This window comes from Rhodococcus globerulus NBRC 14531 (genome assembly GCF_001894805.1).
Taxonomy (GTDB): domain Bacteria; phylum Actinomycetota; class Actinomycetes; order Mycobacteriales; family Mycobacteriaceae; genus Rhodococcus_F; species Rhodococcus_F globerula.
Map to the genome: position 1 here is coordinate 1602672 of NZ_BCWX01000001.1, position 57671 is coordinate 1660342.

52 protein-coding genes (2 of these 52 cut by a window edge) are annotated in these 57671 nt (G+C 62.0%); 31 read left to right on the forward strand and 21 right to left on the reverse strand.

Annotation, left to right across the window (positions count from 1 at the left end; translation table 11 throughout):
- From RG2_RS07225 to RG2_RS07265, 9 genes are all read left to right on the forward strand, one after another.
- A protein-coding gene (locus RG2_RS07225) for a YggS family pyridoxal phosphate-dependent enzyme (RefSeq protein ID WP_033230997.1) crosses the window boundary here: on the forward strand, positions 1-682 show its 3' portion. It extends 77 nt beyond the left edge of the window; 682 of the gene's 759 nt are visible here — the last part of the coding sequence; its start codon lies beyond the left edge, outside the window; it ends in the stop codon at positions 680-682.
- Between the two features lie 82 nt (positions 683-764).
- A complete protein-coding gene (locus tag RG2_RS07230; protein ID WP_033230996.1) occupies positions 765-1415 on the forward strand; it encodes a cell division protein SepF in 651 nt (216 codons plus the stop codon).
- Between the two features lie 189 nt (positions 1416-1604).
- On the forward strand, positions 1605-1892 hold the full coding sequence (locus tag RG2_RS07235; RefSeq protein WP_033231443.1) for a YggT family protein: 288 nt from the start codon (positions 1605-1607) through the stop codon (positions 1890-1892).
- A gap of 117 nt (positions 1893-2009) precedes the next feature.
- Positions 2010-2840: a DivIVA-like cell division protein Wag31 gene (wag31, locus tag RG2_RS07240; RefSeq protein ID WP_033230995.1), complete on the forward strand. Its 831-nt coding sequence runs from the start codon at positions 2010-2012 to the stop codon at positions 2838-2840.
- A 49-nt stretch (positions 2841-2889) separates the two neighbouring features.
- Positions 2890-3153, forward strand: coding sequence for a hypothetical protein (locus tag RG2_RS07245; RefSeq protein ID WP_033230994.1), 264 nt, complete (start codon positions 2890-2892; stop codon positions 3151-3153).
- Between the two features lie 228 nt (positions 3154-3381).
- Entirely contained in the window at positions 3382-6546 is a 3165-nt protein-coding gene (ileS, locus tag RG2_RS07250; RefSeq protein ID WP_051730194.1) for an isoleucine--tRNA ligase, read from the forward strand.
- A gap of 59 nt (positions 6547-6605) precedes the next feature.
- On the forward strand, positions 6606-6953 hold the full coding sequence (locus tag RG2_RS07255; RefSeq protein ID WP_033230993.1) for a TfoX/Sxy family protein: 348 nt from the start codon (positions 6606-6608) through the stop codon (positions 6951-6953).
- A 36-nt stretch (positions 6954-6989) separates the two neighbouring features.
- The gene (locus RG2_RS07260) at positions 6990-8342 is read left to right on the forward strand and encodes a DNA polymerase IV (protein ID WP_051730193.1); all 1353 of its coding nucleotides are present in this window, start codon (positions 6990-6992) and stop codon (positions 8340-8342) included.
- Between the two features lie 117 nt (positions 8343-8459).
- A complete protein-coding gene (locus RG2_RS07265) occupies positions 8460-8954 on the forward strand; it encodes a WKL family lipoprotein (protein ID WP_033231440.1) in 495 nt (164 codons plus the stop codon).
- A gap of 72 nt (positions 8955-9026) precedes the next feature.
- Here RG2_RS07265 and gad read toward each other — a convergent pair whose 3' ends face one another.
- The 6 genes from gad to RG2_RS07295 form a co-directional block, all read right to left on the reverse strand.
- Positions 9027-10418 carry a glutamate decarboxylase gene (gad, locus tag RG2_RS07270; RefSeq protein ID WP_033230992.1) on the reverse strand — a complete coding sequence of 464 codons (1392 nt, stop codon included), beginning with the start codon at positions 10416-10418 and terminating at the stop codon, positions 9027-9029.
- 119 nt (positions 10419-10537) lie between these two features.
- Entirely contained in the window at positions 10538-10873 is a 336-nt protein-coding gene (locus RG2_RS07275; RefSeq protein ID WP_133637953.1) for a hypothetical protein, read from the reverse strand.
- Between the two features lie 139 nt (positions 10874-11012).
- Positions 11013-12779: a flavin-containing monooxygenase gene (locus RG2_RS07280; RefSeq protein WP_033230990.1), complete on the reverse strand. Its 1767-nt coding sequence runs from the start codon at positions 12777-12779 to the stop codon at positions 11013-11015.
- A gap of 19 nt (positions 12780-12798) precedes the next feature.
- Complete coding sequence (locus RG2_RS07285; RefSeq protein WP_033230989.1) at positions 12799-13641, reverse strand: mycofactocin-coupled SDR family oxidoreductase; 843 nt, start codon at positions 13639-13641, stop codon at positions 12799-12801.
- 126 nt (positions 13642-13767) lie between these two features.
- Positions 13768-14526, reverse strand: a complete 759-nt coding sequence (locus RG2_RS07290; protein ID WP_033231439.1) for a sensor domain-containing protein — start codon at positions 14524-14526, stop codon at positions 13768-13770.
- Entirely contained in the window at positions 14526-15467 is a 942-nt protein-coding gene (locus tag RG2_RS07295) for a hypothetical protein (RefSeq protein ID WP_051730192.1), read from the reverse strand. The genes RG2_RS07290 and RG2_RS07295 overlap by 1 nt, the downstream gene beginning before the upstream one ends.
- Before the next feature lie 81 nt (positions 15468-15548).
- Here RG2_RS07295 and lspA point away from each other — a divergent pair, with 81 nt between their 5' ends.
- The 5 genes from lspA to dnaE all read left to right on the forward strand — a co-directional run bounded on the left by lspA (position 15549) and on the right by dnaE (position 22358).
- On the forward strand, positions 15549-16208 hold the full coding sequence (lspA, locus tag RG2_RS07300; RefSeq protein ID WP_080711587.1) for a signal peptidase II: 660 nt from the start codon (positions 15549-15551) through the stop codon (positions 16206-16208).
- Positions 16205-17131 carry an RluA family pseudouridine synthase gene (locus RG2_RS07305; protein WP_033230988.1) on the forward strand — a complete coding sequence of 309 codons (927 nt, stop codon included), beginning with the start codon at positions 16205-16207 and terminating at the stop codon, positions 17129-17131. Before lspA ends, RG2_RS07305 begins: the two co-directional genes overlap by 4 nt.
- Positions 17128-17772: a hypothetical protein gene (locus RG2_RS07310; protein ID WP_033230987.1), complete on the forward strand. Its 645-nt coding sequence runs from the start codon at positions 17128-17130 to the stop codon at positions 17770-17772. Before RG2_RS07305 ends, RG2_RS07310 begins: the two co-directional genes overlap by 4 nt.
- Positions 17769-18722, forward strand: coding sequence for an EamA family transporter RarD (rarD, locus tag RG2_RS07315; protein WP_045070278.1), 954 nt, complete (start codon positions 17769-17771; stop codon positions 18720-18722). The genes RG2_RS07310 and rarD overlap by 4 nt, the downstream gene beginning before the upstream one ends.
- Before the next feature lie 99 nt (positions 18723-18821).
- Entirely contained in the window at positions 18822-22358 is a 3537-nt protein-coding gene (gene dnaE / locus RG2_RS07320; protein WP_033230986.1) for a DNA polymerase III subunit alpha, read from the forward strand.
- Between the two features lie 86 nt (positions 22359-22444).
- Here dnaE and RG2_RS07325 read toward each other — a convergent pair whose 3' ends face one another.
- Positions 22445-22675, reverse strand: a complete 231-nt coding sequence (locus tag RG2_RS07325) for a hypothetical protein (RefSeq protein ID WP_033230985.1) — start codon at positions 22673-22675, stop codon at positions 22445-22447.
- A gap of 172 nt (positions 22676-22847) precedes the next feature.
- On the opposite strand from RG2_RS07325, the gene RG2_RS07330 reads away from it, so the two are divergent.
- Complete coding sequence (locus tag RG2_RS07330) at positions 22848-23282, forward strand: nitroreductase family deazaflavin-dependent oxidoreductase (protein ID WP_033230984.1); 435 nt, start codon at positions 22848-22850, stop codon at positions 23280-23282.
- Positions 23283-23297: 15 nt separating this feature from the next.
- Complete coding sequence (locus tag RG2_RS07335) at positions 23298-25073, forward strand: pyruvate dehydrogenase (RefSeq protein WP_033230983.1); 1776 nt, start codon at positions 23298-23300, stop codon at positions 25071-25073.
- Position 25074: 1 nt separating this feature from the next.
- Here the strand turns inward: RG2_RS07335 and RG2_RS07340 are convergent, their stop codons facing one another.
- The gene (locus RG2_RS07340; RefSeq protein WP_033230982.1) at positions 25075-25785 is read right to left on the reverse strand and encodes an IclR family transcriptional regulator; all 711 of its coding nucleotides are present in this window, start codon (positions 25783-25785) and stop codon (positions 25075-25077) included.
- Positions 25786-25868: 83 nt separating this feature from the next.
- On the opposite strand from RG2_RS07340, the gene RG2_RS07345 reads away from it, so the two are divergent.
- On the forward strand, positions 25869-27116 hold the full coding sequence (locus tag RG2_RS07345; RefSeq protein WP_033230981.1) for a phytanoyl-CoA dioxygenase family protein: 1248 nt from the start codon (positions 25869-25871) through the stop codon (positions 27114-27116).
- A 54-nt stretch (positions 27117-27170) separates the two neighbouring features.
- Positions 27171-28526, forward strand: a complete 1356-nt coding sequence (ilvA, locus tag RG2_RS07350; protein ID WP_033230980.1) for a threonine ammonia-lyase IlvA — start codon at positions 27171-27173, stop codon at positions 28524-28526.
- Between the two features lie 19 nt (positions 28527-28545).
- Here the strand turns inward: ilvA and RG2_RS07355 are convergent, their stop codons facing one another.
- Positions 28546-29067 (reverse strand): TetR/AcrR family transcriptional regulator, encoded by a 522-nt coding sequence (locus RG2_RS07355; RefSeq protein WP_033230979.1) that lies wholly within the window; start codon positions 29065-29067, stop codon positions 28546-28548.
- Positions 29068-29208: 141 nt separating this feature from the next.
- Here RG2_RS07355 and RG2_RS07360 point away from each other — a divergent pair, with 141 nt between their 5' ends.
- Positions 29209-30753 carry an MFS transporter gene (locus RG2_RS07360; RefSeq protein ID WP_033230978.1) on the forward strand — a complete coding sequence of 515 codons (1545 nt, stop codon included), beginning with the start codon at positions 29209-29211 and terminating at the stop codon, positions 30751-30753.
- Positions 30754-30779: 26 nt separating this feature from the next.
- Here RG2_RS07360 and treZ read toward each other — a convergent pair whose 3' ends face one another.
- The gene (gene treZ, locus RG2_RS07365; protein WP_033231435.1) at positions 30780-32501 is read right to left on the reverse strand and encodes a malto-oligosyltrehalose trehalohydrolase; all 1722 of its coding nucleotides are present in this window, start codon (positions 32499-32501) and stop codon (positions 30780-30782) included.
- Between the two features lie 86 nt (positions 32502-32587).
- A complete protein-coding gene (locus RG2_RS07370; protein WP_033231434.1) occupies positions 32588-34579 on the reverse strand; it encodes an MFS transporter in 1992 nt (663 codons plus the stop codon).
- A 174-nt stretch (positions 34580-34753) separates the two neighbouring features.
- On the opposite strand from RG2_RS07370, the gene RG2_RS07375 reads away from it, so the two are divergent.
- From RG2_RS07375 to RG2_RS07385, 3 genes are all read left to right on the forward strand, one after another.
- Positions 34754-34942 (forward strand): DUF1918 domain-containing protein, encoded by a 189-nt coding sequence (locus RG2_RS07375; protein WP_033230977.1) that lies wholly within the window; start codon positions 34754-34756, stop codon positions 34940-34942.
- 78 nt (positions 34943-35020) lie between these two features.
- Positions 35021-35650 carry a TetR/AcrR family transcriptional regulator gene (locus RG2_RS07380; protein WP_033230976.1) on the forward strand — a complete coding sequence of 210 codons (630 nt, stop codon included), beginning with the start codon at positions 35021-35023 and terminating at the stop codon, positions 35648-35650.
- Between the two features lie 56 nt (positions 35651-35706).
- Positions 35707-36060, forward strand: coding sequence for a PLD nuclease N-terminal domain-containing protein (locus RG2_RS07385; protein WP_033230975.1), 354 nt, complete (start codon positions 35707-35709; stop codon positions 36058-36060).
- Positions 36061-36094: 34 nt separating this feature from the next.
- On the opposite strand, the gene RG2_RS07390 is transcribed toward RG2_RS07385, so the two are convergent.
- A complete protein-coding gene (locus RG2_RS07390) occupies positions 36095-36688 on the reverse strand; it encodes a TetR/AcrR family transcriptional regulator (protein ID WP_033231433.1) in 594 nt (197 codons plus the stop codon).
- A gap of 55 nt (positions 36689-36743) precedes the next feature.
- Between RG2_RS07390 and RG2_RS07395 the strand changes: the two genes are divergently transcribed.
- Positions 36744-37172 (forward strand): PaaI family thioesterase, encoded by a 429-nt coding sequence (locus tag RG2_RS07395; RefSeq protein WP_230589952.1) that lies wholly within the window; start codon positions 36744-36746, stop codon positions 37170-37172.
- An 8-nt stretch (positions 37173-37180) separates the two neighbouring features.
- Here RG2_RS07395 and RG2_RS07400 read toward each other — a convergent pair whose 3' ends face one another.
- The 5 genes from RG2_RS07400 to RG2_RS07420 form a co-directional block, all read right to left on the reverse strand.
- Positions 37181-38104, reverse strand: a complete 924-nt coding sequence (locus RG2_RS07400; RefSeq protein ID WP_033230974.1) for an NADP-dependent oxidoreductase — start codon at positions 38102-38104, stop codon at positions 37181-37183.
- 79 nt (positions 38105-38183) lie between these two features.
- Positions 38184-38996, reverse strand: a complete 813-nt coding sequence (locus tag RG2_RS07405; protein ID WP_033230973.1) for a mycofactocin-coupled SDR family oxidoreductase — start codon at positions 38994-38996, stop codon at positions 38184-38186.
- 111 nt (positions 38997-39107) lie between these two features.
- A complete protein-coding gene (gene treY / locus RG2_RS07410; protein ID WP_033230972.1) occupies positions 39108-41462 on the reverse strand; it encodes a malto-oligosyltrehalose synthase in 2355 nt (784 codons plus the stop codon).
- A gap of 10 nt (positions 41463-41472) precedes the next feature.
- Positions 41473-43827, reverse strand: a complete 2355-nt coding sequence (gene glgX, locus RG2_RS07415; RefSeq protein ID WP_033230971.1) for a glycogen debranching protein GlgX — start codon at positions 43825-43827, stop codon at positions 41473-41475.
- Between the two features lie 61 nt (positions 43828-43888).
- Positions 43889-45175, reverse strand: coding sequence for an adenosylmethionine--8-amino-7-oxononanoate transaminase (locus RG2_RS07420; protein ID WP_033230970.1), 1287 nt, complete (start codon positions 45173-45175; stop codon positions 43889-43891).
- Between the two features lie 38 nt (positions 45176-45213).
- Between RG2_RS07420 and RG2_RS07425 the strand changes: the two genes are divergently transcribed.
- The gene (locus tag RG2_RS07425; RefSeq protein WP_033230969.1) at positions 45214-46359 is read left to right on the forward strand and encodes an 8-amino-7-oxononanoate synthase; all 1146 of its coding nucleotides are present in this window, start codon (positions 45214-45216) and stop codon (positions 46357-46359) included.
- Positions 46356-47072, forward strand: coding sequence for a dethiobiotin synthase (bioD, locus tag RG2_RS07430; RefSeq protein ID WP_033230968.1), 717 nt, complete (start codon positions 46356-46358; stop codon positions 47070-47072). The genes RG2_RS07425 and bioD overlap by 4 nt, the downstream gene beginning before the upstream one ends.
- Here bioD and RG2_RS07435 read toward each other — a convergent pair.
- A complete protein-coding gene (locus tag RG2_RS07435; protein ID WP_033230967.1) occupies positions 47028-47834 on the reverse strand; it encodes a FadR/GntR family transcriptional regulator in 807 nt (268 codons plus the stop codon). The two genes, bioD and RG2_RS07435, sit on opposite strands and share 45 nt — an antisense overlap.
- A gap of 95 nt (positions 47835-47929) precedes the next feature.
- Between RG2_RS07435 and RG2_RS07440 the strand changes: the two genes are divergently transcribed.
- Genes RG2_RS07440 through RG2_RS07460 form a run of 5 tightly spaced genes read left to right on the forward strand, consistent with a single transcriptional unit; the run spans position 47930 to position 53160 of the window.
- Complete coding sequence (locus tag RG2_RS07440) at positions 47930-49105, forward strand: acyl-CoA dehydrogenase family protein (RefSeq protein WP_033230966.1); 1176 nt, start codon at positions 47930-47932, stop codon at positions 49103-49105.
- A complete protein-coding gene (locus RG2_RS07445) occupies positions 49102-50109 on the forward strand; it encodes an acyl-CoA dehydrogenase family protein (RefSeq protein WP_051730191.1) in 1008 nt (335 codons plus the stop codon). The genes RG2_RS07440 and RG2_RS07445 overlap by 4 nt, the downstream gene beginning before the upstream one ends.
- The gene (locus RG2_RS07450) at positions 50106-50888 is read left to right on the forward strand and encodes an enoyl-CoA hydratase/isomerase family protein (protein WP_033230965.1); all 783 of its coding nucleotides are present in this window, start codon (positions 50106-50108) and stop codon (positions 50886-50888) included. The genes RG2_RS07445 and RG2_RS07450 overlap by 4 nt, the downstream gene beginning before the upstream one ends.
- Entirely contained in the window at positions 50885-52063 is a 1179-nt protein-coding gene (locus RG2_RS07455; protein ID WP_033230964.1) for an acyl-CoA dehydrogenase family protein, read from the forward strand. The genes RG2_RS07450 and RG2_RS07455 overlap by 4 nt, the downstream gene beginning before the upstream one ends.
- A complete protein-coding gene (locus RG2_RS07460) occupies positions 52063-53160 on the forward strand; it encodes an acyl-CoA dehydrogenase family protein (RefSeq protein ID WP_033230963.1) in 1098 nt (365 codons plus the stop codon). The genes RG2_RS07455 and RG2_RS07460 overlap by 1 nt, the downstream gene beginning before the upstream one ends.
- Positions 53161-53217: 57 nt before the next feature.
- Here the strand turns inward: RG2_RS07460 and RG2_RS07465 are convergent, their stop codons facing one another.
- From RG2_RS07465 to acuI, 3 genes are read right to left on the reverse strand one after another with little or no spacing between them, the layout of a single operon-like run.
- Positions 53218-54918, reverse strand: a complete 1701-nt coding sequence (locus RG2_RS07465) for a class I adenylate-forming enzyme family protein (protein WP_230589951.1) — start codon at positions 54916-54918, stop codon at positions 53218-53220.
- A 28-nt stretch (positions 54919-54946) separates the two neighbouring features.
- The gene (locus tag RG2_RS07470) at positions 54947-56146 is read right to left on the reverse strand and encodes an FAS1-like dehydratase domain-containing protein (protein ID WP_033230962.1); all 1200 of its coding nucleotides are present in this window, start codon (positions 56144-56146) and stop codon (positions 54947-54949) included.
- A 16-nt stretch (positions 56147-56162) separates the two neighbouring features.
- Positions 56163-57146, reverse strand: a complete 984-nt coding sequence (gene acuI / locus RG2_RS07475; RefSeq protein ID WP_033230961.1) for an acrylyl-CoA reductase (NADPH) — start codon at positions 57144-57146, stop codon at positions 56163-56165.
- 337 nt (positions 57147-57483) lie between these two features.
- On the opposite strand from acuI, the gene RG2_RS07480 reads away from it, so the two are divergent.
- Positions 57484-57671, forward strand: partial view of a sensor domain-containing diguanylate cyclase gene (locus tag RG2_RS07480; protein WP_033230960.1) — the beginning only. It continues 1213 nt past the right edge of the window; 188 of the gene's 1401 nt are visible here — the first part of the coding sequence; it begins with the start codon at positions 57484-57486; its stop codon lies off the right edge, out of view.

Here is a 57671-nt window from a genome sequence, read left to right on the forward strand (position 1 = left end):
GTGCGCCGCGGCAGGGCGTCCGGCTTCTGCCGTGACGCTTCTCCCGGTTACCAAGTTCTTCCCCGCGTCGGATGCGCGAATTCTGTATGAATTGGGTTGCCGCGAGTTCGGTGAGTCGCGCGAGCAGGAAGCGATAGCCAAGGTTGCGGAATTCGCCGCAGCGGCCGCCGGTGGTGCAATCGACGGGGCGGATCCTGTTCGGTGGCACATGATCGGTCAGTTGCAGCGAAACAAGGCACGTTCGGTCGCGAAGTGGGCCTACGCGATTCACTCGGTCGACAGTGCGCGGCTCGCGGACGCTCTCGATCGGGCCGCGCTCGACGCCCTCTCCGCCGGTGATCGCGCTGCACCGTTGCGAGTTCTGATTCAGGTGAGCCTCGACGCCGATCCGACGCGTGGCGGCATCGCGCTCGACGAGTTACCGGCACTCGCCGCGCGGATCGCGACGGCCGACGGTCTGGAACTGGCCGGGCTGATGGCCGTTCCGCCGCTGGGTTCGGACGCAGACGAGCAGTTTGCTCGCCTGCACGAGGTCCATCGGACCGTCCTCGAGTCGCATCCGCATGCGGTCGAGTTGTCGGCCGGAATGACCGGAGATCTCGAGGCTGCGGTTCGCCACGGATCGACTTGCGTGCGTGTCGGAACCGCACTGCTCGGCTCACGACCAGTAATCTCGAAATGATCGCTCTGGTGATCGCCCAACCCGTCCACACCGCGACCGGCCGCAGTCGGAGACAATCCGCCGCGCCAAGGAAGGTCGATCAATGAGCAACCTGCACAAGTTCAAGGCATATTTCGGCATGGTTCCCCTCGACGACTACGAGGACGAGTACGTAGAAGAACCCGATCAGGCTCGTCGCGCACCTCGTCGTAGCCATGACGGCTATGCCGAACGCGATGACCGCGAGTTTGCCGAGCCGGCTTTCTCGAAGGCTGGCTACGCGCCCAGCCGTCGGGATGAGGAAGAAGCCGAGTTCGATCGCTACGAATCACGTCCGAGAATGGACACGGTTGCCTCGCGTGGACCCCGTCCGTCGATGGCGCCTCGTCCCACCAGCCGGGGCAATCTTGCAGTTGACGCCCGCGCCGAGCGCCCTGAGGTTCGCCGCGCGCCCGCAGTCGACGACGGCGGCCCGTTGGCCAAGATCACGACTCTGCGTCCGCAGAGCTACGCCGAAGCCCGCACGATCGGCGAGCGCTTCCGCGACGGCACTCCGGTCATCATGGATTTGGTCGACATGAGCAACGCCGACGCGAAGCGACTGGTCGACTTCGCCGCGGGTCTCGCTTTTGCTCTGCGCGGCTCGTTCGACAAGGTCGCCACCAAAGTGTTTCTTCTCTCACCGGCGGACATCGATGTTTCCGCCGAGGAGCGTCGTCGTATCGCGGAGACGGGCTTCTACAGTCAGAAATGATGCTCTCGATCGTAGATAGCTCCTTGAACAGCCGAAACGCTGGACATTCTGTTGCGCTGGGGCCTGTGCAGGGGTCGCATGCCAGGGGTGTTCACGGTCTCGGCTCGGTGAGTTCGCAGCCTCGTAATCCGGCCTCGGATGGCGAGTGTCTGTTTTGGACGCGACGCAGAAGTCAGGCAGAGTGAGGGTGTGAACGCGCTTTTCGATGTGATCTACCTCGTGCTGGTTGTGTTTTGGCTTTTGCTGATCGGCAGAGTGATTGTCGAGTTCGTTCGTTCGTTCGCCAGAGACTGGCGTCCGTCGGGAGTGGTCGCCATCATTCTCGAAACCGTTTTTACGATCACCGATCCGCCGGTGAAGCTTCTCCGTAGGTTGATCCCCCCGATCAACCTGGGTGGGGTTCGCTTGGATCTATCCATCATGGTCTTGCTTTTCATCGTCATCATCCTGATGTCGGTTGTCGGCTCGGCCCGGTAATTGAGTGGGGTGTGCCAGAATGGAACCCATAACTCGCGTAGTGGTTAGCTGCTACGCACACCGTGCTGTAACTGAATGCTTGCTTGACCGCCAAATGACGCGTGAAGGGATCCTTCCATGCCGCAACTGACTCCAGCTGACGTGCACAACGTTGCGTTCAGCAAGCCGCCTATCGGCAAGCGTGGCTACAACGAAGACGAGGTCGACGCATTTCTTGATCTCGTCGAGCAGGCGCTCTCGCAGCTCATCGAGGAAAATGCAGATCTGCAACAGCGAGTAAGCGAGCTGGATCAGGAACTTGCTGCTGCAAAGAAGGCGCCGGCACCGGCTGCCAATGCAGGTGCCCCGGTAGCCCAGCCCAAGCCAGAACCGGCTCGCGTGGTCGAGGCTCCCAAGCCCGCTCCCGTCGTGGCACCGGTTCCCGTGGCTGCTGCCGCACAGGCTCCGCAGAGCGGCGACACCCACATGCAGGCAGCCAAGGTTCTCGGCCTGGCTCAGGAGATGGCAGATCGCCTCACCGGCGATGCCAAGGCAGAGTCCGAGCAGCTGCTCGGAAGTGCCCGCACCAACTCCGAGCAGCTGATGAGCGAGGCTCGCAGCAAGGCTGACGGCATGATCGCGGACGCTCGCAACAAGTCGGAAGCAATGCTCACCGATGCGCAGACCCGCTCGGAGACCCAGCTTCGCCAGGCTCAGGAGAAGGCCGATGCTCTCAAGGCAGACGCCGAGAAGAAGCACACCGAGATCATGGCGACCATCAACCAGCAGCGATCTGTCCTCGAGGGCCGCATCGAGCAGCTCAAGACGTTCGAGCGCGAATACCGGGTGCGCCTCAAGTCCTACCTGGAGTCGCAGCTCGAAGAGCTCGAACAGCGTGGTTCTGCGGTTCCGGTCGACGGTGGCCAGGAGTCCTTCAGCAGTCCGTCGTTCGCAAAGGGAAACAGCTGACCGAGGGATACTCGCCAGGTCAGCGCCGACATCGGGTAGAGGTTGACACGTGCTGGTCGTGACGATAGGACTCGCGGCGGCAGGATTTGCTTTCCTGATTATCGCGCTGACCACCGGGTCGATTATCTGGGCGTGGGCGTGTATTGCAATTTGTTTGGCGGGTGCCGTCCTCCTGCTGGTCAGTGCGCTGACCGGTAAGAGGGCGGTTCTGCCGTTGGACGAGCCGGATACAACCGCCGACGTCGACACACCGGACAACACGGATTTTCCGGGAAACCACGGTGGGTCGGCAAACGAAAACGGCGAGCATTAGACTGTTCGTCAAGAACAGGCTATTCACGAATTACAGGCGATGAACCGGCAATCACCGGGGAGCCTTCGGAAGAACGGTGTTCAGCCAGGCTCGGGCCTGTCAGGCACTCAGTAGAACCGAACGGGTGAGCCCGTCACAGCTCGCGAAGAGAGGCAACACGGAAGGCCGGCAAATTTTTTTGCCGGATTCACGTGATGCAAGCGGGGTGGTACCGCGGTACGTACGCAGATGCGCACGTATCGTCCCCGTGCCGAGTCGTACAGGCACGAGGAGATCGCAGTGGCGAATAACGGGTATCCCAAAGTCGATTACGGCGTCCCCGCCGACACCGGAGTCAAATTTCCGGCCCTGGAACAGAAGGTTCTGAAAGAGTGGGCCGACGACGACACGTTCCGGGCATCGGTCGACAATCGTGACGGCAACGAGGAGTTCGTCTTCTACGACGGCCCTCCGTTTGCCAACGGCTTGCCGCACTACGGTCACCTTTTGACGGGGTATGTCAAGGACTTGGTGCCCCGCTTCCAGACAATGCGCGGACGCAAGGTGGAGCGCCGGTTCGGTTGGGATTGCCACGGCCTGCCCGCAGAGCTCGAGGCCGAGAAGCAACTCGGCATCAAGGACAAGTCCGAGATCGACGTCATGGGACTTGCGAAGTTCAACGAGTACTGCAAGGCGTCGGTGCTCAAGTACACCGACGAGTGGCGTGAGTACGTCACCCGGCAGGCTCGCTGGGTCGACTTCGACAACGACTACAAGACCCTGGACCTCGACTTCATGGAGTCGGTCATGTGGGCATTCAAGGAGCTGCACGAGAAGGGCCTGATCTACCAGGGCTTCCGCGTTCTCCCGTACAGCTGGTACGAGCAGACACCGCTGTCCAACCAGGAAACTCGTCTCGACGACGCGTACAAGATGCGTCAGGATCCGGCGGTCACCGTCGAGATGCCGCTGGTTGCGCCCGGCTCACCGCTCGACGGTGCCAATGCCATCATCTGGACCACAACGCCGTGGACGCTGCCATCCAACCTCGCTTTGGCTGTTCATCCCGACATCGACTATGTCCAGGTTCTCGGTCAGGACGGCAAGCGCTACGTGCTCGCCGAAGCTCGGGTTGCTCACTACGCCCGCGAGTTGGGGGACGAGCCCGAGGTCGTTTCCCGGCACAAGGGCAGCGACCTGGTCGGCCTGTCGTACACACCGCCGTTCGACTTCTTCGTCGGGCACCCGAACGCCCATGTCGTGTTGTCGGCCGATTACGTCACCACCGATTCGGGTACCGGAATCGTCCACCTCGCACCGGCTTTCGGTGAAGAGGATATGGATGTTGCAACCGCCAACGGCATCGAGGTCGTTCAGCCCCTCGACCCCGGTGGAAAGTTCACGTCGATGGTGCCGCCGTACGAGGGTCTGATGGTGTTCGACGCCAACCCCGTCATCATCAAAGATCTCAAGGCTGCCGGAAACCTGTTGCGGCACGAGACGATCGAGCACTCGTACCCGCACAGCTGGCGCAGTGGTCAGCCGCTGATCTACATGGCGGTTCCGTCGTGGTTCGTGGCCGTCACCAAGTTCCGTGACCGCATGGTCGAACTCAACCAGGACATCACCTGGGTTCCCGAGCACATCCGCGACGGTCAGTTCGGCAAGTGGCTCGAAGGCGCTCGCGACTGGAACATCAGCCGAAACCGCTACTGGGGCAGCCCCATTCCGGTGTGGGTCTCCGATGATCCGCAGTACCCGCGTACCGACGTCTACGGTTCCCTGGATCAGTTGGAGGCAGACTTCGGTGTGCGCCCGACCGACCTGCACCGTCCGATGATCGACGATCTGGTGCGTCCGAACCCGGACGACCCGACCGGCAAGTCGATGATGCGTAGAGTTCCCGAGGTTCTGGACTGCTGGTTCGAGTCCGGTTCGATGCCGTACGCCCAGGTGCACTACCCCTTCGAGAACCGCGACTGGTTCGAGAGCCACTACCCGGGTGACTTCATCGTCGAGTACAACGGTCAGACCCGTGGCTGGTTCTACACCCTGCACGTTCTCGCGACGGCTCTGTTCGATCGTCCCGCTTTCAAAACTGTTGCAGCACACGGCATCGTTCTCGGTGACGACGGGCTCAAGATGAGTAAGTCCAAGGGTAACTACCCGGATGTCAAGGAGGTGTTCGACCGCGACGGCAGTGATGCCATGCGCTGGTTCCTCATGTCCTCACCCATCCTGCGCGGTGGCAACCTGGTCGTGACGGAGCAGGGCATCCGCGAAGGTGTGCGTCAGGCTTTGCTTCCACTGTGGAATGCCTGGAGCTTCCTGCAGCTGTATGCGCCGGAATGTGGTGTGTGGCGCACGGATTCGGAGAACATCCTCGACAAGTACATCCTCGCGAAGCTGGCGGGCACGAGGGACGTCATCACCGATGCCCTCGAGGCGAACGACATCGCGGGAGCTTGTGACGAGCTCCGGTTGTTCTGTGATGCACTCACCAATTGGTATGTGCGACGGTCGCGTTCACGCTTCTGGGACGAAGATCGTGATGCCATCGACACTCTGCACACTGTGCTAGAGGTTGTGACGCGTCTGGCTGCGCCTTTGCTGCCGTTGGTGTCCGAAGTGATCTGGCGTGGATTGACCGGGGAACGCTCGGTACATCTCGCCGATTGGCCGACGGAGTCCGAGTTGCCTGGCGATCCGGAACTCGTTGCCGCCATGGACGACGTGCGCACGGTGTGCTCGACAGTGTTGAGCTTGCGTAAGGCGCAGAACCTGCGTGTCCGTCTGCCGCTGCCCGAGGTTACGGTCGCAGCGCCGGACGCCGAGCGTCTGCGTCCGTTCCTCGGCCTGATCGCCGATGAGGTCAACGTCAAGAAGGTCGACCTGACCGAGGACGTCGACGTTCACGGTCGGTTCGAGATCGCGGTCAACGCGCGTGCTGCAGGTCCGCGTCTGGGTAAGTCTGTTCAGACCGTCATCAAGGCCGTCAAAGCCGGCGACTGGACCGAGAATGCGGACGGTGTAGTGGTTGCCGCCGGCATCGAGCTCTTGCCCGAGGAATACACGCAGAAACTGGTTGCAGCCGAGCCTGATTCGACTGCAGCGCTTCCCAATGGTGCAGGTCTTGTCGTGCTCGATTCCGTCGTGACGGAAGAGCTCGAGGCCGAGGGGTGGGCCAAGGACCGGATCCGCCAATTGCAGGATGCGCGCCGCGCCGCGGGACTCGATGTCTCGGATCGCATCAACGTTGTGCTCGAGGTGCCCGAGGATCGCAAGGACTGGGCAGATCGTCATCGCGACTTGATTGCCGGTGAGGTTCTGGCCACGTCGTTCACGATCGGCGAGGCCGGGGACGGTGCCGTCGATCTCGGCGACGGTATTCGCGCCGCGATCACGAAGGTCTAGTAGCTGACAACTACTCCGGTGCCCCGAAATATGTCGGAGCACCGGAGTAGTTTGCTCTCATGAGCGCGAGCAAGGACACCGTGGCACGCATTCTCGAGCAGTTGGAGCCGCTCGATGTCCGTGCGCGGGCTATGTTCGGTGAGTATGGCTTGTACTGCGACGAGAAGGTCGTTGGCTTGATCTGCGGTGACGTTCTGTACGTCAAGCCGACAGAGATCAGTGCGGAGTTCGGATCAGACGCAGACCTTGCGCCGCCGTACCCGGGCGCAAAGGAGTATTACCGGGTTCCAGAGGAGCGGTTTCACGACGTGGATCGGCTGCACGCATTCATTCAGCGAACCGCCGACGCGCTTCCACTGCCCAAGAAGAAGCCACCGAAGAAGGCCAAACCGAAGGTCCAGAAGTAATCCATTGCTCGCCGAGATCGAGAACTGTTACCGCCGATGAACCAGGGTGATCCCACACGAAGCCGCCGGTGGGTGCTTCATCTCGATATGGATGCCTTTTTCGCCTCCGCTGAGCAATTGACCCGACCGACGTTGCGCGGACGTCCCGTCATGGTGGGCGGTCTCGGTGGCAGGGGCGTGGTTGCCGGCGCAAGTTACGAGGCTCGCGCTTTCGGTGCCCGGTCCGCTATGCCAATGCATCAGGCAAGGCGCTTGGTGGGCGGCGGGGCAGTGGTCCTACCGCCGCGCATGTCGCTGTATTCGGTACTGAGTAAAGGGGCGTTCGAGGCGTTGCGTCTGCGCATGCCGGTGCTCGAACAGCTGTCGGTGGACGAAGCGTTTGGCGAACCGGCCGAGTTGGCAGGGGCCGGTGCGGACGAGGTGCGGGCGTTCTGTGAAGAACTGCGGGCTTTGGTGCTGGCAGAGACCGGGATGGTTGCGTCCATCGGCGCGGGTGCGGGCAAACAGGTCGCCAAGATTGCGTCGGGGCTGGCGAAGCCGAACGGTGTGGCGGTGGTGCCGCCGGGTCAGCAACACGAGCTCCTCGATTCCCTTCCGGTTCGCAAGCTGTGGGGAATCGGCCCGGTGGCTGAGGAGAAGCTCAAACGGTTGGGGATCGTGACTATCGGGGGGTTTGCGCGCACTCCGATATCGGAGGTCGCGTCCATCCTCGGTACGACGGTAGGCCCTGGCTTGCATCGTCTGGCGCAGGGTATCGACGATCGTCCCGTGGCCGAGCGCGCGGACTCCAAGCAGATCAGTGCGGAATCGACGTTCGCGAGCGACATCGTCACGTTGGGGCAGTTGCGTGCGGCGGTGGAGAACAGCGGTGGGGCGGCGTTCTCACGGTTGGAGAAGGACGGCCGCGCGGCGCGCACGGTCGTGCTCAAGCTGAAGAAATCCGACATGAGTGTGCTGACCAGGTCGGTGACGTTGCCATATGCCACCCTCGACCGGGCGATCCTGATTGCCACCGCGCAGAAGCAGGTGATCGATCCGGTGGAATTGGGGCCGATCCGGTTGGTGGGGGTGGGATTTGCCGGGCTCTCCACAGTGCGTCAGGGATCGCTGTTTCCGGAGTTGGATCAGGATGTGCCGGGATATCCGATGGACACTCTCGCGGAGGATCTCGACGAGAGTCCCATTCCTGCGCGGGTTCCGGAACGATACTGGCATCCCGGTCTGGATGTGAGCCATCCCGAATTCGGACACGGTTGGGTGCAGGGCGCCGGTCATGGTGTCGTGACCGTTCGCTTCGAAACCCGTTCCACAGGAACAGGAATCGCTAAAACCTTCACCGACGACGATGCGTCGCTTCAGGTGGCGGATGCACTCGACAGCCTTCTCTAAGGACACCCTTAGACTTTTTCGGCTTACCGTTGGGTAATGTTGTGGCGGACCGCGAGCGATGCACGTCAGTGCTGACAACGCTCGTTTGTGAAAACCGGAATGGATAGGACTGAGAAGTTGAAGCTTCGTAACATGACCGTCGCAGCCGTCGCGATTGCAGCGGCCCTGACGATGACTGCCTGCAGTTCCGAAGAGGCCGATCCCGCCCCCAAGACCACAACCTCCGCGAAGGCCACGACCACCACGGTCGAGGTCGCGCTGCCGACTGCAGCCGAGCTCAACGCCAAGATCGCGACGGCACTCGACGAGAGCGTTCCGTCTTCGGAGAAGGTCAAGTTCGTCGAGGGCGCAGACGCCGATCCCGAGCTGATCAACCAGGTCGCCGCGGCTGCCAAGGCTGCCGGCGCACAGGTCGAGGTTGTCGACCCCGTCACCGATTCGGGCAGCGACACGGCTACCGCACCGCTCGCCATCGTTATCAACGGCCAGCCCCTTGCCGGCGGCATGAACGCTGTCTTCGTGAACCTGGACGGCGAGTGGGCACTGTCCAAGACCACCGCTTGCCAGATCGTCAGCTTCGCTCAGCTGACCACCCCGGCTTGCGCTGCTTGATTTCAGCTAGCTGACAAAGCGGCCGCCGAACCCTCACGGGTTCGGCGGCCGCTTTTGTTTGTTCAGGTTCGCTTAGTGGTGGAATCCCTCGGTGACACGAGGCTTGGGCATCGGGCTGGACAGTTCGTCGAGGAACGCGGTTTCCTCTTCGATGACACCCAACAGGTTGGCAGCCAAGTCCATGCTCAGACCGTTACGCACGACAATGCGTTGCACGGTGAGGTCGGTGAGGTTGTCCGGCATGGGATAGGCCGGCACGAGCCAGCCCTTGGCGCGTAGTCGATCCGACAGGTCGTACAGCGTCCAATTCTCGGTGTGCCCGGCCTTCAGGCGCCACGCGAACACCGGAATATCGCTGCCGTCGTTCCAGAGTTCGAAGGCGTCGAGCTTGCCGATTCCTTCGGCGAGGAATTTCGCGACGTCCTGCGAGGACTGCTGGATGGAACGGTAACCGTCGTGGCCTAGCCGCAAGAACATGTAGAACTGCAAGATCACCTGGGCGCCGGGGCGCGAGAAGTTGAGTGCAAAGGTCGGCATGCTGCCGCCGAGATAACTGACTTTGAACACCAGATCCTCGGGGAGCAGGTCCTCCGAGCGCCACACCACCCAGCCAAGACCTGGGTACACCAGCCCGTATTTGTGCGCCGACGTGTTGATGGAATGAACTCGGGGGAGCCGGAAGTCCCATTCGATTTCCGGTTGGAGGAACGGTGCGATCATGGCGCCGGACGCTCCGTCGACGTGGATCGGGATGTCGAGTCCGGTCTTCTTCTGGATCGCGTCGAGTGCATTGGATATCTCGAGCACGGGTTCGTACATGCCGGTGTAGGTGACACCCATGATTGCGACGACACCGATGGTGTTCTCGTCGACGTACTTCTCGAGATCGTGCCCGTCGAGTGTGCGATGTTCCTCGCTGATGGGGACGTATCGCGCTTCGATGTCCCAGTAGTTGCAGAACTTTTCCCAGCACACCTGCACGGCTGAACTCATCACCATGTTCGGGCGGTCCACCGGTTTGCCTGCAGCGCGCCTGGCGTGCTGCCAGCGACGCTTGAGAGCGAGTCCGCCCAGCATGCAGGCTTCCGACGAGCCGATGGTCGACGTACCGATCGCGTCTTTCGGAGACGGTGCGTTCCACAGGTCGGCGAGCATCCGCCAGCAGTATGTTTCGATCGCGGCCGTCTGCGGGTACTCGTCCTTGTCGATCATGTTCTTGTCGAACGACTCTGAATACAAGCGCGTGGCGTGGTCGTCCATCCACGTGCCGACAAACGTCGCGAGATTCAAACGGGCATTGCCGTCCAACATCGTTTCGTCGTGGACGATTTGATAGGCAGTTTCGGGGAGCATGCCATCAGGTTCGAGAGTGTATTTCGAGGCAACCGAATCTTCTCCAGGTCTGGAGAAAATGGGATTCGCGGCGACGTAATCGGTATGTTCGGCTCTTCGCGGCTCTGGCATGAACTTCTGCTCCTCACAACGGTATTTCACGGTGGTCGGTGTCCTGATTGTTCGTATCCAGCTACCCCTTACCGTCCATTGCGGGAGGGAAGTTGTCAAAGGGAACTGTGATCAGTCGATCAGGCAGTCTGTGGCCTGAGCCTGCGCGCATCGTAGAACGCCGCGAAGTAACACAGCGTGGTGACAATCAGGAGTAAACCCGCGATGCGGGCGAAGGCGCGGTCGTCGAATGCCAGAATTGCCGTACCCGACACCCCGAGAGCGAGGACATAGACCAGCTTGGCCACCTGCCAACGGGGCGAGTCGGGACGGATCGCAGAAGGCTTGCCTCGCACGGTGATCCGCCAATCGAAAAGCAAGGGCAGCACCACCGCGACCCAGACGGCCGTACCGAAATCACCTTCGAGAATTCCGGCGACGGCGAGGAATACAGCACTGAGTACGAGAGTGGTCACCACGAGCACCTGCAGTTGTGATTGTGCAGTCACAGGAACCGTCATGCCTGTGTATACCCAGAGAAGGCGGCTGTATGCGGTTAGCGCGCAGCCGTTCTCAGGCCCGGAAGAAAGTCGGATGGTATCCGACATCTGATCGTCAGGTCAGCGTTGGTAATTCGACGCCGGTCAGGTCTGCCTTGATCTGCAACGCGAGGTACTTGCTGTAGTTACGCACCAGCATGAAGTTCCCACCGTGGATCCAGAACCGGTCGTGCCCGGACGCCCGCCACACCGACTGAAGCTCGCCCTCGTCGTCCAGATCCCAGACCGGACCGCAGGCGTCGGCGACGGCATCACCGAGGACGCGTCGTGCGGTGTCGAGAATTCCGCGGAACCCGGTGGCGCACACGATGGTGTCCGCCGGGACGTGGGTGCCGTCCGACATGATCAGCCCATCAGGCACGAGTCGCTCGACGGTCGAACCTGACACCAGTTCGATGCTGCCATCAGCGATGAGCGGGGAGGCGCCGACGTCGATGTAGTAACCGCCGTTGCGTGTCAGGAACAGCATCATCACTCCGGTGCCGTCCACACCGTCGGAGAGCACGAATCCCTTGGCGGCGAGAGCGTCGAGCAGGTCGCGGTCGTCCTCGGCCATTGCGGCGGACCCGTACTTCAAAGCCGCAAGAAATTGTGGATCGAGCCGTGCCGACGACGCGTCGAGCAGGTCGGCCACGTCCGTGGAGGTGTGTTCGCCGTAGCGCATCCGGCCTCGATCAGACAGGGTGTGCCCGCTCACCACGTGGGTGGGCCCACGCTGGATCAGTGTCACCTGCGCACCCGATTCGTAGAGATCCTGCGCGATGTCGTGGCCGCTGTTGCCGGTTCCGATCACCACGGTGCGGGTTCCCTTGCGTGCCGGTTCGGTGCGATACCGGCTCGAATGCAGCAGTTCGCCGGCAAAATCCTCGGCGCCCGCAAATTCTGGAAGGACAGGTTCGGTACCACTGAGACCTGTCGCGAGAACCACGTGGTGCGGACGTAGTGTGCGCCGTGTGCCGTTACGATCGACGACGACGGTCCAGCGCCGCTCGCCTGGATCGAATGTGGATTCCACAATCTCCGACCGCGTCCACACGTTCAGATCCATCGCACGTGAATATATTTCGAGCCAGTCGCCCATCTTGTCCTTGGGCGTGAAAACCGGCCAGGACGATGGGAATGGCATGAGCGGAAGATGATTCGACCAGACCGCGTCGTGTAGCACCAACGAGTCGTAGCGCCCGCGCCAGTTGTCGCCGACTCGATCACCGCGGTCGACCAGAAGGGTCCTGACTCCGAGCACGCCGAGTTGAGCGGCCAATGCCAGGCCCGAGTGGCCGGCACCGATTACGAGAACATCCGGATCGGCGTCGTGGCACTCGACTTCGCGGCTGCGCCGTGCCGACCAGTACTCCGGATGATCCCCCGTGCCGTCCGGTCGATGCTCGCCGGTGGTCGGTTCGTGGCCTGCCAGGGTATCCAGTGCGGTGAGGAGATTCCGGGCCCGCCAGGTGCCGTCGTCGAGGATCAGCCTGGCAACACCCCGTACGTGGCCGAGGTCGCTGTCGAACCGGAACAGTAGTTGGATCGTGGATCCGGACAGTGTCGGAACCAATGCTGGTGCGGCAACCGGGTCGAGGTGTTCGCCGTGCACGCGTTGCTCCAACGCGGACGCGATGACGGCATCGATCGGTGCGCTGCCGTTGAGACTGCGTAGGTCACCGGAGAAGGCGAGCAGATCGCGCCACCACACGTCGGGGTGTAGAACCATCTCAGCACCCACTCCGGAGCGGAGGAGGTCGGCAAAATCGGAGAGCCACTGTTCTGCCGTCGCCGCAACTGCGACCGTGTCGAGGTCGGCGGAATCCAATTGTGTTGTCATATACACACTTTCCGTGAAATCAGCGGGTGGTGAAGCCGGCGTCGACCTTCAGTTCGGTGCCAGTGACGTAGCGCGCCTCGTCAGAAGCCAGGAACAGGACCGCATTGGAGACGTCGATCGGATCGGCCCAGGGGACAGGCAAGGCGTTGGTTCCCGCGAAGAGCGGTGCCACCTGTTCCTTGGTCGGGTTCCGGATGCCGGGCAGGAAGAGGTTGAAGCAGCGATCGTTCATGATCATGTCGGTATCGGTTGCGCCCGGGTGGACGGTGTTCGCGCGGATGCCGTGTTCGCCGAGTTCGCTGACGAGCGTTCGCATCAGGCCGACGACCGCATGCTTGCTGGCGGCGTAGGCGCCGGCGTTGCGTGTGCCTTTGATTCCGGCTGTCGAGCTGGTGATGACGATCGACCCTCCGTCACCCTGCTCGATCAGGTGCGGTACTGCGGCTTTGCAGGTGTGCCACACGCCTTTGAGGTTGACGTCGAGTACGTCGTCCCACTCGTCTTCGGTAATCCGGTGTGCCGGTTCGCCACTGATGAAGATCCCGGCGTTTGCGACCACGATGTCGACGCGGCCGAGTTCCGCGACTCCGCGGTCGAGAAGCGTGCGCACCGAGTCGAAGTCGCGTACGTCGGCAATCCCGGCGTGGATGCGACGGCCGATCTTCTCGACTCCGCGAACTGTTTCGGCGAGGTCGTCCGGCGTGGCGGGAGGGTAGAACCGAGTGACCGTATCGATGCCGTCTGCGAGATCGAGGGCGATGATGTCGGCGCCTTCTTCGGCGAGCCGGAGCGCGTGACTGCGTCCCTGGCCTCGCGCTGCGCCGGTGATGAAGGCAACTTTTCCAGCTAGCCGTCCGGGCATCCTGCTCCTTCTGTCCGACGTCGTTGTCGTCCGGAAGGTAACGAGGATCACAGAAGCGTCAGCGCGGCACTCCCATTCAGTAGGACGGAGTCTGGGGGCTCGCGAGAGTGTCTCCGGCTGAGGTGATTACGAGGACGGAGTGTGTAGACGCTCCACAGCCGTGCTGGCCATCGATCCCAGAACCTCGGGCGCGATGGGCGTCGGCGCGGTGGCGGAGAGTTGAGTCAGGTTGGGTCCCACTGCCGCGACGACTACATCGGCGACAAGTGTGAATCCTTCACTCGCCGTCGTGATTCGGTAGGAGAACGACGCGTCGCCGACGGTCGGCTGATGCCCCGCGCCGACTTGATAGGTGATATTGATGCCGTCGGCGTCGGTACCCGAGAATTCGCTGCATCCGGCAACCGTGGCCTGCATACTCTCGAATGCTGCTGTGGCCGCGGCGCCGTCGGCGTACGAGGCACTGTCCTGATCGATGCTCGTGAAATCGGGTCCGGTGAACATCTTCGAGATCGAGGCGACTGAACCCGGAACCTGGGTGGCGATCGGTGCGAGCACGCCGGCACAAGCGGCGGGGTTGGTGCTGGACTTGTCGGACTCCGATCTGGCGGGTGCGGGAGCGAGGCCCAGATCCTCGACCGGATCCGGCACGATGTCGAAACCAGCTGGTAGTTCGCTGAGTGTGAGTACGGTCTGCGTCAGCGCCGCTTTGTCCAGCGGAGTGCCGGTGAGGCCGGTCGGGACAGGCGCAGTGCTGAACGGAGCGAGGGCAACATCGGGTACCGGGGAAGCATCCGATGCCGTGGGCGAAGATGTTTCGGATCCGCATCCGCCGACGAGGAGAACTGCCGCCACGCCGAGTCCTGCGACAGCGCGACGCGACATCACGATGTCCACCGAATGTTGTTGGTAATGCTCTGTCGGATTACCGATGTGCCGTCCGGGTCGCTGTAAGCCTGGTCGCCGCCGACCGAAAGTTCGCCGCTGACGGGAAGCGGCAGATTCAGGTCGACGATCATGGTTCCCGACCCGGCCATGACGTACTGATCGATGTCGAGAGTGCCCGCCCCGCCTGCGAGATTCCAGATGTTGCTCTGCGGAGTCTGTGACAGTTCTACGGCGAGGGTGAGACGGTCGCCGTCACGCGCGGTCACGGTGACGGTGGTTGTCTGATCGAGTTGGATCTCGCTACTGACGTCTTGCTTCACCGTCCACCGGGCACCGACTCCGACGGGCTCTGTCGGCAGAGCAACGGCGCGATACACCGCTTGGCCGAAGGCCTGTTCGATTGCCGCGCGGGCCGCATTTGCCGACCCGGCCGACGGGCGTAAGCGCAGCGCCGTGACAGCACCGGATTCTGTAAAGGTCAACCCGGCTCCTGACCCTTCGGCGCCACCGAGGGCGGCTTGGAGCGTCTCGTCCGGCGTAGTCATGCCAGACAGGGTGAGATCAACCACGGTTGTCGGATTCTGGGGAGTGGCGGCCGTCGCCACGACGGCATTGAGCGGAATGGTCACTTCAGGCGAGGAAATGTCCTGAACCGGCTGCTGGTCGATCTGCTGGCGCACGTCGGTCGACGTCACCAGGGTTGTTGCCTGAGTGGTTCCGGCGGGCAGGTTCATCCGCAGGCTCTGCCTGGGCTCACTTCCGGCATCGAGTACCTCGACAGTCGCAGCGGTGACTGGGACGGTGAACTCGGCTGGAGTCGCCGAAGGCGTATCAGGCGACTGCTCGGCGTCGCCGCATGAGGTGAGAACGGTGACGAGAGCAAGGGCGGCGGCGAACACATAAGGAACGCGCCGGCCGGAGATAGACAACTGTGGCACGCGCTCCAGGCTAACCGCTTCGCCGGAGTGCCCGGTCGGGTCGGGGAGCGCGTGCGTGCAGAGCAGCAGACATAGGGGATGATGGTGGGCGTGAGTACAGACCACCCAGACCGAGATCTCAGCGCGGAGGATCAGCCGATTACCGATTTGTCGAAGTCCGCATCACCGACACGGCCAAAACGGTTGGCGATGCTGATCGCCATCGCGGCAGTCATCCTGATCGCGGACGTCTTGACCAAGATCTGGGCTGTTGCGGCGATCACGCCCGGCAAGCCGATCGAAATCATCGGCGACGTCGTCACTTTCACGTTGGTCCGCAATCCCGGTGCGGCCTTCTCGATGGCAACGTCGATGACGTGGATCCTCACGTTGGTTGCGATCGGCGTCGTGATCGGAGTGATCAAGATCGGTCGCACTCTGCGGTCACCCTGGTGGGCTCTGGGTCTGGGTCTGGTGCTCGGCGGCGCACTCGGCAACCTCATCGACCGATTGTTCCGCGCCCCGGGTTTCATGCGCGGACACGTCGTCGACTTCATGTCCATCGGCTGGTGGCCTGTGTTCAACATCGCTGATTCTGCGATCGTGTGCGGTGCAATCCTGTTGGTCGTCTTGACGTTGTTCGGGTTCGAACCCAACGGCGAGCGCCTGCGCAGTGACAAGGACACGGGCGAGGGCCCGGGCAGTGACAAGGACACGGGCGAGGGCCCGGGCAGTGGCAAGGTCACGGGGGAGAGCAAATGAGGGAATCGCGTTCGATGCCGGTACCGGACGGACTCGACGCGATGCGCGTCGACGCCGGATTGGCACGACTACTCGGTCTCTCTCGAACCGTCTCGGCCACCCTTGCAGAAGAAGGTTCGGTACTGCTCGACGGTGTAGCTGTCGGGAAGTCCGATCGGTTGACCGCGGGTTCGTGGCTCGAGGTTGTCCTGCCCGAGCCGCCGCGTCCGCTGACCGTGGAAGCTACTCCGGTCGAGGGCATGGAAATTCTCTACGCGGACGACGACGTTGTTGCGGTGGACAAGCCAGTCGGCGTTGCAGCGCACGCGAGTGTGGGGTGGACGGGTCCGACGGTCATCGGCGGCCTGGCCGCTGCAGGTTTCCGGATTTCGACGTCGGGCGCGCACGAGCGTCAAGGCATCGTTCACAGACTTGATGTCGGGACGTCCGGTGTCATGGTCGTTGCGACGTCCGAGCGGGCGTACACCGTACTCAAGCGGGCCTTCAAACAGCGCACCATCGACAAGAGGTACCACGCGCTGGTCCAGGGGCACCCGGACCCGAGCAGCGGAACGATCGACGCTCCGATCGGGCGGCACCACGGGAACGACTGGCGTTTTGCCGTGACCGCCGACGGTAAGGCAAGCGTCACGCATTACGACACCATCGAGGCATTTCAGGCGGCAAGTCTGTTGGATGTGCACCTCGAAACGGGGCGGACACACCAGATTCGGGTGCATTTCTCCGCGCTGCGCCACCCGTGCTGTGGCGACTTGACGTACGGAGCGGACCCCCGCCTCGCCGAGCGGTTGCGACTCGAGCGGCAGTGGCTTCATGCAGTGTCACTCGGGTTTGCACATCCGGCGGACGGGCGCTGGGTCGAGATCAAGAGCAAGTACCCGAAAGACCTCGAACATGCGCTAGAGGTTCTTCGATCCGCATGAGCGCGCGAGCAGTCGGTTCCGCGCTGGCGGGAATCGCAGTTGTTGCGCTCGTCGTTGGAGCCGGCCTGCTGAATCCGGTTCCCACCCCGCCGGTGGGAACCGATTCGCTCGGCCCGGACAGTGGTGAACTGGTATCCGATTATCTCGACCGTGCGCGAGAATCATTCGACGCGGTCGAGGGCTCGGCGTGGGCCCTCGCATCGTTTGCCGCTCCGATGACTGCCGACGACGTTATCGCGGCCACCCCGGGAGTTCGGGTGTCCGAGGTGTTGTTCCGAGTGCCGTTGGATCGGGTTCAGACTCCGATGGTCGCGATTGCAGTACCGGACAACAACGACGCGATTCGACGGGCACCTGGAGCTGCGGCGACGCGACTCGCCGCCATGACGGGGGTCGACGAACGGCAGAAACGCGTCGCGGAAGTGTCGAGTCGGCTGTTGTCGCAGGGGTGCGCGTGTGCGATCGGCGCGGTAGTGCACGGCACTGCGCAGGAACTTGCGACATTGGCAGGTACTCCATCGATCCGAGCGCTCGAAGCCTTGCCGGAAGACGGCACTCCGTGGCGCGCAGCGGTTCGGCCGCTGCTGCCGGAGTATGTGGACGTGGTTCGGGTAGGACCGGATGACGGACCAGTTCCATGAGCACCGATGACGGACGCGAGATCACGCTGTCGAAAGTGACCAGGTCCGGTTCGAGTTCGGGCATCGCGTTCGGTGCCGGCGCCTTCCTGATCTGGGGCGCATTCCCCGCGTTCTTCGGTTTGCTCGATTTTGCCGACCCGCTCGAAATTCTTGCTCATCGAGTGGTGTGGACACTCGTGCTGATGCTGATCGTGTTGGCGGTTCTCGGTCGACTTGCCTCGCTTCGCGGCATCAGCGGGCGTACGTGGTTGCTGGTGACGGCAGCCTCGGCGGCAATCGCTGTCAACTGGGGAACCTACATCTACGCGGTGGCGTCGGGGCGAGTGGTGGAAGCCGCGCTCGGATATTTCATCAACCCGTTGGTGACTGTCCTGCTCGGTGTGGTGATCTTCCGAGAGCGGCTTCGACGCGCTCAGATCGTGGCGCTGGCGCTGGCTGCAACAGCGGTGGTGGTGATCACCATCGATTACGGCAAACCGCCGATCGTGGCACTCGTCCTGGCGGGGTCTTTTGCGACGTACGGACTGATCAAGAAGGTGGTTCCGCTCGACCCACGAACCAGCTTGACGGCTGAGGGCGTCGTCGCCGCTCCGTTCGCGGTGGGATATCTCGTATTTCTCGGTCTGACCGGCGCCGGTGCTTTTGTCTCCGGCGGCACCGGCCAAAGCCTGCTCCTCATGGCGGCCGGCCCCGTGACGGCATTGCCGCTGTTGCTGTTCGGTGTTGCCGCGCAGCGAGTGAAACTCTCCACAATGGGCATGTTGCAGTACCTGACACCGGCGCTGCAGATGTTGTGGGGCGTCGCGGTGATGCGTGAGGACATGCCCGCGTCGCGGTGGATCGGGTTTGCCTTGATCTGGCTGGCACTGGTGATCTTCACGACAGACATCGTCCGCGCTAATCGGCGTTCACAGGGGTCGACGTCGTCCAAGCAGGAGCCGGTCACGTAACTATCGTCGCGCCGCCTGCCGGTCACATCGATCGGCCGCCGACTCTGTCGGTAGCGGGGCATACACTCGACCAAGCTCCCAGACATCAGAGAGGCGCACGTGGCTGACTCGTTCGTTCATCTTCACAATCACACCGAGTACTCGATGCTCGACGGCGCGGCCAAGGTCGGCGCCATGTTCGAGGAGGCCACTCGGCTCGGCATGACCGCCGTCGGTATGACCGACCACGGAAACATGTACGGCGCCAGCCAGTTCTACAACGAAGCGGTCAAGGCCGGGATCAAGCCGATTATCGGTATCGAGGCGTACATCGCGCCGGAATCCCGGTTCAACACCAAGCGTGTGTTGTGGGGCGATCGCAGCCAGAAGTCCGACGACGTCTCCGGTAGCGGCGCGTATACGCACATGACGATGGTCGCGGAAAATGCGACAGGCCTACGCAACCTCTTCAAACTGTCTTCGCTTGCGTCCATCGAGGGCCAGTTGGGCAAGTGGCCCCGTATGGACGAGGAGCTCATCGCCTCGCATGCCGAGGGAATCATTGCCACCACGGGTTGCCCGTCCGGTGAGATCCAGACGCGCCTGCGACTCGGGCATGATCGTGAAGCCCTCGAAGCGGCAGCGAAGTGGCAGGAAATCTGGGGCCCTGACAATTTCTTCCTCGAGGTGATGGACCACGGTCTCTCGATCGAGCGTCGGGTGCGTGAGGGTTTGCTCAATATCGGTCAGCAGCTCGGCATTCCGCCGCTCGCGACCAACGACTGCCACTACGTCACCAAGGACGCAGCCGAGAACCACGAGGCGCTGCTGTGCATCCAGACCGGTAAGACGCTCTCGGATCCCACGCGCTTCAAGTTCGACGGCGACGGTTACTACCTCAAGTCCGCGGCCGAGATGCGGGCTATCTGGGACAGCGAAGTTCCCGGAGCCTGCGACAACACAGTGACAATCGGTGAGCGCGTCCAGTCGTACGAGGACGTGTGGAAGTTCCACGACCGGATGCCGATCTTCCCGGTACCCGAAGGACATACGCAGCAGACGTTCCTGCGCGCCGAGGTCATGCGCGGCTTGGATCGACGTTTCCCCAGCGGCCCGCCCGAGGAGTACCTCGCGCGTGCCGACTACGAGATCGGCGTCATCAACGAGATGGGCTTCCCGGCCTACTTTCTGGTGGTCGGTGACCTCATCAACCATGCAAAAGAAGTGGGCATCCACGTCGGACCCGGTCGTGGATCCGCTGCAGGTTCGTTGGTGGCGTACGCGATGGGTATCACCAACATCGACCCGCTTCCGTACGGTCTGCTGTTCGAGCGATTCCTCAACCCCGAGCGCGTGTCGATGCCTGATATCGATATCGACTTCGACGATCGCCGTCGCGGCGAGATGGTGCGTTACGCCACCGAGAAGTGGGGCGATGACCGCGTCGCGCAGGTCATCACGTTCGGAACCATCAAGACCAAGGCTGCCATCAAGGACTCCGCTCGCGTGCAGTTCGGTAAGCCCGGTTTTGCTATTGCCGACCAGATCACCAAGGCATTGCCGCCGCCGATCATGGCCAAGGACATCTCGGTATCCGGTATCACCGATCCCAAGCACGAGCGGTACAAGGAAGCTGCCGAGGTTCGCTCGCTCATCGACTCCAGCCCGGACGTCGCGAAGATCTACAAGACCGCGGTGGGTCTGGAGGGTCTGATCCGTAACGCGGGTGTCCACGCCTGTGCCGTGATCATGTCGTCCGAGCCGTTGATGGATGCGATTCCGGTGTGGAAGCGCGCGCAGGACGGTGCGATCATCACGGGCTGGGATTACCCGTCGTGTGAGGCCATCGGTCTACTCAAGATGGACTTCCTTGGTCTGCGAAACCTCACCGTCATCGGTGACACACTCGAGAACATCAAGGCCAACCGCGGTATCGACATCGACCTCGACACGTTGCCGATGGACGACCCGGCTACGTACGAACTCCTGGCGCGCGGCGACACTCTCGGCGTGTTCCAGCTCGACGGTGGCGGTATGCGTGAGCTTCTGAAACTGATGCAGCCCACCGGTTTCGGCGACATCGTGGCCGCACTGGCACTGTACCGGCCGGGTCCGATGGGTGTGGACGCCCACATCTCGTACGCCAAGCGTAAGAACGCGCTCGAAGAAGTCAGCCCCATTCACCCCGAGCTGGAAGAACCGCTCGCGGAGATCCTCTCGGAGACGTACGGCCTGATCATCTACCAGGAGCAGATCATGCAACTGGCGCAGAAGGTGGCCGGGTACACCCTGGGGCAGGCCGACTTGCTGCGCCGCGCCATGGGTAAGAAGAAGCTGTCCGAACTCGAGAAGGCATACGCCGGTTTCCGTCAGGGCATGTTGGACAACAACTTCAGCGAAGCCGCCATCAAGGCGCTCTGGGATACCGTTCTCCCGTTCGCCGGCTACGCATTCAACAAGTCGCACTCAGCTGGTTACGGTCTCGTCTCGTTCTGGACCGCGTACCTCAAGGCGAACTATCCGGCCGAGTACATGGCCGGTCTACTCACCTCGGTCGGCGACGACAAGGACAAGTCCGCTGTCTATCTTGCCGACTGCCGCAAGATGGGCATCACGGTGCTGCCGCCTGACGTCAACGAGTCGCGCGTCGACTTCGCGACGGTGGGGGAGGACATCCGCTTCGGTATGGGGTCCGTCCGCAATGTGGGCGCAAATGTCGTGGCATCCATCATCAAAGCGCGCACGGAGAAGGGTAAGTTCACCGACTTCTCCGACTATCTCGGCAAGATCGATGCGATGGCGTGCAACAAGAAGGTTACTGAATCCCTCATCAAGGCAGGCGGATTCGACTCTCTCGAACATCCGCGTAAGGGCTTGATGTTGGTGCACGCCGACGCTATCGATGCCGTCATGAGCACCAAGAAGGCGGAGGCCATCGGACAGTTCGACCTGTTCGGCGGGTCCGAAGTGGACGAGTCCATCGCGTCGGTGTTCGACGTTCGCATTCCCGAAGAGGAATGGGAAACCAAACACCGCCTTGCGCTCGAACGAGAGATGTTGGGGCTGTACGTTTCCGGGCACCCGCTCAACGGCGTCGAACATATCCTCAAGCAGCAGTCCGATACCTCGATTGCCGCAATCCTCGACGGTGGTGTCCAAGACGGTGCGCAGGTCACATTGGGAGGCATTATTGCGTCGGTCGATCGCCGAGTGAACAAGAACGGCCTCACCTGGTGCATCGTGCAACTCGAGGATCTGGTCGGCGGTATCGAGGTGCTGTTCTTCCCTCAGGCGTACGCCGTGTACGGCATGGACATCGCCGAGGATGCGATCGTTCTGGTGAAGGCGCGGGTGTCTATTCGAGATGACCGTATGTCGTTGATCGGCAACGATCTTGCGGTGCCGGATCTTTCGGCTATCGGCGTGGCGCGACCGCTCTCGGTGTCGTTGCCGCTGCGTCAGTGCACCAAGGACAAGTTGGGCGCGCTCAAGCAGATCCTGACCCGCCACCCGGGCACGTCGGACGTGCATGTCCGTTTGATCGGAAGCAACGAGATCACGATGTGGAAGGTCGACGACGTTCTGCGGGTAGAGCCGTCGTCAGCTCTGATGGGCGATCTCAAGGCGCTCCTCGGGCCTGGCTGCCTGGCGGTTTAGGGCCTCATACAACAAACGTCTCGTTCACCTGGGAAGCCAAGTGAACGAGACGTTTGTGTATGTCCTGAAAGAGCGAAGCGAGAGACTTAGCTGCGGGAGTAGAAATTTCTGCGAACCCACCACGTAACCACCGTCGCGGCGGCGGCGATGAGGACTGCCGGCTGCATGGACGTCGTGATAGCAAGGGTGGCAACAAAGACGACCAGACCGATTGCCAGCGCTTCGAGTTTGTACAGCGGCCACAGTGTGCCGGCGATGTCGACGCTGTTGTCGGTGCTCCGACGTGACACGCGAGTATCGAAACCTGCGGTTGTCATGAGGTCACCTACCGTCTCTGTCGTCTCTGTGGTCCGTTCTGGACTTTAAGGGTATCCAGATAGCTGGTTTCGGGCAAGCGAACTTTATTGATGGGTGCATCACTGTATCGATCACCGTGCAGTGTGCGTGTTGCGGTGGCCAAGGTCAGACAGTCGGTGTTCACTTGTACCCATGCCAATTACAGGTGAATACGAACCCAGTCCCGCTACGTGGGCAGCAGATCAGGTCGAGCAGATCGAGAGCTCCGGTGGCACCGAGGGGAACGAACTCAACGGGATGGCCGTTGTCATCCTCACGACCATCGGCGCAAAGTCCGGCAAGGTGCGCAAGACGCCGTTGATGCGTGTCGAGCATGACGGGAAGTACGCCGTTGTGGCGTCCTTGGGAGGCGCGCCCAAGAACCCAGTCTGGTACTACAACGTCAAGGCAAATCCGAATGTCACGTTGCGCGATGCGACGCAGGTCTTCGACATGGTTGCGCGTGAGGTAACGGGCGACGAAAAGGCGATCTGGTGGGAGCGCGCAGTTGCGGCATTCCCCGACTACGCGAACTATCAGAAGAAGACCGACCGAGAGATTCCGGTGTTCGTGCTCGAACCCAAGTAGATCTACGGAGGCCCGATGAGTCCGAAATCTGTTGCAGATCAATTGGTTCAACAGCTCGTGGATGCCGGGGTTTCCCGGATCTACGGCATCGTGGGAGACAGTCTCAATCCTGTGGTGGACGCCGTGCGGCGCACCGGTGGCTCTGCCAAGGGTGGTATCGACTGGATTCATGTTCGTCACGAGGAGGCGGCCGCGTTCGCGGCTGCGGCCGACGCCCAGATCACCGGCGAGTTGGCCGTGTGTGCGGGCTCGTGTGGACCGGGAAATCTGCACCTGATCAACGGGCTCTACGACGCACATCGCTCGGGCGCGCCGGTCCTGGCGATTGCGTCGCACATTCCGAGTGCTCAGATCGGCATGGGTTATTTCCAGGAAACCCATCCTGAGCGAATTTTCATCGAGTGTTCGACCTATACCGAGCTGATCAGCACCGCAGCGCAGGCGCCGCGTGTTGTTCAGTCCGCAATCACGCACGCGGTCGCCCGAAGCGGCGTATCCGTGATCGTTCTCCCCGGTGATATCGCGGACTGCCCGGTCGAGGGTGAACCGCCGACGCTGGTCGCAACTCGTCGTCCGACGCTGGTGCCAGACGCCGGTGATGTACGCGCCCTGGCAGACGTGATCAACGCGTCGCGGAAGGTGGCGATCTTTGCCGGAGCCGGCGTGCGAGGTGCCCGCGACGAAGTGCTCGCGCTGGCCGAGGCGGTCGGCGCTCCGATCGGGCACTCCCTCCGCGGTAAGGAGTGGATTCAGTACGACAATCCGTATGACGTGGGCATGACCGGGCTGCTCGGGTACGGCGCGGCGCACGACGGTATGCACGGGGCTGACTTGTTGCTGCTGATCGGCACAGACTTCCCGTATGATCAGTTTCTGCCGCACACCGTTCGTACTGCTCAGATCGATTCTGCCGCAGAGAAATTGGGGCGTCGAACCAGCCTGGATCTTGCGGTGCACGGAGATGTCGCTGCGACGCTGGCGGCGTTGATACCCCAGGTGGAGCGGAAGTCGGATCGAGCGTTCCTCGACGACATGCTCGAGGTGCACAGAACATTGATGACCAAAGTTGTCGGCGCGTACACCGATCCGGTGAAACAGCGCACCCCGATTCACCCCGAGTACGCGGCATCGATTCTCGACGATCTTGCCGCCGAGGATGCGATCTTCACCGCGGACACCGGTATGTGCAACGTGTGGACGGCGCGGTATCTCACTCCCAACGGATCGCGGCGATTCCTGTCGTCGGCCCTGCACGGTTCCATGGCTAATGCGTTGCCGCACGCGATGGGTGCGCAGTGGGCGAGTCCTGGCCGACAGGTTATTTCGGTCTCCGGTGACGGCGGTCTGTCGATGCTGTTGGGCGAGTTGGTGACTGTGGCGATGTATAAGTTGCCGGTCAAGATCGTGGTGTTCAACAACTCGACGCTCGGCATGGTCAAGCTCGAAATGCTGGTGGACGGCTTGCCTGATTTCGGAGTCGACGTTCCCGCTGTCGACTATGCGGGCGTCGCCGCTGCGCTGGGAATCTACTCGCGACGGATCGAGAATCCTGTTGACATTGAATCAGGATTACGTGAGGCACTCGGTCACGACGGTCCGGCGTTGGTCGATCTTGTGACGGATCCGTTGGCATTGTCGTTGCCGCCCACCATAACCGGCGGTCAGGTCAAGGGCTTCGCTCTCGCGATGTCGAAGATGGTGATGAACGGTGGCGTCGGCGAGGCCGTGCAGATGGCAAAGTCGAATCTGCGGAATGTGCCGCGTCCGTCGCAGTTCAACCCGAGAGGGTAGGTCAGCGTCCGGCTTGCCAGGATTCCGCAAGCCGCGCAATCAGGTCTCCGTGTTGCTGCATCAACTCGGGTTGAAAGCGGCTGGCCGGGGCGCACAGCACCAGCGCTGCAACCGGTAGGCCGTCGGAGCGCCGCAAGGCAGCCCCGACGGCTCGTGTGCCGTCGAATCCCTCGCCGTCGTTCTGTGCCCAGCCGCGCGCTCGGACTGCCGCGAGGGCAGAGTCGGTCAGGCTGGGATCAATGCGCCGCCACGGGCCGAGCTCGTCGGCGGGTAGGTGGGCGGCGATAGCGCGCAGCGCTGAACTGGTACGCGCGGGCACCTCGGTCCCCACGGTTACGGACGCTCTGAGAGTCTGTCGGCTTTCGGCGGAATCGACGATCATCAGGCGATCGCCGTCCGGCACGACGAGCATCGACATTTCCCCGGATTGGTCACGAGCTGCCTCGAGTAATGGGCGTGTACCGGTCACAAGAGTTGTGGCTGCGGACTCCCGGAAGGTGGGGAGTATCGCCGGCGAGATGCTCCACCGGCCGTCTTCGGTGCGCACGAGCCACTGAGCGGAGTGCAGCGTGATCGCCAATCGGTGCGCGGCACTTTTGTCGATCCCAATGTCGCGAGCGAGGTCGCTGACTCCGACGGGCTGCATGCGAGCGATTGCCTCGAACAGGCGGCATGCGTTATGGACGGACTGGATTTCCTTGACGGAGGACATGAAACCACCCTAAGGTCGCTATATAACACAATCGTGTTGCAGAGTAACACAGGGCGAAGAAAATGCTGCCGAGAGGGGTGCTTGTGGGTACGGACAAGCTGGGAACCGGCCTTCCGTGGGTCGAAGCGATTGCGGATTCGTTCCCGCGGTATTCGTGTGAGACGTTCCATACAGTCGAGCTACCAGCGCTGAACGCAGAAAACGGCAGGCTGGTTGTCGACGACTTGGCCGATGTGCCCCCGCTGGCCTTCCGCGTAGACGGTCTGACATTTACGTGGATCGCCACGGCGGACGGCATCGAAGCGGTCGAAGGTGACGCGAATGCCGCGACACTCGTCGAACTCGACGAGGCGACGTTCTCCGCATTTCTGCATGAACTCCTGACGGCCAGTGGGTCGGTTCGTACCGGCCGGGCAAAGGTTGTGCGGGGCACAGTGGCGAGCTGGAAACGATGGGAACCGGCAACGCGGGCATTGATAACAGGTCGACCGATCTACACCGAAGCCGTCTGGGACACGTTGATCGATCGCGACGGCACTCCGCTCGATCTGCATCGACGGTTCCCGGTGGACGGTGATCGCGACGAAATGCGCCATTTTCTCGCCACGGCGGGGTTCCTCCATGTCAAAGGGGTGTACATGCCGGAGGAGATCTCGACGCTGCGCGACGAAGTCGAATTCGTGCGGTCCAAGACAACCCCAGGGGATCCGTTTTCGTGGTGGTCCGTCAACGCGGATGGCGAAGAAGTGGTTACTCGCGTCAACTACCTCGGTCGCTATTCGCAAGTGCTGCAGGATCTTTGCTTCGAACCTCGACTGACCGAGTGGGCGCGCTTGGGAAACCCAGCTTTTCGCGTGTGTGACGACCGCCTGGACGGGCCGATGGTTTTCATCAAATCGTCCAACGTGGTCAAGGGTGACGGAGACCTCGGCTGGCACGTCGACGACGGTATCGGTGGGCATCCGGTTCTGTGTCCTCTCATCCAAGGCGGAATTCAGCTCGACTACGCAAATCCCGAGAATGGTCAACTCGTGGTCCTGGCGGGATCGCATCGTTACGCCAACCATTGGCGCAAGTGGGGAGAGGAAGGAAACCTGCCGGTGACGAAGCTCGAAACAGAGCCAGGCGACCTCACACTTCACTTTGGCGACGTCATGCACAGCACCCCGCCGCCCACCGGTCCCGACGCTGGTCGGCGGGCTCTGTACTACAAGTTCTCCGAGGAGAAGACCTTCCGATGGGTGCCCTCGGGATGTCACTACAACGACGCACTGTTCCGTGCTGACGAGGACGGGACGGTTTCAGCGCGCGCGGCCACCCAACGCACATGAGGGGGGAGGTGACCGCGATGGAAACCTTGCGCTCGGACGTGCTAAAATGGCGGAGTGTCTAACTCGCCCGATGTCGTAGCTACCAAGTCCACTCTGCCCGCGCTCGATGCGCGGGAAATTGACGCGGCCATCGAGCGAATTCAGAACGTTATTGCGGCTACACCCCTGCAGTACAGCGAGCGTCTGTCCGCGCTGACCGGTGCCAAGGTCTACCTCAAGCGTGAGGACCTGCAAGGTGTTCGCTCGTACAAGATCCGCGGTGCCTACAACCTCATGTCACAGCTGACGGAGGCGGAACGAGCCGCCGGTGCCGTAACGGCCAGTGCCGGAAATCATGCACAGGGTGTTGCGTACGCGTGCCGCACAATGCAGATCCGCGGACGGATCTACGTTCCGGCCAACACTCCGAAGCAGAAGCGTGACCGAATCCGCGCTCACGGCGGCGATTTTGTCGAACTCTTCATGGTGGGTGAAACGTACGACGCTGCTGCCGCAGCTGCGGCCGAGGATGTCGCCAGGACCGGTGCCACGATGGTTCCGCCGTTCGACGATGTGCGTACCGCTGCGGGTCAGGGAACTATTGCCGCCGAAATCCTGCAGCAACTGGACGCCCCCCTCGACGCGATTGTTGTTCCGGTTGGTGGCGGTGGGTGCATCGCCGGTATTGCCACGTACCTGCACGAGCGTTCGCCGAAGACGTCGATCGTGGGTATCGAACCTTCGGGTGCGGCGTCCATGACAGCTGCTCTGGTTGCCGGTGCGCCTGTGACGCTGCCGGTGGTCGATCCGTTTGTGGACGGTGCGGCGGTCAAGCGGATCGGTGATGTTCCGTTCGAGGTCGTATCGAGGCTCGGCGCTGCCGTGGTCTCTCATGCGTCGTTGCCGTTGGTCGCCAAGCAGTTGTCCGCGATTCCCGGGACCGGATCATTTGTCGTGAACCAGATCGACGAAGGTGCCATCTGCACGGCGATGCTCGAGATCTACCAGAACGAGGGCATCATCGCCGAACCTGCGGGAGCGCTTTCCGTTGCGGCCCTTCAGAATTTGACGCTCGAACCTGGTTCCACCGTGGTGTGCTTGATCTCGGGCGGCAACAACGACGTTTCCCGTTACGGCGAGATCCTCGAGCGCTCGCTGGTGCATCTGGGTCTCAAGCACTACTTCCTGGTGGACTTCCCGCAGGAGCCGGGGGCGTTGCGTCGTTTCCTGTCCGAGGTACTCGGCCCGGACGACGACATCGCGTTGTTCGAGTACGTCAAGCGCAACAACCGTGAGACGGGTGCTGCCTTGGTCGGTATCGAACTGGGCTCGGCCGACGGTTTGGCGTCGTTGCTCGAACGGATGGAGCGGGCGCCGATGCAGTCCGAGCGACTAGAGCCGGGTAGCCCGGCTTATCGGTATCTGACATAACACTTCATGCGCCGGGTGGTCAGGGCAGTAGACGCTCGACCACCTGGCGATGGAGTTCGGGATCGGGCTGGGGGAGTCCGAGCATTGCGGCGAGGTAGAGGCCATCGCCAACGAGGCGGATGATTTCCGCTTGAACGGGATCGGAGATCTCGGCTTGCAGTCCCTGATCCCAGCTGCGCATCACGTCGGTGACGGCCTTCTGGATTTCGTCGTGCTGTCCGTCGACAGTGCGTAGTGCAGCGATGATCGATCGGAAAAGTGATAGTTCTTCGTGTTCGGTCGCTTCCGGGATCTGGAGGTAGAACTCGCTTGCCGAGGTTCCGCCGGCAACAGCATCCGCAAGTTGCTGATCGGAGCGTTCGCCGAGTCTGCGAACCATGGCCGCGAGGAGAGCTTCCTTACTCGGGAAGTGGTAGAGAAGCCCGCCCTTGGACACTCCTGCTTGTGCTGCGACTGCCTCGAGGGTGACCTGTGCGACCCCGTTGACCAGCAGTAACTTCTCCAGTGCGTCGAGAATGCGATCGCGTGTGCCTTCAGCCATGTGATGAAACTGTACCGGGAAATAACTTTACCGCCCAGACGGTTGACTGTTAGTGTTGTCATCACTGTACCGGCTGGACGGTTCAGTGAAATTCTGTTCAGTGAATGCGTAGTCGACTCACGGAAAGTTGCGAGAAGAGCCATGTCAGTGTCGGCAGATCACACGTCTGCAATCAATCCCGAGGACGTTCGGGCAACAAAACGTGACTGGGCAGGACTGGTGGTCCTGGCCTTTGCCGTGTTGCTCATCGCGGTGGACGGCACAGTGCTCGATCTTGCGCTCCCGTTCATCAGCGCGGACCTTGAACCGAGCAGCACACAGTTGCTGTGGATCATCGACGTCTATTCGTTCATCCTTGCCGGTCTCCTGATCACGATGGGTACACTCGGCGACCGCATCGGACGGCGAAAGCTGTTGCTGATCGGTGCTTTCGGCTTTGGTCTGGCTTCGGTCGTCGCGGCCGTTTCCACAAGTCCGGAGATGCTGATCGGTGCCCGCGTGCTGCAGGGTATTTCCGGTGCGACGCTCATGCCCGCGACGCTCGGTCTGATCCGCACCATTTTCGTCAACCCGCGCCAGCGCACCGAAGCCATCGGCATCTGGGGCGCGATGGCCGGCGGTGGTACGGCAGCCGGACCACTGATCGGTGGGTGGATGCTCGAGCATTTCTGGTGGGGCTCGGTGTTCCTGATCAACATTCCGGTCATGATCGCACTTCTCGCGCTCGGCCCGATTCTGATCCCGGAGTCCAAGGATCCCAACCCGGGTCGATTCGACCTGGTCAGCGCCGCATTGTCGATGGCCACGATGCTTCCGCTGGTTTACGCGGTCAAGGAATCCGTGGTGCACGGTATCGATCTGACGATGCTGGGAATTGCCGCGTTCGGTCTTGCCGCGGGTGTTGCGTTCGTCCGTCGTCAGCGCAGTCTGAAGGATCCGATGCTGGATCTGAAACTGTTCTCCAACCCGTCGTTCACCACGGCGGTTCTGACGAACCTCCTCTCGATCTTCGCGCTGGCCGGTGTGCTGTTCTTCGGCTCGCAGTACCTGCAGTTGGTCCTCGGCAACGGTGCGTTCGACGCAGGTCTGCTCATGCTGCCCGGCATGTTGCTCAGTGCTTTCACTGCCGTCGCCGCAGCCTGGCTGGTTCGACGTTGGACAGTGACGCAGGTGCTCAGTGCCGGTCTCATTGTCGCTGGTATCGGCGCGGCGATGCTGCTGGCACTCGGTGTCGACAGCGGGCCACTGGCATTCGTTGCGGGCTTCGGACTGGTTGGCGCGGGTGTCGGTGTTGCACTGACGCTCACCTCCGACCTGGTGGTCAGTTCTGTTGAGCCGGAGCGAGCCGGTGCAGCCTCGGCAGTGTCGGAAACTGCGTACGAGCTGGGTATTGCACTCGGTGTCGCGATCCTCGGCAGTGTGGTCATGGCGATTTTCCGTAAGGGAATCGACACGTCCATGCTCGACGCGGATCAGGCGCATGCGGCGCAGGGCACACTCGGCGGCGCCATTCAGGAAGCCGCTCACCTGCCTGGCGACGCGGGCTCGGTGCTGGTCGATTCCGCGAAGTCGGCCTTTGTCGACGGTATGCATGTGGCGACCGGTGCGACAGCGCTCGTACTGTTCATCTGTGCGGCGCTGGTTCTGCGGATGCTGCGGAGTACACCAGAGAACGCGAAGCGTTAACGCATGAAACAGCAGAACGCGAAGCGTTAGTTCTCCAGCACGACAAACGAATATCCAGGTACCACTGTTGCGGACGCGGTCTCGTCCTGTGTCGGTCGATCCCACCAGAGAATGGGGGTTCCACCGGCCGGGACGTGGGCCGCGTCCGGTCCAAGATTGCAGGCAATCTGTAAGGTGCCGCGGCGCAGCGTTATCCACCGCTTGTCCTCGTCGTAGTCGACATGAAGGTGCCCGAGCCACGGGTCGGTGAGGTCACTTCGGCTCTTGCGCAACGCAATCAGATCGCGGTAGCACGCCAGGATTCGAGTGTGTGGCAGCTCGGTAAGTTCGTCCCAGTTCAGTTTCGATCGCAGGAAGGTCTGGGGGTCTTGCGGATCCGGGATATCGTCGGTGTTCCAACCGTGGGCCGCGAACTCCGCTTTGCGTCCCTTGGCGGTGGCCTCGCCCAGTTCGGGCTCCGGATGCGAGGTGAAGAACTGGAAAGGCGTTGATGCACCCCATTCTTCGCCCATGAACAGCATCGGCGTGTAAGGGGAGAGCAACACGAGCGCGGCCTTGACGGCCAGCTGTCCTGGCGTCAGGTAGGCGCTCGGACGGTCTCCGAGTGCACGGTTTCCGATTTGATCGTGCGTGCACGTGTAGGCCAGCAGCGCACTTGCCGGCTGATGCGTGATGTCGATGGGGCGGCCGTGGACCCGTCCGCGGAATGACGAGTACGTGCCCGCGTGAAAGAAACCGAGGCGCAACGTGTTCGCGAGTGTTTCCAGTGAACCGAAATCCGCGTAATAGCCCTGACGCTCACCGGAGACTGCCGTGTGGATTGCATGGTGAATGTCGTCGTCCCACTGTGCGCTGAGGCCGAAACCTCCCGCCGCCCGCGCGGTGATCAGGGTGGCGTCGTTGAGGTCGCTTTCGGCGATCAGTGTCAGCGGCCGGCCGAGATGGGTGGACAGCGTTTCGGTACGGACGGCAAGTTCCTCGAGGATGTGGGTGCCGGTGTGATCGACCAGCGCGTGGACGGCGTCGAGGCGGAGGCCGTCGATATGGAATTCACGCATCCAGCGCAGTGCGTTCTCGATGATGTACTCGCGTACTTCACCGGACTGCGGACCACCGATATTGATGGTGCGCCCCCATGTGTTGGCTCCGTCGGTGAGGTACGGGCCAAAGCGTTCGAGATAGTTGCCCGACGGGCCGAGGTGGTTGTAGACCACGTCCAGGAGAACGCCCAGTCCGCGCTGATGTGCTGCATTCACCAAGCGCTGCAACCCATCCGGGCCGCCGTACGCCTCGTGGACGGTGTACCAGAGCACGCCGTCGTAACCCCAGTTGTGAGTTCCGTTGAAGCCGTTCACCGGCATGATCTCCAGGAACCCGATTCCCAGATTCACCAGGTGATCGAGGCGCTCGATCGCGGCGTCGAATGTCCCCTCGGGAGTGAAGGTTCCGATGTGAAGTTCGTAGACCGACGAGCCTGCGAGTTGACGCCCTGTCCAGGCGCTATCGGACCACGCAGCGTGGTCGAGGGTATGCAGTTGTGAGCGTTGGTGAACCCCGTCGGGTTGGCGCGGGGATCGCGGATCGGGAAGGGTTGCCCCTTCGACGACAAAGCCGTAGCGAGCATTCTCGGTGCAATCGACAGCGGCGCGCCACCAACCATCGGAATCCCGTGTCATCGCGTGAACTACGCCGTCGACGTCGACCTGTACTGATTCCGGAGTGGGCGCCCAGACCTCGAATGTGTGCACGGCATCAGCATGCCTGGTTTTGCCCGGTTGTGCCGCGCACTCGGATGTGACTGTGCCGCGCACTCGGATTTGACTGTGCCGCGCACTCAGACGCGACTCGGTACCGGGACCTGTTCCAACGGCACGTCGAAGTCGACGGACGTCGATTGCGCGATCACGGCAATCTGTCTGGCTTGCGAGCCTGCTCCGTCGTCGGCGAGTGCCGTGAGGATGTACCGGCCAGACGAGGGGAGCGCGATTCCGTACCGTCCGGCGTGGTCGGTGAGCGTGGAGGCCACAAATTCGCCGGTCGGTTTGGTCAGCGTGATCACGGTTCCGGAGGTCAGTAGGCCGGCAATGGTGACCTGTCCGGAGATGGTCAGTCGTTCGCCCAACATCACGGTATGTGTTGATTCCGCATTATCGAAGCGTATGACCTGCGACGTCGGTGACCATCCGTCAGCACTGGTCACCACGAGATAGCGCCCGGGTTCGGGCAATGCCAGTGAGAAGACTCCCTCGTTGTCGGCGCGACTCCAGTCCACGGGCGACCCGGCCATGTCCATGACGGTGACGACGGCTTGCTTGACCGGGCGCTTGTCGGCACGAATCACACGCCCTGCCACGACGATGTCGTTGTCGGTGGAGGGGATTTCGAAGCCCTCGGGCGTGACGGGACGTACGGCAGATTCGGGCTTGGCGCCGTAACGCGGAATGAAGGCGGCTGCGGCCAGGGCGGCGACGGCAGCAAGGGCAGCGAGCCAGAAGATGTTCTTGAATGCGTCGAGCGACGGCAGTCCGGCGCCGGGACCGGACGGGATCACCAATGCTGTGAGCATCGCGGCAACTACTGCGCTCGACATCGAGGTGCCCACGGAACGCAGGAGCGAGTTGAGTCCGTTCGCCGACGCGGTTTCCGTGATGGGCACCGACCGCATGATCAGCATGGGCATCGCGGAGTAGGCGATGGCCGTGCCGATGCTGACGACGGCGGCACTGATCACGATCAGCGGAATAGAACCGGTGAGGAAGACGCGGGCCACATACGCTCCGGCGAGCACCACTGCGCCGACCATCAGCGTTGTCTTGGCTCCGAATCGTTTGGTGATTTTCGCGGACACCGGTGCGAAGAAGACCATGGCGAGACCCGCTGGGATCATGCAGATTCCGGCTGCCATTACACCGAGTTCGAAGCCGTAGCCGGAGATTTTCGGCATCTGCAGTTGCTGCGTCGTCGACAGATTGTTGGCGTACATGGAGAAACCGACCATGACTGACGCGAGGTTGGTCAGCAAGACCGGGCGTTTGGCCGAGGTCCGCAGGTCGACCATGGGTTGTGTCACGCGAAGCTCGTAAGGGAACCACAGCGCCAGAACGGTGAAGCCGAGCACGAACATCAGGATTGTCGGCTCGCTGGTCCATCCCCACCGCGCTCCCTTGGAGATGGCAAGGAGGAGTGCTGCCAGGGCAACGGACAGCATGACCGCGCCCAGGAAATCGAATTTTCCGCGGGTGCGCACGCTGGATTCGGGAATGACAAGCGCCACTGCGACTATCAGCATCACGCCGACAGCAGCGGAAAGCCAGAATATCGCTTCCCATCCGAACTGTTCGAAGATCAATCCCGATAGCGGCAGGCCTAGCGCGCTGCCGATTCCGAGGGTGGCGCTCATCAGTGCCGTGGCCGATGCGACCTTGTCCTTGGGTAGCTCGTCTCGCATGATGCTGATGCCGACAGGAATCATCGAGATGGCAAATCCCTGCAATCCGCGTCCGATGAGCAGTGTCACAAACGTGCCGCCGGCAGCCGCGATCAGCGACCCGAGGACGATCATCGCCATCGAAATCAGCATCATCCGTCGTTTTCCGAACATGTCGGCCAGGCGCGAGACGATGGGTGTCGCGATCGCACTTGTCAACAGTGTGATCGTGACTAGCCACGAAGCGTCGTCGGAACTGATGCCGAGAATTTTCGGGAAATCGGGGAGGAGCGGAATGACCATCGTCTGCTGTAGGGCGACCACAGTTCCGGAGAGGCAGAGGATTCCGGTGATGAGTCCGCTGGAACGGCGGGCGGCAGGTGCCGAGTGCAGAGCCAAGGTGGGGGCCTTCCTTGACGAGGTGAATGTGCGTTCACCATAGAGTGAACCACTGTTTACCTCGCTGACGCCACGTAATCCGGTGTGGATTTTGTCACCGCGCCGCATCGGGGTTATTCGACGACGCGGTGGGGAACCCGAATTCCGAGTACTCGTCTCGAGGGAGGAATTCACATGCATGCCCAGGTAGGTGATCGTCTACATGTGCAGGGTCGAGTGGTGGGTCAGCCCGAGACGTCGGCCGAGGTGATCGAGGTGCACGGCGAGAACGGCGCTCCGCCGTATCTAGTGCGCTATGACGACGGACATGAAGTTCTGGTGTTCCCGGGCAGTGATGGTTGGATCGATCATCCGAAAAAATAGATCATGACCTGCAATTATTTTATCTGCATCCGCACTGCATTCAATGCAGTTGGTGGAAAGGGCGGCTAGAGTTCTTCTGTGATCGAGAAGCGGCACTATCAATCGAAGGTTCGCGGCGACGCGGCCCGGCGCACGCGTGAATTGATCCGGGATGCCGGTGCTGCGCTCTTTGTCGACAAGGGCTACGTCAGCGCGACGGCCAAGGATATCGCCGACGCCGCGGGTGTCGCCCCTCGCACTGTCTTCACCGCATTTCCCGGGGGCAAGCTCGAGATCTTCGAGGCGGCATTCAGTCATGCGCTCGAAGCGGAGTCGGGCGACGACAGTGCGCCCGTGCGCCGTGACCACTCTGATCCCGACGACGTTCGGAGGTTGGTTGCGCAGATCGTGGAACAGAGCGTCGGTCTGCTCGAACGGGCCGGTCCACTCATGATGACGGCGGTCCAGTCGTCGGGCGCCGACGCCGATATGCGTCGACTGGCCGCGGAATCTTCGGAACAGTCCTTTGCCAATGCCACGTCGATCGCGGAAGGTCTCTCCGAACACGGACTGTTGCGCAATGACATTTCGGTGGACAAGGCGTCGGGCGTTCTCGCTGCCCTGGTCTCGCCGCACGTGCACCAGCAACTGCGGTCGATCGGAGGCTGGAATGTCAACGATTACCGCGAGTGGCTCGAATTCGCGATTCGGACGAATCTAATGTACTAATCGGTCTGTTCTAGCTAGCATGGCGGGAGTTTTTCGAATCTGGGAGGAAATCCAGCGTGCCTTACGCCTTGTTCGGACTCATCACGATGCTGTTGTGGATTTTCTGCATCGTGGACGCCATCACTCGCGACGACGCGTACATTCAGTACCTACCCAAGGTGGTCTGGATTCTGGTGATCATCTTCCTGCCGACGCTCGGGTCGGTGCTGTGGCTGATCGTCGGGCGCGGACATAACGCACCGGCGGGGTACGTCGGATCGACCGGGTACGGCGAATACGAGCGTCCCGGCCGGGCAGTTGCCACCGATCCGGCCGCGGACGAGGAATTCCTCCGACAGTGCCGTGCCCGCGCCGAGGAGCAGCGACGAATCGCGAAGCAGCAGCGTGACGGCGACGCCGGCCGGATATGAGCTACCGATAGCGCTCTCGTTTCCGGTGTCTCGCTCAGGGCACCTTCGCCGCGGCGATCGCGCCATCGAACAGGTCTGCCACCTCGCCGAGGGAGTCGAGAATCGGCTGCCCTGATTGTTCGACACGAGCCCGTACCAGTGAACCCTCGAGCGCCGATACAGCCAGTACCGCAAGCCGTTCCGCTCGAGTGTGTGCGACACCCGAGGCAATCAACGAGTCACTCAGTATCGATGACCACTGTCGGTAGACGGCCTGCCCGGCGGCGGTGACGCTCTCCGAATCGGGGGCAAGTTCCAACAGCACCGTCGTGATCGGCGAGCCTTCGTGGAAGTTCGAATCGCTCACCCATCCGACGAGTAACCGGGCGTACTCGCGCAGCAGCGACCCGGCGTCCGGGTTGTTGTCGGCGAGTTCGGTGAGGGTGTTGGCCACCAACTGCCCGCCGACACGGACGACCTCCGTGCCGATCTGCTCTTTGCCGCCGGGAAAGTAGTGGTAGAGCGAACCTTTCGGGGCTCCGCTCGACTTGAGGATCTCGTTGAGCCCGGTCGCCGCGTACCCCTGGCGGCGAAACAGATCGGCCGCTGCTCGAACAAGCGCTTCGCGGTGTTTCGGGGGAGTCGCCACGAGTTGGAGCTTAAACACCCCGGCGAGCCATCACAATCTATGTAGACTGGTCTACATGGAAAGTTCTGAGATTCTCGAGCAGTTGCGGGCGGTCAACGCGTCGGCAACATTCAACCGGTGGGCCGGATTCGAAGTCGCCGAGGCTGAACCGGGTCGCGTGAGTCTGCGACTCGAGTGGCGTGAGGATCTTGGGCAGTACGCTGGACATCTGCACGCTGCACTGGTTGCGGGGCTTATCGACACTGCGTGCGGATTTGCTGCTTTCACGCAAGTGGGCGTAGTGGCGGCGTCGAACTGCGCGGTCAATTTCGTGAGTCCAGGGGTCGGGACCGCATTTGTCGCCACGGCACGCTCGGTCAAGACCGGGCGCAAGCAGGTATTCGTCACCGCCGAGGTTCATGCCGAACGCGATGGCGAATCGGTGCTCGTCGCGTTCGGCACGACACTTTTGGTGCCACTTGCTCCGGGTTCCGAGGCGAAATAGGCCACACGTCAGGGAATCAGGATGAACTTCCCGGCAGGGTGGGAACTCTGGAGCTCGGTATGAGCCTGGGCGGCGTCGGCCAAGGGAAAAGTCTTGGCGATTTTCACGGTCAAGCGTCCGGCTCCGGCGAGTTCGACGAGTTCGCCCCGGGCCTTCAAGCGAGCTTCGGCACTCTGCGGATTGCCGCCACCGACGGCATTGAATCCGTCGGACTCTGCTCGCCCGAACGCCACGATCGTGACGATGCGGCGCTTATCGGCAACCAGCGCCAGGGAAACGTCGACAGCTTCGTCGGTGCCCGCGGTGTCGAATGCGGCGTCCACTGAACCCAGTTCCCGGACTCGGGCTTCGAGTCCGTCGCCGTAGAGCACCGGTGTCGCGCCCAATGATCGGACGTACTCCTGATTGGATGCGCCGGCGGTTCCGATCACCGTTGCACCGCGAGCGACGGCCAGCTGCACGGCAAGTGATCCGACACCACCGGATGCTCCGTGGATCAATACCGTGTCACCCTCGCTGACGCGGATCGTATCGAGTGCGTCGACAGCGGTCCCGCCAACCAGGAGAAGACCGGCTGCCTGCTCCCAACTGATCGAAGAAGGTTTTGGCGTGACCGATGACGAGGGAACCACAACCTGTTCGGAGTACAGGCCACTTCCCGGGCTGACGATCACTTCGTCGCCGACGGCAACTGTCGTGACATCGGGGCCGATCGCTGACACAACTCCGGCAGCCTCACCACCGAGGTGTATCGGCAGTTTGCTCGGATCGGTTCCCCACGCACCGCTGTAGAGCTTGCAGTCGAAGGGATTGACGCCGATTGCTTTGACGTCGACGCGTACTTCTGCGCGCGCCGGCGGCGGAACCTCCACGTCGATCAGCTTCAGAACGTCGGGGTTTCCGTATTTCTGCGCTACCACTGTTTTGGTCATGTTTGGCGCAACGGGCCTCGGTGGAACGATATTCCCGAGACCCGCTGCACCTCCACTGATTTTGTTCGGTGTGACTCGATCAGCGAAGCAAGGTTCCCAGGTCGAGCGGCATGGCAATTCCGGTGATGTGGTGCGCCTCGTCCGATCCCAGGAATGCGACCGCTGCGGCGATGTCTTCGGGCTGGCTGACCGGATCGGGCAGGGTCTGCATGAAGATCGGTCCGAGTGTGTGAGCGTGTTTCGCGATGAGGGGCTGCATATCCGTCATCTGCATCCCGGTGGCCACACCATGTGGGTGGATGGTGTTGACCCGAATGTTGTACTGCCCCAACTCCGACGCCATGGTCTTCGCGAGACCGGTGATGCCGTGTTTGCTGGCGACGTAGTGGCCGAGAAACGGAAGCCCGCGCAGGCCGGCCACGGAACTGGTGAAGATGATCGAGCCGCCGGTGCCCTGCTTGATCAGGTGCGGGATTGCGGCTTTCGCGGTGTAGAAGACGCCGGTGAGGTTGACGTCGAGCGTTTCCTTCCACTGCTCGGGCGTGATCTCCCAGGACATGTTCGCGGAACAGATTCCGGCATTGGCAACTACGACGTCGAGGCGGCCGAGTTCGGCGATACCGGAGTCGAGTGCGGCCGAGAGCGCGTCGAAGTCGCGGACATCGGTCTTGGTGGCGACGATTCGGCGGTCGAGTGCCTTGACCAGTTCGACGGTCTCGGCCAAGTCGTCTTCGGTTGCTCCGGTATATGAGGTGGAATCGAATTGGACGCACGCGTCGACGGCGATGATGTCGGCGCCTTCCTCGGCGAGCCGAACTGCTTCGGCGCGGCCCTGACCGCGAGCGGCTCCCGTGATGAATGCGACCTTGCCGGTGTAGCGACCTGTGGACATAGTGTGCAACCCTCTCGATGGTCCTGTAGTGCTGGTACCAAGAAAGTTAGCGTGGGAAAGTGTGTTGCAGGACACGTAACCCGCTCACCGGAATACACGGGCAGGCCCGGTTCACGGTGATTCGGTCTCGCGAATCAGTAGAGCAGTAGGACCGCCGCGGAAAATATCGCCGGCACGAGACGACTCGATGACGTTGCCGGTTGCATTGTCGGTCCAGCGGCCCTCCGGTAGCCCGATCACCGTGTCACCCCAGCCGTGATCTGCGAGGACCATCGAATGCCGGGTAGCTAGTGCAACGACGGCGGCCTTCCCACCTCGAGGACCGCGCGAGAATCCGACGACGTGCCCTGAGCTCTCACCGGATGCCAGAACCGGGAGATAGGTGCCGCCGACAAACCAGGAGGGGTACTCGCGTCGCAATGTCAGCGCGGTGCGAACTACATGGAGTTTTGCTGCGCCGGTCGCGTCGACGGAGGTTTCGGTGCTGTCAACTAGGGTGCGCCGGATGCCGAAGTCGATCAATCGACGGTTGTCCGGGTCCACCAGCGAATCTTCCCAGAGTTCGGTGCCCTGGTAGATGTCCGGGATTCCCGGTCCGCAGATCTGAAGTAGTTTCTGTCCCAACGAGTCAGACCACGCATGTCGGGCGATGCGGGAGACAAGTTGTGTGATCGATGCGGCGACCGGGCCGTCGATGACGTTGTCGATCCAGGTGTGGACTGCCGTCTCGAATGACGAATCCGGAGAATTCCACGAGGTCGCGAGCGCGGCCTCGCGACTTGCCTTCTCGGCGTACGCGTGCAGACGTGAGCGGAAGTCGGGGGCAGCCTCACCCACCGGCCACACGCCGACAATGTTCTGCCAGAGGAACAATCCGGTCATCGGTTCGGGGCTGGGTTCCACCTCTTCCCAGTCTTGCACCAGCCTCGACCACACTTCCGGCATCTGCGACAGGACGTTGATCCGGGCGCGAACGTCTTCGCCGCGTTTGGTGTCGTGGGTGGACAGAGAGGTCATCGCTGCGGGCCACAGTCGAGCCCGATCGGAATTGGCGAGGTGGAACTCGGCAACTGAAACGGAGAACGCGGCTGGATTGCCCCCGACTTCTTGCCGCGAGATCAATCGCGCAGTCCGATAGAACAACCGGTCCTCGACGGATTTTGCCATCACTGCGCCGCACACCTGCTGGAAGCGGACCGCCGCCTCGCCACCGCCGGACAATGCCTGCGCCAGGGCGTTGAAGGCTTCCTCGTGGCCAGGAGCAAGTTCGTGGATTCCGCCGACAATCCGAGCCGTCAGCCCGGCGAGGGGGCTGTAGTCGGAGCGGTACACCGGCATTCGTGCGATGACAACCACAACTGCGTCATTGAGCGCCTTGTCGCTGCATCGGGTTCCGGTTTCGCTGCGAATAGCCCGCACCAGGCGACGGATTTCAGGGGCGAGTTCACCGCGCGCCGTCTCACGTTTGAACTGACGTTCTGTGTGATGTAGCCAGGTGCTGTCGCCGTCGTTGCCGGTCAAGGCGCCGGACAGTTCGGAAAGCTCGTGCTCGCCGCTGGGATCGACAAATACTCCGCCCAGTTGGTTCAGAGCGTCGTACCCGGTGGTGCCGTCGACGGGAAGTAATGGATCGAGTGGTTCGCTGTGCCCGAGAATCTTCTCGATCACGATCCACTGATCCGGTCCCAGCAACGATCGAAGGCGTTCGAGGTATTCCACCGGATCGGCAAGTCCGTCGGGATGATCGATCCGAACCCCGTCGATCAGGCCCTCGTCGACCCACGATTTCAGTTCACGGTGGCAGAGTTCGAAAACCCGCGGATCTTCTTGGCGCAATGCCGCGAGTTCGTTGACGGCAAAAAATCTCCGGTAAGTGATGATTCCGGCGTCCCACGGAACAAGCTGGTACGACTGACGGGCGTGGATTTCCTGAGCCGATCCCGTGCCTGTTCCCGGGGCGATGGGGAACCGATGTTCGTAGAATGCGAGAAGCGGTGTCGCGGTGGCGTGATCGACGGTGAGGGAGTCGAGATCAGCGGGCTTTCCCAACACCGGGAGAGCTAGCTTTCCGTCCGCCCCGTTGTCCTTGTCCCAGTCGATGTCGAAGAAGTCTGCGTACGTAGATGCCCGCCCGTACGTGAGAACATCCCACCACCAAGCATTTTCGTGGGGTTTGGCCACTCCGACGTGATTGGGCACCAAATCGACGATCAGTCCCATGCCGCGTTCTCGGCACACGCCCGACAGCTTCACCAGTGCCTCTCGGCCACCGAGACCCTCAGCGACGGTGGTGGGGTCGGTGACGTCGTACCCGTGGGTCGATCCGGACGTCGCCGTCAGGACGGGGGAGAGGTAGAGATGTGAAACTCCCAGAGTGTCAAGGTAACCGACGATACCGGCCGCGTCGTGGAGCGTGAACGCGTCTGGTCGCAGTTGCAGGCGGTACGTGCTGGTGATCGGCGTCATCGTTGTCTCCTCAGGCCGTTCTGCGAAGGACCATCAATGCACGAGCGCGGACGCCCAAAACCGTTCCGGCTTCGATCACCACATCGCTTTCGCCGGTGGGCATCGAGGTGTCGAGTACCACCGTCCACTCCGCCGCATAGTCGGCATTGGGAGTGGAGAATTCCATGTCTTCGTAATGGGCGTTGAAACACAACAGGAATGAATCGCCCACTACGCGCTCGCCGCGGTAGTTCGGCTCGGGGATAGCTTCGCCGTTGAGGAACACGGCTAACGATTTACCGAAACCGCTGTCCCAATCCGCCGGTGTCATTTCCTCGCCGGCGGGAGTGAGCCACGCGATGTCACGGCTCTGATCACCACTGCGGATGGGCCGACCCTCGAAGAACCGTCGACGCCGGAACACGGGGTTCTTGGCGCGCAACGCGATAGCGCGTTTGGTGAACTCGACGAGGTCGGCGTTAGTCTCCGCCAGTGACCAGTCCATCCAGGACAGTTCGGAGTCCTGGCAGTAGACGTTGTTGTTACCCAACTGAGTTCGGCCCATCTCGTCGCCGTGTGCGAGCATCGGGGTGCCCTGGCTCAGCATCAGCGTGGCAAGAATGTTGCGACTTTGGCGCGCGCGGAGTTCGAGGATCTCGGGATCGTCGGTGGGGCCTTCGACGCCGCAGTTCCAGGACCGATTGTGTGATTCGCCGTCATTGTTGTTCTCGCCGTTGGCTTCGTTGTGCTTCTCGTTGTACGAGACGAGGTCGTGGAGAGTGAAACCGTCGTGAGCGATGACAAAATTGATGCTGGCGCCGGGACGCCGACCGGTGGCCTCGTACAGATCGGACGATCCGGTGAGCCTAGACGCGAATTCGCCGAGTGTTGCCGGTTCGCCGCGCCAGTAGTCACGAACCGTGTCGCGGTATTTGCCGTTCCATTCGGTCCACAGTCCGGGGAAGTTGCCGACCTGGTAGCCGCCTTCTCCGATGTCCCACGGCTCGGCAATCAGCTTGACCTGACTGACAACCGGATCTTGTTGCACCAGATCGAAGAACGCGGACAGTCGGTCGACGTCGTGCAGTTCGCGGGCCAGTGTGGACGCGAGGTCGAAACGGAATCCGTCGACGTGCATTTCGGTGACCCAGTAACGCAGCGAGTCCATGATGAGTTGCAACGTGTGCGGATGACGGGCATTGAGGCTGTTGCCCGTTCCGGTGTAGTCCATGTAGTGCGCTTCGTCGCCGTCGACCAGGCGGTAGTAGGCGGCGTTGTCGATTCCGCGGAAGCTGATGGTCGGCCCCATGTGGTTTCCCTCGGCAGTGTGGTTGTACACGACATCGAGGATTACCTCGATGCCGGCCTGATGGAAACTGCGCACCATCGCCTTGAACTCTGCCACTGCAGCATCGGGTTTGGCGGCCGACGAGTAGTCGGTGTGCGGCGCAAGGAATCCGAAGGTGTTGTATCCCCAGTAGTTTCGCAGTCCCTGGTCGAGGAGAACCTGATCGTGCATGAATTGGTGCACCGGCATCAGTTCGATGGCGGTAACTCCGAGGTTGGTCAGGTGGTCGATGATCACCGGATGTGCCAGTCCGGCATAGGTTCCGCGCAGCTCCTCCGGAATTCCGGGGTGCGCGGCCGTCATGCCCTTGACGTGCGCCTCGTAGATCACGGTTTCGTGGTACGGGCGCCCGGGTGAGCGGTCCGACGCCCAGTCGAAGAACGGATTGATCACGACGGTAGACATCGTGTGACCGAGCGAATCATGCTGCGGGAAAGAGATAGTCGAGGGTTCGTCGACCAACTTGTCGTCTTCGATTACGGTGTCGCCGGTATCGACGGTGTCGTCTTCGGGTGTTTCTTCGGCCTGGGTTGCTTCGGCAACTGTTTCGTCGATGCCTGTTTCTTCGCCGGTAGGTTCTTCGGCAGCAGTTTCCTCGAGTTCGCCGGTGTCAGGAATCGTGTTGTCGTCGTTCGCTTCAGCCATGTCGGCCGCATCGATGTCGTAGGAGAACAGCGAACGATCGCCGTCGAAGTCGCCGGCAAAGGCCTTGCCGTACGGGTCGAGCAACAATTTGCTGGGGTCACAGCGCAGTCCGGCAGATGGATCGTACGGACCGTGCACCCGGTAGCCGTAGCGCTGACCGGGGGATACCGAGGGCAGATAGGCGTGCCAGACGTATCCGTCCACTTCGTCCATCCGGATTCGGGTTTCGGTTCCGTCCTTGGCGATCAGGCAGAGTTCGACGGCGTCGGCAACTTCGGAGAACAGGGAGAAGTTGGTCCCTGCGCCGTCGTACGTCGCGCCCAGAGGATATGCGCTGCCCGGCCACACGGCGATCGGTGTGCTGGCAGGTTTGTCTGTCGGCGACTGCTCCATGAACGAACCCTATCGCCCACGTCGGACACCCTCTTGTCGGACCGCTTTCCCTCCAACCCTGTCAGGCCTGGCTGCGGGCGACTTCGAGCATTGCGGCTGTGATCTGTTCCACCTCGTGGGCGGAGCAGAGATACGGCGGCATCGTGTACACGAGGTTGCGGAACGGGCGCAGCCACACACCTGATTTGACCGCGGCATCGGTGGCGCTGCGCATGTCGACCGGACGGTCGAGTTCGAGAACTCCGATACCGCCGAGAACTCTGATGTCCTTCACGCCTCGGATCGACTGTGCGTCCGCGAGTCCTCGATAGAGTCCCTCGGTCAGTCTCGTCACGTCGCGTCGCCAGTCCATCGCCAGCAGGAGTTCGGTGGACGCGACTGCGATTGCGCAGGCCAGTGGATTGCCCATGAACGTCGGCCCGTGCATCAGGCCGCCGCCCTCGCCTGCGGTGATGGCCTCGGCCATGTCGGTGGTGCACAAAGTGGCTGCCAGGCTCAAATATCCACCGGTCAGAGCTTTGCCGACGCACATGACGTCTGGGCTGACGCCGACGTGATCGGCGGCAAACAGTTCACCGGTTCGGCCGAAACCTGTCGCGATTTCGTCGAAGACCAGAAGGACGTTGTACTTGTCGCAGAGCGCTCGAAGGTCGACCAAGTAGGCGGGGTCGTGGAATCGCATGCCGCCTGCGCCCTGAACAACAGGTTCGACGATGACCGCAGCCAGTTCGTGGTGATGCGCCGCGAGCAATCCGTCGAGATGCCGGACGTACTCGGGGTGATACTCGGTTGGCGGTGCGTCCGCAAAAACCTGAGCGCGGAGAACGTCGGTCCAGAGGGAGTGCATGCCGCCGTCGGGGTCACAGACGCTCATCGGGGTGAACGTATCGCCGTGGTATCCACCGCGCCACGTCATCAGGCGATTCTTCGACGGTTTTCCGAGACTGCGCCAGTACTGCAGACACATCTTGACGGCAACTTCGACGGCGACGGAACCGGAGTCCGAGAGAAAGACCTTCTCGAGCCCCGCCGGGGTGATATCCACGAGGAGTTTTGCGAGTGTGGCCGCGGGTTCATGGGTGAGTCCGCCGAACATGACGTGACTCATCTTGCCGAGTTGGGATACCGCGGCGGCGTCGAGAACCGGATTGCGGTAGCCGTGGATCGCAGCCCACCACGAACTCATGCCGTCGACGAGTTGGGTGCCGTCCGACAACGTCAAGGTGGCGCCATGTGCGCTGTCGACGACCAGTGGTTCGGTTGTTGCCGGAAACGCTCCGTACGGATGCCAGAGGTGCGCGGCGTCGATCGCGGAGACGGTGGCTGATTCCTGTCCGAGTGTGTGCACACCTGCACCATAGCGACATGCTTGAACGGCGTTCAAGTATGGTCGGAAATGTGACTACCTCGTTGAACTGGCTCACTGCCGTCGAAACGGAACGCCGCGCCGCCGGATTGCGCCGTGATGTGCGCCCGCGAACTGCCGACTCGCCGCTGATCGACCTCGCGTCCAATGACTACCTCGGATTGGTGCGCCATCCCGAGGTGATTGCCGGCGCCATGGCCGCACTGGAGAAGTGGGGTGCCGGGGCCACGGGTTCGCGACTCGTGACGGGAACCACGACCGAACACGAATTACTCGAACTCGAGCTCGCAGAGTTTGTCGGGTCCGATTCCGCCTTGGTCTTCTCGTCGGGCTACACCGCCAATCTCGGTGCGGTCACGGCATTGTCAGGGCCGGGGTCGTTGATCATTTCCGACGCCGGTTCGCATGCGTCGTTGGTCGACGCGTGTCGTCTCTCGCGGGCGAGGGTGGTGGTTGCTCCGCATTCCGACATCGACTTCGTCGCGGCGCAGCTCGAGTCACGAACCGAGGAGCGCGCCCTGGTGGTCACCGATTCGGTGTTCAGCGCCGACGGCGATCTGGCCCCGCTTCGCGCGTTGCACGGCATCTGCCGCGAAAACGGCGCGTTGTTGCTGGTCGACGAGGCCCACGGTATCGGTGTCCGGGGGAGCGGTGGGCGCGGTCTGGTGCACGAAGTCGGTCTTGCCGGTGAACCGGACGTAGTGGTGACTGCAACGTTGTCCAAGTCCCTCGCAAGTCAGGGTGGGGTTGTCTTGGGGCACAGTAAGGTTCGCGCACATTTGATCGATTCGGCACGAACGTTCATCTTCGACACGGGGCTGGCGCCCGCAGCAGTGGGTGCGGCACGGGCAGCGCTGACGGTTCTTCGTCGGGAGCCGTCGCGCGCGAAGGACGTATTGGATCGTGCGTCGGAGCTGGCCGCGATCACCGGCGTCGGAACGCCTGAATCTGCCGTCGTGTCAGTTGTTCTCGGTGATCCGCAACGGGCGTACGACGCGGCCGCCGAGTGTCGTCGGCAGGGGTTGCACGTCGGTTGTTTCCGGCCGCCGTCGGTTCCCGAAGGAACGTCGCGTCTGCGACTCACCGCTCGCGCTTCCCTGTCGCGAGCCGAGATGGACCAGATCGGTCAGATTCTCGGAAATGTCCTGGCGGAGGCCGCGGTATGAGCATTCTCGTGGTGACGGGGACGTCGACGGACGTCGGAAAGACCGTGGTGACGGCGGCATTGGCGTCGTTGGCGCTGCAGTCTGGGCGCTCGGTTGCTGTCCTCAAGCCGGCGCAGACCGGCGTCGGACTCGGTGAACCCGGGGATCTGGCCGAGATCGATCGTCTGACCGGCGGCGGCGTCACGCTGGCCGAATTGGCGCGGTATCCCGATCCGTTGGCGCCCGACACCGCCGCTCGGCGCAGCGGCCTTCCGATGCTCACGATGGGCGCGGTACTGGCCTGCGCGCGAGAGTTGGATGCCGCTCACGACCTGACGCTGATCGAAGGTGCCGGCGGAGTCCTGGTTCGCCTGGGTGCAGGCAACTTCACGGTGCGCGATGTCGCAGCGGAACTGGGGGCGCCTGCCGTCCTCGTTGCCGCTGCCGGGTTGGGAACGCTCAACCACTGCGCGCTCAGTGTGGAAGCGTTGGCACACAGGGATGTTCGGTGCTCCGGTCTGGTGATCGGGTCGTGGCCGGACGAACCAGGGCTGGCTGAGCAGTGCAACCGCGACGATCTTGTGTCGGTGACCGGTGTTCCGCTGCTCGGATCGCTGCCTGCTGGTAGCGGTTCATTGGAGTCGCGGGAGTTCGCTCGCGTTGCGTCGAGCGAACTTGGGTCAAGTTGTCTAGGTGAGTCGCGATCGCCTGTTGGAGTGGATTGCTTGCCGTGACATGGCAACCGAGGCATTGACGACGGTCTCACCGAAGCGCTCGAGAACAAGTGACTGGGTAGCCGCGAGGTGAACGCGCGCCAGGCGCTCCGCTTCGGCTGATCGTCCGGCTGCGATTTCTTCGACTATGCGGCGATGCGTGCGAACCGCTTCCTCCGCTTCGCCCTCTGACGGATACTCCCCACGAACGGTGAGTGCCTCCGCCCAGGCTTCTTCCTGCGCGGACCACAGGGCAACATAGCTACTCACCGCATAGCGAATGGTGGCATTCGGGGTGAAGGACACGACAAGATCGTGAAACTCGCGCGCCGCGTGAGTGAAGGCGACGCCGTCGCCGATCTTTCGCGCAGATGCGTCGATGGACGCGGTCAGTGCCGGTACTACGACGCGGTTGCGGTCCGCCCGCTTCGCACATTCGGATGCGCAGAGGGGTTCCAGCATCTGGAGGCCGGATGCGAGGTCGCGCAACGTGACTCGCGCGGCTTGAAGGGAGAGACCAAGGTGGTAGGCGGCCGAAACTTCGTCGGGGCGATGCACGTCGGCGCCGCCGACATTGCCGCGCCGTACCGTCACCAATCCCTCGGTCTCGAGTATGCGCAGTGCTTCCCGGATGGACGGGTAGCTGACACCGAAGTCTTTGACCAGCTGTTCCTGGGTGGCGAGTCGGTAGTTGTCGTCGGCGAGGATGTGGTCGCGAAGTTCGTCGGCAACTGTTTCTGCAATGCGGCGCTGCGGGACGCGGCCGCGCCCGCCGGTATTCACACGGGCACCTTTTTGCTCATGGGGTGAATCCTAGACGGAGAATCTCGCACCTCCAAGTATTGCTATCCTTATTAGGATTGAACTAATGTAATTCCATGGACTTCATGATGAGTGAGGCCGCGACGGCGTTCCGAGGTGAGCTGCGCCAGCTGGTGAAGGAGCACGTTCCCGAGGATTTCCGCGGGGCCTTCACAGATGACCCGGCTGATCTTGATGTGGCCCAGCGGTTCTGCCGCATTCTTGCCGACCGCGGACTGCTGTGCATGGCATGGCCCGAGGAGTTCGGCGGTCGCGGCGCCACGGTGTGGGAGCAAACGGTGGTTCGCGAGGAGATGTGGGCGCTTCACGAACCGCGCGGCGCGCAATACATGGGCGTCAACTGGGTGGGGCCCACCATCATGCGACACGGAACGCGCACGCAGCAGAGCCTGCACCTCCCACCGATTGCCCGAGGCGACGTCATCTGGTGCCAAGGATTCAGTGAGCCCGAAGCCGGTTCCGATCTGTCCTCGCTGCGTACTGCCGCACGCCGTGACGGCGATGGTTGGCTAATTTCCGGCCAGAAGATCTGGACGTCGTACGCCACGATGGCGCAGTGGTGCTTCCTACTTGCCCGGACGTCGACCGGTGAGCGCCGGCAGCAAGGCCTGACGGTATTTCTCGTCCCGATGTCCGACCCGGATATCGAGGTCAGGCCGATCCGCGCCATGCTCGGACCGCACCACCTCAACGAGGTGTTCTTCAACGATGTGCGGGTTACCGAAGAGAACGTGCTGGGTCAGGTGGACGAAGGCTGGAGCCTGGTTCAGGAAGTGCTTGCCTTCGAGCGCGTCGGCATCGCTCGCTACGCGCGCTGTGAACGGCTGTTGCACGACGCCGCAACGGTTCTCGGGGACAGCTGGGACAGTGTCCCGGAAGGATTGCGAAACCGGTGGGCGCGAATGCTGACTCATTGTCGGCGCGCTCGACTGCTCGCCTATCAAGTCGTCGCGTTGCAGAGCCAGGGAACAGTTCGCCCGGGCGACGCCGCCGCATACCGCATCGCTGTGACCACACTCGATCAGGACAGTGCCGAAGTGCTGACGGAACTCGCGGCCTTTGTACACTCGTCGGACAGTGCAGGGGGCGTGGTGGTGGATAACGCAGACGCGCAACGATTCTGCCGCGATGTCGAGGAACATTGGCGCTATTCGCAGGCCGCGACAGTGGCGTCGGGAAGCATCGAGATGCAACGAATTCTCCTTGCTCGGTCACTTCTGGCGGCCGCATGAAGCTTGAATTAAGTAACGAGGCAATCGAATACGGTCGAACGGCCCTACGTGCCTTCGAGTCTGCGGGTGGTGATCAACTGATTCAGCGGGGCGAGCGGGATCCGGCGCGTCGGGGAAGTGTTGTGGCACCGGTGTTGGCCGACCTCGGCGCGTGGGATCTCGATCCTCGCGGTGACAGGGACGAACTCGAAGCGGCGGCCGCACTGTGTCACAGTGCTGGCTACTGGGCTGTGCCGTATCCAGTGGCTGAGCGGCTGGCGAGGCCGGTTGACCTTGCCGTCGACGGGTTGATCGTTGTTGCCGATCGCGCCCCTGCCGGCCCGGTATCCGGCATCGATCTACGCTGGGCCGCAGTGACATTGGGCGGCCGTCGTAGCTCCGTTGTCGTCCGCCCGTCTCAGGACTCACCGCGCACAACAGCATTCGTCGCGCAGTTCGACACGAACTTCGTCGACGACAACGGAGCGAAGGATGTGGCGCTGGCGTTGCTGTTGCCCTGTTGGACGCTACTCGGGATGCTCGATCGGGCGATGGACCTGACCCGCGCACATGTGTTGCTGCGCGAGCAGTTCGGGCAACCGCTCGCGAAGCTGCAGAGTGTGCAGTTCCAACTCACCGATGCACAGGTGCAGCGCAGTGGCCTCGAGGTGCTCGCGAAGTACGCACTGTGGAGCGTCCAGACCGATAGCAGTGAGGCGCTCGACGACGCACTTGCGCTGCGGTTGGCCGCAATCGAAGCTGCCGAGATCGTGTTCCGCGTTGCACATCAATTGCACGGGGCGAGTGGCTTCTGCGACGAGACCACGCTGTCGTGGCTCTCGCGGTACAGCCTTCCACTGCGGCGGCTACCGCTCGGCTTGTCGGCGACGGGTAGCGCATTGACGCAGCGGATCGGCCGTCGCGGCCTTACCGGACTATTCAGTGACACAGCATCTATCAGTGACACAGCAGCTATCGGTGGTGCAGCGTCTATCGGTGGTGCAAGGGAAGTGGCAACACTGTGACCTACGACCTTCCTGAAGAGCTGACGGTCGAGTGTGACGGCCCGATTCGACTTGTCACGATAAATCGACCGGCCGAACGCAATGCCGTGAACAAACCTCTGCACTGGGCTCTGGCGAACGTGTGGCGACAGTTGGCCGCGGATCGTGAGGCGGCTGTGGTGATTCTGACCGGGGCCGGCAAAGCCTTCAGTGCTGGTGGCGATCTGGACTGGATCTCTTCGTTCCTCGACGATCCGGTTGCCCGGGACGAAAGCATCCGTGAGGGTGCAGAAGTCATCGACGAGATGCTGAGATTTCCGCTTCCCGTGATCGCCGCGGTCAACGGTCCGGCGGTAGGCCTCGGGTGCAGTGTGGCTGTCCTGTGTGACGTCGTACTGATGTCGGACACCGCTTATCTTGCCGATCCGCACGTTGCCGTCGGCCTGGTTGCAGGCGACGGCGGGGCTGCCTTCTGGCCGCTACTCACCCCGATCATGAGATCGCGAGAGTTCTTGTACACGGGTGATCGAATCCCCGCTGCTACGGCAGTCGAGTTGGGGCTTGCCAGTCGAACCTGCGCGCCCGAGGACTTGGTTGGGGAGGCGAGACGCCTTGCCGTGCGATTGGCGGCGCAGCCGCGCGAGGCATTGCAGGGGACTAAACGCATCGTCAACATGTACCTATCCCAGGCACTCGGTGGTCCCATGCAAGCCGGTTTTGCTGCGGAGGTTGCCACCATGAGCTCTCCCGAGCATCGGCAGCGTCTTGGCGCCATGCGATCGACGGCCGTGACCCGATGACGGTGCTCGCTCCTGGTGGCACGCTCGACGAATTTCGCGAGAACGTGCGGGACTGGTGCCGCACCCATGTGCCGACAGACTGGCGAGCCGAGCAGACCGGAGCGTCGGACGAGGAGTTCGTTCGGTTCCAGAAGGCATGGATGCAGGAACTCCGCACTGCTGGTCTGGCGGTGCCGCACTGGCCGCAGGAGTGGGGCGGAGGGATGTCCACCCCGCGGCAAATCGTCCTGTATCAAGAGCTTGCGGCCCATGACGCGCCGCGCCTCGTGCTGCCGTTCGTCTCGATCCATCATGCAGCGTCGACGCTGCTTGCGGCGGGGACGGACGAACAGCGGCGTCGTCATCTACCGGCGATCCTCGACGGCGAAATCTGGTGTCAGGGTTTCTCCGAACCGGGAGCAGGATCGGACATGGCGGCACTGAAGACGACAGCGCGACGGGACGGGGATGCCTACGTCGTCAAGGGACAAAAGCTGTGGGCGAGTGGCGCGATGTACGCGGACTGGTGCCTTCTCCTGGCTCGAACCGACCCGAACGCACCGAAGCGGCAGGGCATTTCGTACTTTCTGATGGATATGAAAACTCCAGGAATCGAGGTCCGGCCGATCCGGCAGGCCACCGGCGAGTCGCACTTCTGCGAGATATTTCTCGACGACGTTGTCATCCCGGCGTCGCAACTGGTCGGACGGCCCAACGAGGGATGGCAGGTTGCGCAGGAAACGCTTGGCGCCGAACGTGGGATGACTATGCTCGAGCTTGCAGAGCGCCTGGGCTCGAGCGGGTTTCGGTGGCTGGTGGAGTTGTGTTCGCGTCACCGCGGCGATGCTCTGGTGGCAGATGAACTGGCGTCACTCGAGATCGAACTGACGGGATTGCGCGCGCTGTGCGCAGACTTTGCCGGTAATCCCCGGCCTGGTCCGGCGGATGCATCCATTGTGAAGTTGCACTACAGCGAACTCCTGCAACGGATGACGGATTTCGGCGCCGACATCGCGGGCCTTTCCGCGCACACCGTGCTGCGCAAACCTTTGTCGAGTGGGTGGGAATCCGGTGCGTGGGTTCTGGACTTCATCGGCTCGTGGGAATGGACGATCCCCGGTGGAACCAGCGAAATCCAACGCACCATTATCGGCGAGCGCGGCCTCGGCCTCCCTCGCGAACCGAGAGGCCACTGATGTCGTCGTCGCTTGCAGAACTTGCCGAAGTACACGCAGAGCTGCGTGCAATGGTGCGTGAGATTCTGGCAAAGTCCGGTAGTGAGGCGGTGAACGGGGAGGTGGACTGGGGACTGATTGCTCGCTCCGGTGCAGTTGGTCTCGAGGTGCAGGCGGAATTCGACGGCGCCGACGCAACGTTCGGGGAGGTCGCGCTAGTCCTGCAGGAAATCGGTCGTACGGCTTCACGCACCCGATACGTGACTGTTGCGGCACTTGGCGTCGGCGCGCTCAATCTGCTGGAATCGCGGCCGGAACGAGATCGGCTGTTGTGCGATACCGCCGCCGGATACGCGGCTCCGATTGTTGTTCTCGGTGGTGAAACGTTGGGGGAGAGCACCTTCCGTATCGACCAGAATGCAGATGGTTACCAACTGAGCGGGCACGCGAGCTTTGTGCTCGATGCGAGCGCAGCGGACAGTTACCTTGTGCCTGCACGTGAGGCTGACGGGAACCTCGTTGTTGTCAACATCGACCCGCGGGCTGCCGGACTGACTGTGACGGAGCAGGAAGTTCTCGATGCCACGCGCAACTTCGGGTCCGTGACAGCCTCGTGCGTGGTCGTCGGCCCGGAATCGGTGTGGCGTGTGCGCGATGATGCGTCGAATGCTCTTACCCGACTGTGTGATCGGGCTGCGGTTGCAGTGGCGTGTGACAGCCTCGGGCTGAGCGAGGCCATGTTGGAGGCGACCGTCGACTATGTCGGAGTGCGTGAGCAGTTCGGACGTCGGATCGGTTCGTTTCAGGCCGTCAAACATGCGTGTGCGGACATGCTCGTTCAGGTGACGATTGCCAGGTCTCTGGTCGCGGCGGCGGTGCGTGCTTTAACCCAGGACACGTCGGACGCTTCCGTCGCGGCCGCGATGGCGAAGTCGTACGCGTGTTCTGCGGCAGTTGATATTGCCGGGAAGGCAATGCAACTCCACGGCGGCATGGGCTACACGTGGGAGAGCGGGATACACGTCTACCTCAAACGTGCGACGCTCAATCGTTCCCTGTTCGGGTCTCCGGCTGCGCACCGAACGCGGTTGGCTCAGAGGTATTTTCAGGAGTCGTAGATTTCGCTGGGTGTACCGGCTGATCAACCCGGTAGCTATCGATCAGCCGGTACACCTTCACGCCTTCAACAGTTGTGCAGCGCGCTCTCGAATTTCACTGGATTTGATTTTTGCACTGCCGGTGAGAGCGATTTGGTCCTCGTCGAAAAACAGCACATGACGCGGAACCTTGTAGCTGGCGAGGCGTTCTCGCAGGAAAGTGCGAATTTCTTCTTGATGCAGATCGGTGCCCTCGTGCGCAACGATGCAGGACACGACGACCTCGCCAAGCGTCTCGTGCGGAACACCAACAGTGCGGGTGACCTTCACTCCGGGATGGCTGACCAGAGCCTCGTCGACTTCGAGCGGTGAGACGTTTGCGCCACCGGTCTTGATGATGTCGGTGAGGCGGCCCTCCCAGAACAGCCGGCCGACATCGTCGAGATATCCGCCGTCGCCGGTGTGGAAGAAACCTTCGGCGTCGACGGTCTCGCTGAGTGGTGTGCCGATATACCCGAGCATCAGTGTCGGACCCTTGACACAAATTTCGCCGCGTTCGCCGATCGGGAGAACATCGCCGGTGAGCGCGTCGACAACCTTGACGGTTGTTCCGGGAAGCGGCTCACCGCTGCTGCCCCCCGTTACGTCGTCCGGCGTATTGGCCGGGAAACAAGTTGAAATGGTGAAGGTTTCGGTGTTTCCGTACGCATGGCCGGGTTCGAACCATGTGGCCGTGACGCTGGGGTGACGGGCTACCGGTGTGTTGAAATCGACGTACGACAAGCTACTCAAATCCGCGCCGGTCCAGTTGGGTGCGGATTCGAACTGTGCCCATTGGTGCGGCCACGCAAACGGAAAGTTGACTTGTTCCGACTCGATGAGCCCGATTGCCTCTGCTGCGTCGAACGTCGATTGCAGTACCAATGAGCCACCGCTCGCGAAGGTCGTGCCCAGCGCCATCGCAAAGTTGCCTGACCAGAAAAATCCGTTGGCCGACCAGCATCGGATGTTGTCCTCGGGGTTGAAACGATACATGCGCCGAAATCGCCACATCTGAATGCTGACACCACGATGTGCGCTGAGAATGCCTTTGGGTTTGCTTGTCGTCCCTGACGAGAAGAACAGCACAGCAGCATCACTCGGGCGCACAGCCGCCGCGATGGATTCGATCAACCCCCTCGATTGGTCGACGCCTCGCGAGCGGAATGTGTCCCACGTGTCGATCGCCCCGATTGCTTCTCCGTCGCCGACCATGGCCAGATGACGAAGAAAAGGGAATCGCGGCGACTGCACTGTGCCGGGAGCTGCAGTGCCGAACTGTGGTTCGAGCGTGGTCAGCACCTCCGCAAGGTCTTTACCGAGTACGGTGCGCTCGAACAGCAGAACCGAGACTGCAGAATTCTCCAGCAGGTAGTCCAGTTCCGCCGCTGTTGAGAACGTGCTGAGTGTGACCGCTACACCGCCGGCGAGGGCGGTGCCGAACACCGACGCGATCCACTCCGGACGGTTGGTCATCAAGACGCCCACCCGGCCGTCCTTGTCCAGACCGATACCCCGCAGAGCTTGGGCGACTTCGATTGCGCGCTCCCACAATTGTGCGTAGGACCAGCGGACGACACCGTCGTCGGAGCGCATGACCAGAGCTTCGCGATCGCCGTACATCTGCGTCACTTCCCGGAGGAATCCGGGAAGAGTCAGTGCGCCGAGGCCTGGTTCGTCGAGCAGTGGTACACCGTGCGCGATTGAAACAGCTGGTGCCGCATTCACATCGGTGGTCAAGGCTTGCCTCTTTCATGTCGAGGGAGAGTCAGGAGAACGGCAGTTCGACCTCGGCCGTGCAGGACACCAGAACGTCGCCGTCCTGATTGGTCAGACGCAGCTTGATCTGGACAAGCGGTACGCCCCAGGCTGATTGAGCTTCCTTGCCAACGACCTCGGCGTCGAAGTACGTCACGTCGCCCTCGAATGCAGGTGTGCGGAAGTCGGCCTTGGTATGGCGGACCATGCCGTTGTGACCTGCCCAGTTGGCGAGGAAGTCGGTGCACCAGGCGCCCATCGTCGCGCCGTAACCGTAGGCCCTGGCCATCCCGACTTCGCTGGCCTTGTCGCTGTCGATGTGGCCGCGAGACGGACCGACGTACAGGCCGTCGCGCTTGCGCGGGTCGATCTTGGCTCCTTCCTCGTCGTAACCGAAGCCCTCCACCCAGCCCGGATCCTGGTAGACCCAGGGATCTTCGACGCCGTCGGGTGCAACCCAGTGGAAGGTGCCCCAGATGTTGAAAAGGAATGCGCGGTACTCCGTGGTGAAGCTTGCGATACTGTGCGGGCCGATGACGCGTCGCTGCAGTGTGTCGCCGATCTCGACCTCGTCGAAGCGCGGTGAAACACCCATGCGGTTGGACATGAGCCATTCGTGGCGCAGGTTCTCGACCTCGATGAGTTCTGCGTTGGTCCACCGTTTGACGGCCCCGACATTGTTGTTGTACATGCCGCGCTTTGTTGCCTGGTCGGCCAGGTAACGGATGGCTGTCGACCGTTCGAGTGCAACCTTGGAGCCGTGCTGGTTGGTGTGGAGCGTGTCGCCGCGCGAGAACATCGTGGGACCGGCGAACTTCGTATCGGCAACCTTGTAATCGTGGAAGCGTCGTTCTTGGAACAACGTGTCGCCGGGACGCACCGGCGTTCCGTAGAACCACCATTCCTCGCCGCCGAAGATCAAGTGGCTGTTCGGAATGTGTCCGACGCACGCCGGCTGAGCTCCGTGCCCGTAGTCCAGACCTACTGCGATGGACTGCGGTGCGATCAGACCGCCGAACTTACTGGCACGGGCAAATTCCTCATCCCAGTGGATCGGGTTGGGGTTGTCCATCGCCATGACCCAACGCCGCACGTCGGTGGTGCTGCACGGATCCCACAGCTGCCCGCCGCCGACAGGTTGGCCTACACGGTGGTCTACATCGGACAGATCGAGTTCGACGGTTTCCGGTTCGGTTAACTTCGTATTCATCGTCTCTGGCTCCCGGCTATCGATTGACGTCGACGACGATGCGTCCACGCACCGTGCCGTCCATGAGTTTTCTTGCAGCAGTGATCGATTCGCCCAGTGCGATGTCGTGGGCGATTGACTCCAGTGCCTCGGCATCCAGATCACGAGCCAGGCGATCCCAGGTGGCCAGGCGACGAGACTTGGGTGCCATCACGCTGTCGACACCGAGCAGTGACACGCCGCGGAGAATGAACGGCGCAACCGAGCCAGGGAAATCCATCCCCTGAGCGAGGCCACAGGCTGCGACAGCACCGCCGTACCGGGTTTGCGCGCACGCGTTCGCGAGGGTGTGACTGCCCACCGAATCGACGACGCCCGCCCAGCGTTCCTTCTGCATCGGCTTGCCGGCACCGGAGAGTTCGGCGCGGTCGATTACCGTTGTTGCGCCAAGGCTTTGGAGGTATTCCGCTTCGTCGACCTTGCCGGTCGACGCAGCGACGGTGAAGCCTGCCTTTGCCAGTAGGGCGATCGCGACACTGCCCACTCCGCCGGATGCTCCGGTCACGAGTATCTCGCCCTGGTCGGGCGATACACCGAAGTCGACGAGAGCGTCGACGCACAGGCTGGCGGCATAGCCCGCAGTGCCGATAGCCATGGCGGCATGGGCGGTGAATGCCGCGGGAAGTGGTATCAACCAGTCGCCGTTCAGGCGCGCGCGCTGGGCGAGTCCGCCCCAGTGGGATTCGCCGACGCCCCAACCGTTGAGTACGACGCGATCGCCGGCTGCCCAGTCTGCGTGTGAACTCTCGGTGACTGTTCCGGCGAGGTCGATTCCGGGGACCATCGGGAACTTGCGCACTACTGGAGACGAACCGGTAATGGCCAGAGCGTCTTTGTAATTGAGAGTTGAATAGTCCACGTCGATGCTGACATTTCCGTCGGGTAGATCAGCTTCGTCGAGACTGGTGCAGGCGACGCTTTGTCCCGTGTCGTTCTTCTCGATGACTATTGCCGAAAACATCAGAAATGAATTCCTTCCTCAACCGGTTCGGAGCGCGTTCGCGTCCTGAAATCCGTGGGTGATGCACTGCAGATCGCGGTGTCCACCGTTAGCGGGGCCGAACTGCCGGGACTGTACTGCGCAGTAGCTGTCGTACAGGTCTTTTCGCACAGTACGTCAATCCTATCAATGATGGCAATACTTGACATTTACGCAGATCGGAATGTACTGACGGATGTCCTTGATTTGACAGCTCTAAAAGGGATAATTAGCGCAATTCGTCGGTTTCCAGCGCACGTTTTCCGCTGTATGTCCGATCGCCTCTCACAATTGATCCAAAGATTAGGTAGGTAGGGCGGTGGATGCGGTGGAAAACTCGACGTCAGCTGCGGCGCTACGCCACAGCCTGCTTGTCGGTCTTTGCGTTTTTGTCGCGTGCTTGATCGGGACTTTCAGCCGGCTTCCCGGTACCCTCGCCGTGTTCTGGCCGGCAAACGCACTGCTGCTCGGTCTGCTTGTTCGATCACCCCGTTCGGCAACCGTTTC

Coding starts and splice junctions, on each gene's coding strand:
- treY (WP_033230972.1), bottom strand. CDS start 41,462: ATGACGCCGATCACCAGCACGTACCGCCTGCAACTGCGACCAGACGCG.
- RG2_RS07455 (WP_033230964.1), top strand. CDS start 50,885: ATGACGGTGCTCGCTCCTGGTGGCACGCTCGACGAATTTCGCGAGAAC.
- glgX (WP_033230971.1), bottom strand. CDS start 43,827: ATGGAGCAGTCGCCGACAGACAAACCTGCCAGCACACCGATCGCCGTG.
- RG2_RS07335 (WP_033230983.1), top strand. CDS start 23,298: ATGAGTCCGAAATCTGTTGCAGATCAATTGGTTCAACAGCTCGTGGAT.
- RG2_RS07395 (WP_230589952.1), top strand. CDS start 36,744: ATGGAAAGTTCTGAGATTCTCGAGCAGTTGCGGGCGGTCAACGCGTCG.
- RG2_RS07425 (WP_033230969.1), top strand. CDS start 45,214: ATGGTCGGAAATGTGACTACCTCGTTGAACTGGCTCACTGCCGTCGAA.
- RG2_RS07400 (WP_033230974.1), bottom strand. CDS start 38,104: ATGACCAAAACAGTGGTAGCGCAGAAATACGGAAACCCCGACGTTCTG.
- RG2_RS07460 (WP_033230963.1), top strand. CDS start 52,063: ATGTCGTCGTCGCTTGCAGAACTTGCCGAAGTACACGCAGAGCTGCGT.
- RG2_RS07325 (WP_033230985.1), bottom strand. CDS start 22,675: ATGACAACCGCAGGTTTCGATACTCGCGTGTCACGTCGGAGCACCGAC.
- rarD (WP_045070278.1), top strand. CDS start 17,769: ATGAGCACCGATGACGGACGCGAGATCACGCTGTCGAAAGTGACCAGG.
- RG2_RS07340 (WP_033230982.1), bottom strand. CDS start 25,785: ATGTCCTCCGTCAAGGAAATCCAGTCCGTCCATAACGCATGCCGCCTG.
- RG2_RS07470 (WP_033230962.1), bottom strand. CDS start 56,146: ATGAATACGAAGTTAACCGAACCGGAAACCGTCGAACTCGATCTGTCC.
- gad (WP_033230992.1), bottom strand. CDS start 10,418: ATGCCAGAGCCGCGAAGAGCCGAACATACCGATTACGTCGCCGCGAAT.
- ileS (WP_051730194.1), top strand. CDS start 3,382: ATGCGCACGTATCGTCCCCGTGCCGAGTCGTACAGGCACGAGGAGATC.
- RG2_RS07255 (WP_033230993.1), top strand. CDS start 6,606: ATGAGCGCGAGCAAGGACACCGTGGCACGCATTCTCGAGCAGTTGGAG.
- RG2_RS07355 (WP_033230979.1), bottom strand. CDS start 29,067: ATGGCTGAAGGCACACGCGATCGCATTCTCGACGCACTGGAGAAGTTA.
- RG2_RS07310 (WP_033230987.1), top strand. CDS start 17,128: ATGAGCGCGCGAGCAGTCGGTTCCGCGCTGGCGGGAATCGCAGTTGTT.
- RG2_RS07375 (WP_033230977.1), top strand. CDS start 34,754: ATGCATGCCCAGGTAGGTGATCGTCTACATGTGCAGGGTCGAGTGGTG.
- bioD (WP_033230968.1), top strand. CDS start 46,356: ATGAGCATTCTCGTGGTGACGGGGACGTCGACGGACGTCGGAAAGACC.
- acuI (WP_033230961.1), bottom strand. CDS start 57,146: ATGTTTTCGGCAATAGTCATCGAGAAGAACGACACGGGACAAAGCGTC.
- RG2_RS07360 (WP_033230978.1), top strand. CDS start 29,209: ATGTCAGTGTCGGCAGATCACACGTCTGCAATCAATCCCGAGGACGTT.
- RG2_RS07285 (WP_033230989.1), bottom strand. CDS start 13,641: ATGCCCGGACGGCTAGCTGGAAAAGTTGCCTTCATCACCGGCGCAGCG.
- RG2_RS07305 (WP_033230988.1), top strand. CDS start 16,205: ATGAGGGAATCGCGTTCGATGCCGGTACCGGACGGACTCGACGCGATG.
- RG2_RS07445 (WP_051730191.1), top strand. CDS start 49,102: ATGAAGCTTGAATTAAGTAACGAGGCAATCGAATACGGTCGAACGGCC.
- RG2_RS07405 (WP_033230973.1), bottom strand. CDS start 38,996: ATGTCCACAGGTCGCTACACCGGCAAGGTCGCATTCATCACGGGAGCC.
- RG2_RS07230 (WP_033230996.1), top strand. CDS start 765: ATGAGCAACCTGCACAAGTTCAAGGCATATTTCGGCATGGTTCCCCTC.
- RG2_RS07290 (WP_033231439.1), bottom strand. CDS start 14,526: ATGTCGCGTCGCGCTGTCGCAGGACTCGGCGTGGCGGCAGTTCTCCTC.
- RG2_RS07330 (WP_033230984.1), top strand. CDS start 22,848: ATGCCAATTACAGGTGAATACGAACCCAGTCCCGCTACGTGGGCAGCA.
- RG2_RS07440 (WP_033230966.1), top strand. CDS start 47,930: ATGGACTTCATGATGAGTGAGGCCGCGACGGCGTTCCGAGGTGAGCTG.
- lspA (WP_080711587.1), top strand. CDS start 15,549: ATGGTGGGCGTGAGTACAGACCACCCAGACCGAGATCTCAGCGCGGAG.
- wag31 (WP_033230995.1), top strand. CDS start 2,010: ATGCCGCAACTGACTCCAGCTGACGTGCACAACGTTGCGTTCAGCAAG.
- RG2_RS07280 (WP_033230990.1), bottom strand. CDS start 12,779: ATGACAACACAATTGGATTCCGCCGACCTCGACACGGTCGCAGTTGCG.
- RG2_RS07260 (WP_051730193.1), top strand. CDS start 6,990: ATGAACCAGGGTGATCCCACACGAAGCCGCCGGTGGGTGCTTCATCTC.